Source organism: Streptomyces silvae, from assembly GCF_016745505.1.
GTDB classification, from domain to species: domain Bacteria; phylum Actinomycetota; class Actinomycetes; order Streptomycetales; family Streptomycetaceae; genus Streptomyces; species Streptomyces silvae.
On record NZ_JAERUC010000173.1, the window covers coordinates 1 to 52,975 of the forward strand.

The 52,975-nt window shown below is 71.9% G+C and carries 48 protein-coding genes; 21 read left to right on the forward strand and 27 right to left on the reverse strand.

What is annotated here, in order from left to right:
* The first annotated feature begins 185 nt into the window (after nt 1-185).
* The 4 genes from JKV81_RS27460 (at nt 186) to JKV81_RS27475 (ending at nt 2,543) form a co-directional block, all read left to right on the forward strand.
* Complete coding sequence (locus JKV81_RS27460; protein WP_202078267.1) at nt 186-650, forward strand: HIT family protein; 465 nt, start codon at nt 186-188, stop codon at nt 648-650.
* A 10-nt stretch (nt 651-660) separates the two neighbouring features.
* Nucleotides 661-1,317: a maleylpyruvate isomerase N-terminal domain-containing protein gene (locus JKV81_RS27465; RefSeq protein WP_202078269.1), complete on the forward strand. Its 657-nt coding sequence runs from the start codon at nt 661-663 to the stop codon at nt 1,315-1,317.
* Nucleotides 1,318-1,348: 31 nt separating this feature from the next.
* Nucleotides 1,349-1,876: a P-loop nucleotide/nucleoside kinase family protein gene (locus JKV81_RS27470; RefSeq protein ID WP_202078271.1), complete on the forward strand. Its 528-nt coding sequence runs from the start codon at nt 1,349-1,351 to the stop codon at nt 1,874-1,876.
* Nucleotides 1,877-2,024: 148 nt separating this feature from the next.
* On the forward strand, nt 2,025-2,543 hold the full coding sequence (locus JKV81_RS27475; RefSeq protein WP_202078273.1) for a hypothetical protein: 519 nt from the start codon (nt 2,025-2,027) through the stop codon (nt 2,541-2,543).
* Nucleotides 2,544-2,596: 53 nt separating this feature from the next.
* On the opposite strand, the gene JKV81_RS27480 is transcribed toward JKV81_RS27475, so the two are convergent.
* Together JKV81_RS27480 and malX are read right to left on the reverse strand one after the other, a co-directional pair.
* Nucleotides 2,597-3,808 carry a MalY/PatB family protein gene (locus JKV81_RS27480; protein ID WP_202078275.1) on the reverse strand — a complete coding sequence of 404 codons (1,212 nt, stop codon included), beginning with the start codon at nt 3,806-3,808 and terminating at the stop codon, nt 2,597-2,599.
* 2 nt (nt 3,809-3,810) lie between these two features.
* On the reverse strand, nt 3,811-5,424 hold the full coding sequence (malX, locus tag JKV81_RS27485) for a maltose/glucose-specific PTS transporter subunit IIBC (RefSeq protein WP_202078277.1): 1,614 nt from the start codon (nt 5,422-5,424) through the stop codon (nt 3,811-3,813).
* Nucleotides 5,425-5,826: 402 nt separating this feature from the next.
* On the opposite strand from malX, the gene JKV81_RS36875 reads away from it, so the two are divergent.
* Nucleotides 5,827-5,904, forward strand: coding sequence for a 50S ribosomal protein bL37 (locus JKV81_RS36875; protein WP_371604899.1), 78 nt, complete (start codon nt 5,827-5,829; stop codon nt 5,902-5,904).
* Between the two features lie 97 nt (nt 5,905-6,001).
* Here JKV81_RS36875 and JKV81_RS27490 read toward each other — a convergent pair whose 3' ends face one another.
* The 5 genes from JKV81_RS27490 to rpmG all read right to left on the reverse strand — a co-directional run bounded on the left by JKV81_RS27490 (nt 6,002) and on the right by rpmG (nt 8,832).
* Nucleotides 6,002-6,709 carry a DUF2470 domain-containing protein gene (locus JKV81_RS27490; protein WP_129260896.1) on the reverse strand — a complete coding sequence of 236 codons (708 nt, stop codon included), beginning with the start codon at nt 6,707-6,709 and terminating at the stop codon, nt 6,002-6,004.
* 234 nt (nt 6,710-6,943) lie between these two features.
* A complete protein-coding gene (gene rpsR / locus JKV81_RS27495; RefSeq protein ID WP_129260895.1) occupies nt 6,944-7,186 on the reverse strand; it encodes a 30S ribosomal protein S18 in 243 nt (80 codons plus the stop codon).
* Between the two features lie 29 nt (nt 7,187-7,215).
* Nucleotides 7,216-8,373, reverse strand: coding sequence for a CobW family GTP-binding protein (locus JKV81_RS27500; RefSeq protein WP_202078279.1), 1,158 nt, complete (start codon nt 8,371-8,373; stop codon nt 7,216-7,218).
* Nucleotides 8,370-8,624 carry a type B 50S ribosomal protein L31 gene (locus JKV81_RS27505; RefSeq protein WP_129260893.1) on the reverse strand — a complete coding sequence of 85 codons (255 nt, stop codon included), beginning with the start codon at nt 8,622-8,624 and terminating at the stop codon, nt 8,370-8,372. Before JKV81_RS27505 ends, JKV81_RS27500 begins: the two co-directional genes overlap by 4 nt.
* A 43-nt stretch (nt 8,625-8,667) precedes the next feature.
* The gene (gene rpmG, locus JKV81_RS27510; RefSeq protein WP_099171974.1) at nt 8,668-8,832 is read right to left on the reverse strand and encodes a 50S ribosomal protein L33; all 165 of its coding nucleotides are present in this window, start codon (nt 8,830-8,832) and stop codon (nt 8,668-8,670) included.
* 72 nt (nt 8,833-8,904) lie between these two features.
* On the opposite strand from rpmG, the gene rpmB reads away from it, so the two are divergent.
* The 4 genes from rpmB (at nt 8,905) to JKV81_RS27530 (ending at nt 13,888) form a co-directional block, all read left to right on the forward strand.
* Complete coding sequence (rpmB, locus tag JKV81_RS27515; protein WP_129260892.1) at nt 8,905-9,141, forward strand: 50S ribosomal protein L28; 237 nt, start codon at nt 8,905-8,907, stop codon at nt 9,139-9,141.
* Nucleotides 9,141-9,446: a 30S ribosomal protein S14 gene (rpsN, locus tag JKV81_RS27520; protein ID WP_124278409.1), complete on the forward strand. Its 306-nt coding sequence runs from the start codon at nt 9,141-9,143 to the stop codon at nt 9,444-9,446. Before rpmB ends, rpsN begins: the two co-directional genes overlap by 1 nt.
* A gap of 108 nt (nt 9,447-9,554) precedes the next feature.
* Nucleotides 9,555-10,232 carry a class I SAM-dependent methyltransferase gene (locus JKV81_RS27525; protein WP_164992749.1) on the forward strand — a complete coding sequence of 226 codons (678 nt, stop codon included), beginning with the start codon at nt 9,555-9,557 and terminating at the stop codon, nt 10,230-10,232.
* Nucleotides 10,233-10,498: 266 nt separating this feature from the next.
* Complete coding sequence (locus tag JKV81_RS27530; RefSeq protein ID WP_202078281.1) at nt 10,499-13,888, forward strand: CARDB domain-containing protein; 3,390 nt, start codon at nt 10,499-10,501, stop codon at nt 13,886-13,888.
* A gap of 115 nt (nt 13,889-14,003) precedes the next feature.
* Here JKV81_RS27530 and JKV81_RS27535 read toward each other — a convergent pair whose 3' ends face one another.
* Complete coding sequence (locus tag JKV81_RS27535) at nt 14,004-14,375, reverse strand: winged helix-turn-helix transcriptional regulator (RefSeq protein WP_202078283.1); 372 nt, start codon at nt 14,373-14,375, stop codon at nt 14,004-14,006.
* Nucleotides 14,376-14,462: 87 nt separating this feature from the next.
* Between JKV81_RS27535 and JKV81_RS27540 the strand changes: the two genes are divergently transcribed.
* Together JKV81_RS27540 and JKV81_RS36590 are read left to right on the forward strand one after the other, a co-directional pair.
* Nucleotides 14,463-15,368 (forward strand): NAD(P)-dependent oxidoreductase, encoded by a 906-nt coding sequence (locus JKV81_RS27540; protein ID WP_307820610.1) that lies wholly within the window; start codon nt 14,463-14,465, stop codon nt 15,366-15,368.
* A gap of 186 nt (nt 15,369-15,554) precedes the next feature.
* Nucleotides 15,555-15,686 (forward strand): hypothetical protein, encoded by a 132-nt coding sequence (locus tag JKV81_RS36590; protein ID WP_268980822.1) that lies wholly within the window; start codon nt 15,555-15,557, stop codon nt 15,684-15,686.
* 34 nt (nt 15,687-15,720) lie between these two features.
* Here the strand turns inward: JKV81_RS36590 and JKV81_RS36880 are convergent, their stop codons facing one another.
* From JKV81_RS36880 to JKV81_RS27565, 6 genes are all read right to left on the reverse strand, one after another.
* A complete protein-coding gene (locus tag JKV81_RS36880; RefSeq protein ID WP_372444254.1) occupies nt 15,721-15,924 on the reverse strand; it encodes a dihydrofolate reductase family protein in 204 nt (67 codons plus the stop codon).
* A 55-nt stretch (nt 15,925-15,979) separates the two neighbouring features.
* Nucleotides 15,980-16,330, reverse strand: a complete 351-nt coding sequence (locus JKV81_RS36885; RefSeq protein ID WP_372444255.1) for a dihydrofolate reductase family protein — start codon at nt 16,328-16,330, stop codon at nt 15,980-15,982.
* Between the two features lie 93 nt (nt 16,331-16,423).
* Entirely contained in the window at nt 16,424-18,373 is a 1,950-nt protein-coding gene (locus JKV81_RS27550; protein WP_202078285.1) for an amylo-alpha-1,6-glucosidase, read from the reverse strand.
* Nucleotides 18,370-19,755, reverse strand: coding sequence for an MGH1-like glycoside hydrolase domain-containing protein (locus JKV81_RS27555; protein ID WP_202078287.1), 1,386 nt, complete (start codon nt 19,753-19,755; stop codon nt 18,370-18,372). Before JKV81_RS27555 ends, JKV81_RS27550 begins: the two co-directional genes overlap by 4 nt.
* On the reverse strand, nt 19,752-20,552 hold the full coding sequence (locus tag JKV81_RS27560) for a sugar phosphate isomerase/epimerase family protein (protein ID WP_124278417.1): 801 nt from the start codon (nt 20,550-20,552) through the stop codon (nt 19,752-19,754). The genes JKV81_RS27555 and JKV81_RS27560 overlap by 4 nt, the downstream gene beginning before the upstream one ends.
* Nucleotides 20,553-20,619: 67 nt before the next feature.
* Nucleotides 20,620-21,666 carry a zinc-dependent alcohol dehydrogenase gene (locus tag JKV81_RS27565; protein ID WP_129260884.1) on the reverse strand — a complete coding sequence of 349 codons (1,047 nt, stop codon included), beginning with the start codon at nt 21,664-21,666 and terminating at the stop codon, nt 20,620-20,622.
* A gap of 137 nt (nt 21,667-21,803) precedes the next feature.
* Here JKV81_RS27565 and JKV81_RS27570 point away from each other — a divergent pair, with 137 nt between their 5' ends.
* The 5 genes from JKV81_RS27570 (at nt 21,804) to JKV81_RS27590 (ending at nt 27,418) form a co-directional block, all read left to right on the forward strand.
* A complete protein-coding gene (locus JKV81_RS27570) occupies nt 21,804-23,207 on the forward strand; it encodes an ABC transporter substrate-binding protein (protein ID WP_129260883.1) in 1,404 nt (467 codons plus the stop codon).
* Nucleotides 23,208-23,240: 33 nt separating this feature from the next.
* On the forward strand, nt 23,241-24,242 hold the full coding sequence (locus JKV81_RS27575; protein ID WP_202078289.1) for a carbohydrate ABC transporter permease: 1,002 nt from the start codon (nt 23,241-23,243) through the stop codon (nt 24,240-24,242).
* Nucleotides 24,239-25,183, forward strand: coding sequence for a carbohydrate ABC transporter permease (locus tag JKV81_RS27580; RefSeq protein WP_236057904.1), 945 nt, complete (start codon nt 24,239-24,241; stop codon nt 25,181-25,183). The genes JKV81_RS27575 and JKV81_RS27580 overlap by 4 nt, the downstream gene beginning before the upstream one ends.
* A gap of 88 nt (nt 25,184-25,271) precedes the next feature.
* Nucleotides 25,272-26,480 (forward strand): ROK family transcriptional regulator, encoded by a 1,209-nt coding sequence (locus JKV81_RS27585; protein WP_202078291.1) that lies wholly within the window; start codon nt 25,272-25,274, stop codon nt 26,478-26,480.
* 32 nt (nt 26,481-26,512) lie between these two features.
* Entirely contained in the window at nt 26,513-27,418 is a 906-nt protein-coding gene (locus tag JKV81_RS27590) for a Gfo/Idh/MocA family protein (RefSeq protein WP_202078293.1), read from the forward strand.
* Between the two features lie 18 nt (nt 27,419-27,436).
* Here JKV81_RS27590 and JKV81_RS27595 read toward each other — a convergent pair whose 3' ends face one another.
* Together JKV81_RS27595 and JKV81_RS27600 are read right to left on the reverse strand one after the other, a co-directional pair.
* On the reverse strand, nt 27,437-27,892 hold the full coding sequence (locus JKV81_RS27595; RefSeq protein WP_202078295.1) for a VOC family protein: 456 nt from the start codon (nt 27,890-27,892) through the stop codon (nt 27,437-27,439).
* Between the two features lie 46 nt (nt 27,893-27,938).
* The gene (locus tag JKV81_RS27600; RefSeq protein WP_202078297.1) at nt 27,939-29,111 is read right to left on the reverse strand and encodes an epoxide hydrolase family protein; all 1,173 of its coding nucleotides are present in this window, start codon (nt 29,109-29,111) and stop codon (nt 27,939-27,941) included.
* A 103-nt stretch (nt 29,112-29,214) separates the two neighbouring features.
* Between JKV81_RS27600 and JKV81_RS27605 the strand changes: the two genes are divergently transcribed.
* The gene (locus JKV81_RS27605) at nt 29,215-29,790 is read left to right on the forward strand and encodes a CGNR zinc finger domain-containing protein (RefSeq protein WP_202078299.1); all 576 of its coding nucleotides are present in this window, start codon (nt 29,215-29,217) and stop codon (nt 29,788-29,790) included.
* A gap of 31 nt (nt 29,791-29,821) precedes the next feature.
* Here JKV81_RS27605 and JKV81_RS27610 read toward each other — a convergent pair whose 3' ends face one another.
* From JKV81_RS27610 to JKV81_RS27630, 5 genes are all read right to left on the reverse strand, one after another.
* Nucleotides 29,822-30,895 carry a serine hydrolase domain-containing protein gene (locus tag JKV81_RS27610; protein WP_202078309.1) on the reverse strand — a complete coding sequence of 358 codons (1,074 nt, stop codon included), beginning with the start codon at nt 30,893-30,895 and terminating at the stop codon, nt 29,822-29,824.
* 179 nt (nt 30,896-31,074) lie between these two features.
* Nucleotides 31,075-32,898: a SpoIIE family protein phosphatase gene (locus JKV81_RS27615; protein WP_202078311.1), complete on the reverse strand. Its 1,824-nt coding sequence runs from the start codon at nt 32,896-32,898 to the stop codon at nt 31,075-31,077.
* Between the two features lie 198 nt (nt 32,899-33,096).
* Nucleotides 33,097-34,311, reverse strand: coding sequence for a thiolase family protein (locus JKV81_RS27620; protein ID WP_202078301.1), 1,215 nt, complete (start codon nt 34,309-34,311; stop codon nt 33,097-33,099).
* Nucleotides 34,308-34,955, reverse strand: a complete 648-nt coding sequence (locus JKV81_RS27625) for a CoA transferase subunit B (RefSeq protein WP_129260874.1) — start codon at nt 34,953-34,955, stop codon at nt 34,308-34,310. The genes JKV81_RS27620 and JKV81_RS27625 overlap by 4 nt, the downstream gene beginning before the upstream one ends.
* Nucleotides 34,955-35,725 (reverse strand): CoA transferase subunit A, encoded by a 771-nt coding sequence (locus JKV81_RS27630; protein WP_124278428.1) that lies wholly within the window; start codon nt 35,723-35,725, stop codon nt 34,955-34,957. The genes JKV81_RS27625 and JKV81_RS27630 overlap by 1 nt, the downstream gene beginning before the upstream one ends.
* Before the next feature lie 118 nt (nt 35,726-35,843).
* Here JKV81_RS27630 and JKV81_RS27635 point away from each other — a divergent pair, with 118 nt between their 5' ends.
* Both JKV81_RS27635 and JKV81_RS27640 read left to right on the forward strand, forming a co-directional pair.
* The gene (locus JKV81_RS27635) at nt 35,844-37,508 is read left to right on the forward strand and encodes an IclR family transcriptional regulator domain-containing protein (RefSeq protein ID WP_236057906.1); all 1,665 of its coding nucleotides are present in this window, start codon (nt 35,844-35,846) and stop codon (nt 37,506-37,508) included.
* Between the two features lie 119 nt (nt 37,509-37,627).
* Nucleotides 37,628-38,605 (forward strand): phosphotransferase family protein, encoded by a 978-nt coding sequence (locus tag JKV81_RS27640; protein WP_202078303.1) that lies wholly within the window; start codon nt 37,628-37,630, stop codon nt 38,603-38,605.
* A gap of 30 nt (nt 38,606-38,635) precedes the next feature.
* Here JKV81_RS27640 and JKV81_RS27645 read toward each other — a convergent pair whose 3' ends face one another.
* Nucleotides 38,636-39,775 carry an FAD-dependent oxidoreductase gene (locus JKV81_RS27645; RefSeq protein ID WP_129260872.1) on the reverse strand — a complete coding sequence of 380 codons (1,140 nt, stop codon included), beginning with the start codon at nt 39,773-39,775 and terminating at the stop codon, nt 38,636-38,638.
* Between the two features lie 40 nt (nt 39,776-39,815).
* Nucleotides 39,816-40,499, reverse strand: a complete 684-nt coding sequence (locus JKV81_RS27650) for a TetR/AcrR family transcriptional regulator (RefSeq protein ID WP_129260871.1) — start codon at nt 40,497-40,499, stop codon at nt 39,816-39,818.
* A gap of 291 nt (nt 40,500-40,790) precedes the next feature.
* Here JKV81_RS27650 and tkt point away from each other — a divergent pair, with 291 nt between their 5' ends.
* Nucleotides 40,791-42,974 (forward strand): transketolase, encoded by a 2,184-nt coding sequence (tkt, locus tag JKV81_RS27655; protein ID WP_129260870.1) that lies wholly within the window; start codon nt 40,791-40,793, stop codon nt 42,972-42,974.
* A gap of 1 nt (nt 42,975) precedes the next feature.
* On the opposite strand, the gene JKV81_RS27660 is transcribed toward tkt, so the two are convergent.
* From JKV81_RS27660 to JKV81_RS27675, 4 genes are all read right to left on the reverse strand, one after another.
* Nucleotides 42,976-45,834 (reverse strand): NHLP bacteriocin export ABC transporter permease/ATPase subunit, encoded by a 2,859-nt coding sequence (locus tag JKV81_RS27660; RefSeq protein WP_202078305.1) that lies wholly within the window; start codon nt 45,832-45,834, stop codon nt 42,976-42,978.
* A 1-nt stretch (nt 45,835) separates the two neighbouring features.
* Nucleotides 45,836-48,109, reverse strand: a complete 2,274-nt coding sequence (locus JKV81_RS27665) for an NHLP family bacteriocin export ABC transporter peptidase/permease/ATPase subunit (RefSeq protein WP_129260868.1) — start codon at nt 48,107-48,109, stop codon at nt 45,836-45,838.
* Nucleotides 48,106-48,912: an HlyD family efflux transporter periplasmic adaptor subunit gene (locus JKV81_RS27670; protein ID WP_124278435.1), complete on the reverse strand. Its 807-nt coding sequence runs from the start codon at nt 48,910-48,912 to the stop codon at nt 48,106-48,108. Before JKV81_RS27670 ends, JKV81_RS27665 begins: the two co-directional genes overlap by 4 nt.
* Nucleotides 48,913-48,995: 83 nt before the next feature.
* The gene (locus JKV81_RS27675; RefSeq protein WP_099171946.1) at nt 48,996-49,223 is read right to left on the reverse strand and encodes a type A2 lantipeptide; all 228 of its coding nucleotides are present in this window, start codon (nt 49,221-49,223) and stop codon (nt 48,996-48,998) included.
* Between the two features lie 767 nt (nt 49,224-49,990).
* Here JKV81_RS27675 and JKV81_RS27680 point away from each other — a divergent pair.
* Nucleotides 49,991-52,705, forward strand: a complete 2,715-nt coding sequence (locus JKV81_RS27680; protein WP_372444256.1) for a cellulose binding domain-containing protein — start codon at nt 49,991-49,993, stop codon at nt 52,703-52,705.
* The last annotated feature ends 270 nt before the right edge of the window (nt 52,706-52,975 follow it).

Genomic DNA, 52,975 nt, shown 5'->3' on the forward strand with positions numbered 1-52,975 from the left:
TCTCCGCGTACGGCTTCGAGGACTACACCCGGATCAAGCATGTCATGACGTCGCTCGACGACTGACCGGCGCCCCGAGCCCGGCCCGGAACACCCCGGGCCGGGTGGCGGGCCCGCCCGGGCCCGGTGCCGCGGTACCGGTCATCTCCCGTGCCCCAGCGCTGAGATGGGCCTACGATCCGGTCCATGACGGCACCCGACTGCTATGCGTGCGGCAGAGAAGCAGAGTTCGGCACACTCCCACCGCGCGAGCGCGTCGCGTTCGACGCACACTGGCGCGTGGCCCATGCCTTCGACACGGCGCTGCCCGGCTGGCTGGTGCTCCTGCCCCGCCGCCATGTCACGGCCGTTCACGACCTCACCGACGCCGAGGCCGCGGCGCTCGGGTCATGGCAGGTGAGACTCTCCCGGGCCCTGCGGAGCGTGACCGGCTGCGTCAAGACCTACGTCGTCCAGTTCGCCGAGGCCGAGGGTTTCGCCCACGCGCACTTCCACATCGTGCCGCGTACGGCCGACCTGCCTCCCGAGCGGCGGGGGGCGGGGATCTTCGGGCTCCTCGGCCGTCCGGAGTCCGAGCGGGTCACGGCCGACCGGGCGGACCAGCTGGCACGCTCTCTCCGCGACCGGCTCGGTGAGAGCCCGTTGCACTAGCGTGGGCGGGGTGGATCTCTTCTCACGCTCGTGGACAGCGTTGCGTACGGCGGTCGCCGAACTCCCGGACGCCGACTTCGCGAAGCCGTCAGGCTGCGCCGGATGGCTCGTACAGGACCTCGTGTGTCATCTGGTCATCGATGCCCAGGACGTCCTGATCACCCTCGCGACCCCCGCGGGGACGGAACCCACCCGCGACGCGGCGACCTACTGGGACGTCAGCCGGACACCGCCGAGCGGGGACGATCCCCTCGACGCCCTGACGGTCCGGCTGGCCGCCGCGTACGAGGAGCCCGACCTGCTGAAGTTCCACCTGGACGACGTGGGTTCCGCCGCCGGCCGCGCCGCCGCCCTCGCCACCCCGGACCTCCGGGTCGGCACCCGCGGCGAGGTCCTGACGGTGGCCGACTACCTCACCACGTACGTCCTGGAGTGGACGCTGCACCACCTCGATCTGACCGCCTTCCTCCCCGACGCCCCGGGAGCCCCCGAGGAGACGCTCGCCCGGTCCCGCCGGCTGCTGGAGGAGATCGCCGGGACCGCGTTCCCCGCGTCGCTCTCCGACAAGGACGCGCTCCTGGTCGGCACCGGACGGCGTCCCCCGACGGGCGCGGAGCGGGCCGAACTCGGCGCACTGGCCGCGCGACTGCCCTACGTCCTCGGCTAGCCGCCCGGCCGCCCGATGACAGGATGGGGCCGTGCTCATCGTCATCGGCGGACTGTCTGGAACCGGCAAGACCACGCTCGCACGCCTGCTGGCCGCGCGGACCGGCGCGGTCCACCTGCGGATCGACACCATCGAGCAGGCCGTCGTCCGCTCCGGCCTGGCCCGCCGCCCCCTCGGTCCGGTCGGATACGTCGTGGGGTACGCCCTGGCCGGTGACCACCTCCGGCAGGGGCTCACCGTGATCGCGGAATCCGTGAACCCGCTCGCCGTCACCCGGGACAGCTGGCGCACCGTGGCGACGGAAGCAGCCGTCCCGCTCGCCGAGGTCGAGGTGATCTGCTCGGACCGGGACGAGCACAGGCACCGGGTGACCTCACGGTCCGTCGACATCCCCGGTCTGACCCCGCCCGACTGGCAGCAGGTCCTCGACCACGCCTACGAACCATGGGACCGGGACCACCTCGTCCTCGACACCGCCGGGCAGGAGCCGCAGGAGTCGCTGGCCTCACTCCTGCACCACCTCGGACACCAGGCGGCTCCGGAGGGCTCCGAGGGGTGACACCGGCGGCAGGCGGGCCCGGGGTTCAGGATTCGGGGCCGCCGGCAAGGCATGCTGGTCGCCGTGACCACGGCGCTCTCCGTGGGCTCGCTGCGGTGCCGGACCAGGGGCGAGCGATGTCCGCCCCGTGACGGGCGAAGGGAACCAGATGGCGGACGACCGGCGGCCGGGACCGCCGTCCGAAACGGCCACGGGCACGCTGGTGGACCGGCTCAAGGAGCGCATTTACGCGACGATCACGATGATCGCCGTGGTCGTCGGCCTCTCCTTGGGCGAGGCCGGCACCCCAGGCGCCCTGGCCACGGTCCTGACGACCGCGCTGGGACTGTGGCTCGCGGCGCTGGTCGCCGACCAGCAGGCGCACCGCACGGTGCACGGCCACCTCGCCACCGGCCACGACCTGCGCCGCATGCTGTACGTCAGCAGTCCGCTGCTGTCCTGCGCGCTGGGCCCCGGCGTGATGATCGCCCTCGCCGCCCTGGACGTCATGTCGCTGTCCACCGCGCTGATGACGGCGGCCGGCGTGGGTGTCGCCTCGCTCTTCGTCTGGGGCTGCGCGGGAGGGCTCCGGATGGGAGGCGGCGTCCTCCTCGCGGTGCTGGCCGGGCTGGCCGACGCCGTGATCGGCGTCGCGGTCGCCCTGGTGAAGACGGCCGCCGGGCACTGACGCACGGGAGGGCCGCCCCCGTACAGCGGGTCCCGCCCCGGGACCCGCTGCCCCTAGCCCTCCCGGACGAGCCGGTGCAGCGCGCGTACCAGCGCCTCGATCCCCGTGACCGCCTTGGACCGGGGGCAGCCGACGTTGAGCCGGACCCGCCCCGGGGAGCCGTAGGCCGCACCCGGCATGATGGCCACCTTCTCCACCTCGACGAGTTCGCGCTGCAACGCGTCGTCGTCGACGCCGAGCGGCCGCAGGTCGATCCAGGCCAGGTACCCCGCCTGCGGAGGCTCCCAGCCGAGCTCGGGGAACTCCTCGCGCAGCCGGCCGGCGACCATCGCGAGGTTGCCCGCGAGGTACCTACGCAGGGCGTCCAGCCAGGGCGCCCCGTCCCGGTACGCCGCGATGTGCCCGACCAGCGACAGCACGGCGGGCGAGGAGAGACCGTCGGCCTCCTTGAGCTGCCTCAGATAGGCCTCGCGCGACGCGGGATCACCGATGATCCCGTAACTTCCCGTCAGCGCCGGGATGTTGAACGACTTGGACGCCGAGGTGATCACGGCCCACCGGCCCTCGCCGGCGTGCCGGACCCAGGGGCGGTGGACGTACGGGGGATGGGCCAGGTCCGCGTGGATCTCGTCGCTGATGACGGCCACCCCGTGCAGCGCGCACAGCCGCGCCATCCGGTCCAGCTCGTCCCCGGACCAGACCCTGCCCGTCGGGTTGTGCGGCGAGCAGAGCAGCAGGACCGCCGTGTCGGGCAGCGCCAGCAGCCGCTCCAGCTCCGTCCAGTCGTCGAGCGGGCACTCCAGGAGCCGACGCCCGTGGGCCGCCACGGTCTTCGGGAACGCGTCGTACATGGGGGTGTGGGCGACCACCCCGTCACCGGGGCCGGACCACAGCCGGAGCAGCTGCGACAGCTGGTAGACCACGGAAGGCGCGTAGACGACCGACCCGGGATCTACGGCCGTCGCGTGCCGGGTCGCGTACCAGTGGACGATCGCGGAGAGGAAGTCGTCCTGCCGCCACCGCGAGTAGCCGAGCACACCGTGGTCCAGCCGGCCGCGGAGCCCCGCGACGACCTCCGGGGCGGTCTCGAAGTCCATGTCGGAGATCGTGAACGGCAGCAGATCCGGCACGCCGAAGCGGTCCTCGACGTAGTCCCACTGCGTGCACCAGGTGCCGCGCCGGTCCACCACGGTGTCGAAGCCGTACGGATCCGGCGCCGCCGTCCCGGGGGCCGCGGGCACAGGGCCGGGGGAGAGGGAGTCCATGGTCAGCCCACCGGGATCATGGTGGCGATGGCGTCCTTCACCGACTGGACCTGCGGCCCGATGATGACCTGCACGGTGTGGCCGTCGAGCTTGATCACGCCCACGGCGCCGAGCTTCTTCAGCCGCGCCTCGTCCACCCGCGCCGCGTCCTCCACCGTCATGCGCAGCCGGGTGATGCAGTTGTCCAGGGTCCGGATGTTGCCGGCGCCGCCGATCGCGTCGAGGATCGCGACGGCGTCGTACTTCCCCGCGACCAGCTCACGCGCGGGCTCGGCCGTGTCCGGGGAGGGGGATGCGTCGTCCGCGTCGTCCGGCTCCGCGTCGTCCGGCTCCTCGTCGCGGCCCGGGGTCCTGAGATCGAAGCGGGTGATCGCCCAGCGGAACAGGAAGTAGTACACGGCGAACCACACCGCCGCGATCACCGGCACCAGGTACCACTTGGTCGTCGTCCCCTGGAGGACGCCGAAGACCAGCCAGTCGATGACGTTGCCGTCCGTGTTACCGATGAAGACGCCGAGCACTGCGGCCGTGAGGAAGCCGAGTCCCACCAGGACCGCGTGGATGGCGTACAGCCACGGCGCGACGAAGAGGAACAGGAACTCCAGCGGCTCCGTGATGCCACCGACCACGCAGGCCACCACACCGGACACCAGCAGGGCCTTGATCTCGGGGCGCATCTCCCGCTTCGCGCAGTGGTACATCGCCAGCGCGGCGCCCGGGAGACCCCCCAGGTAGGACGCCATCTTGCCCTGGGAGAGGAAGTGCGTCGCCTCGGTGACCTCGCCGTTCGGGGCACCGGCGCAGTCCAGGTGCGCGTAGAAGAGGTTCAGGGCGCCGGAGACGTGGTCGCCGCACACGGCGCCCGAACCGCCGACGTCGGTGAACCGGAACATCGCCACCAGGATGTGGTGCAGCCCGATCGGCCGCAGCAGCACCTCTCCCATGCCGAAGAAGAACGGCCCGAAGACCCCGGTGTGCCCGATGCCCCGGCCCACGGCGGTGATCCAGCCGTTGAAGGTCGGCCACACCAGCGGGATGAGCAGACCGAGCACGCTCAGCACGAGGGCGGAGACGATCGGGACGAAGCGGAGCCCCCCGAAGAAGGCCAGAGCGTCAGGCATCCGCTGCGTACGAAAGCGCTGGTGGAGGAGGCTGACAACGATGCCAACGGCCACGGCTCCGAGGAGTCCCGTATCGATGGACTGCACGCCGAGCACGTCCGCTATGCCGTAGTGCTCGATCGCGGACGCGTCCTCGAAGTCGACACCCTTCGCGGTGAGGAAGAAGTTGACCGCGAGGTTCATGGCGGCGAAGCCGACGAAACCCGAGAAGGCGGCCACTCCCTTGTCCTCGCGGGCGAGGCCGAGCGGAATCGCCATCGCGAAGAGGACGGGCAGGAAGGTGAAGGCCACCAGCCCCGTGTTGGCCATCCAGGTGAAGACGAGGTGGAAGCCCTCGGACTTCAGGAACGGCAGGTTGTCGGTGACGGCCTCACTGGAGAGCGAGGAGCCGATGCCCAGCATGATCCCGCAGAACGCGAGCAGGGCCACCGGGAGCATGAACGTCTTGCCGAGCCCCTGGAGGAACTCCCAGAGTGCGGCTTTGGTCTTCTGCATGTGTACGGAACTTTCGAGCCTGGGGGGATGGACCCGGGCGCTCGCCGTGGCGACGCGGGGACCCACGGGTGATCGAGCGGCGGAGGTACGACGCGGGGGTCGGGGGCCGTCCTCGCGCGACACACCTGGGGATCGCCCGGTGAGCAGCGCCAGGTGTGGCCGTTCCGCCGAACGGATCACATCACAGCGGGTCGACGGCTGTCCATGGAGGCCCGGGCGGCGGTCCGTTCCGGGAGGGGCCGGGCGCGCGGAGTGAACCGACCGTCGCGTACTGTGACGTACGCCACTCTTCCTGGTTCCCGACGGGTGTTTGCCGACGCGTCGGTGGGTAAGGGGCTCTGTGGCCGCCGGGGCCGACAATCCGGTGGATAGTGTGCGAAAACTACCGACTCAGGAGGTTCGATGTCCTCGAAGCGACGTCGCAAGAAGAAGGCCCGCCGCAAGAACGGCGCGAACCACGGTAGCCGTCCGCAGACCTGAGGACGCACGCCGACAGGACCGGGGGATGGCGGACGCCATCCCCCGGACGTGTTTCCGGCGCCGCCGGGCCGCGCCGTGGCAGGCGCGGCCCCACGCGTCAGGTGAGCAGCTGATTGCGGTGGGAGGCGCGGCGGGCGGCGGCCAGCAGGGCGTGGATCTGCGGGCCGGCCTGGTCGAGCCGGGCCACGGGCTTCGCGAACGGCAGGCGCGCATCGCGGTGGGTGCGGGGGTACTCCAGGCGCAGCGTCACCCCGTAGCGGTCCATCGCCAGCGGGAGGACGCGGGTCACCCCCTTCTCCGGCTGTGGCTGCACGAGGCGCAGCAGCAGCGGGACGAGCTCCTCGTGGTCGTCCACGAGATGGGTCAGCATCGACGCCTCGCTCGTGGCGACCGGGTCGGGGACTGTGTCCTGCAGCGTGTCCAGCGTGACGAACGCGCGGCCCCTGTGGTCCTCGAAGACCGCCTGGCCGAACTCCATGCAGGTGCTCTCGGCGGCGTCCGTGCTGTACGGCGCCGACAGCAGGCCGGTCACCGTGACGCGGGCGCGCGTGCGGTCCCGTACGGGCGTGGGTGCGATGTCGGTGAACTCCAGCCGGACGGGGATGCGCGGCCCCGGCTGCGGGGAGCCGGCCTCGGACGGTTCGTGCAGGTGGATGTGGCCCATCGCGGCCGTGCCGTCGAGGCGGTGGACCTCGACCGGGTCGAGCCCATCGCTCACCACAGTCATCGAATGGGCTGCGGTCAGGATGGACAGCACGCGTTCGGCGGGGGTGGGCTGTGTGACGCGGGAGTTGAAAGGACGCATCCAAGTTCTCCAGAGGAGCGGGCGGGGGAGACCTCATTGCAGTTACTTAGGTATGCCTAACCTAACCCATGGGGCGGGAATCGGGTAGCGCCGCACACACCCGATGCGCGTTCGAGTGCGCGGACGGACAGGAGGGAGCGGCCCGCCCCCGGGTACACGGACGCCCCGGGACCGGGCCGCCCGGGGAGGGGCGAGCCGGGCCGGGGGCTTCCCTGAACGGCCGTCAGCGGTGCCTCACTTGCCTGAACGGGAGTACGGGAGCAGCGCCATCTCCCGCGCGTTCTTCACCGCGGCGGCGACCTGCCGCTGCTGCCGCGCCGTGATGCGGGTGACCCGGCGGCTGCGGATCTTCCCGCGGTCGGAGATGAACTGCCGCAGCAGATCGGTGTCCTTGTAGTCGACGTACGTGATCCTCGCGGCGTCGAGCGGGTTCGGGCGGGGCTTCTGGGGTTTCCGGACGTCCTGGCGGCGTGCCATCGGTTCTCCTCCGAAGTCGTGGGGGTCGGTCAGTGGATCGGGTCGAGGAGGGGGCCGAAGGCGGCGGGCAGTCTCTTCCACGCCTCGCGGCCGGCCCCGTACTCGGCGTCGGTGAGCAGGCAGGACTCCAGCAGCGCGGTGAGGCCCTCGCGGTCCAGGCCGGGGGAGACGAACACCAGGTGCTGGCAGCGGTCACCGGTCTCGGGGTGCCAGTCGAGCGCGGCGGCGGCGCGGCGGAACGCGGGCACCAGGTCCCAGGCGGCATCCGGCAGGGACGCCAGCCAGGGGCCGCTGTTCTCGACGCAGAGGGCGCCGCCCGCCGCGTCCCAGGACAGCAGGGTGTCGGGCCGGTCCGCGAGCCAGAAGCGGCCGCGGCTGCGGGCGGCCGCGCAGCTCAGGTCCTCCAGCGCCTCGAAAAGGCGCTCGGGGTGGAACGGGCGGTGCGCGTGCCACACCAGGGTGCTGACACCGGCCTCCTCCGCCTCCTGGGGAAGGAGGGCGCACGCCGGGTGCTGGGCCGCGGCCGCCGCCTCCACGTCGAAGCCGGCGAGAGCGAGCTTCACCAGGGCGTCCGACGCCGCCGGGACCTGTGGCGCCGTCGGATGCAACTGCCCGACGAGCGCCCGGTCCTGGGCATCCGCGTCATCGCTGTCGACGAGAGCGATGACGGACGCGTACTCCAACTGCCGGGCCCAGGTGTCGCCCACCGTGCGCTGATCGGTCGGCGCCGCAGCCAGACCCGCCTCGGCCAGATCGTCGCCGTCGGCCAGGCAGGGCAGGGCGAGAGCCGGGTCCACCGCGGTGATCACGCCGGTCACCTCGGCCCACTCCCGCCCGTGCGCGGCGATGACCTCCGCCATCGTCCTCGGCTCGACGGAGTCCCAGAGTTCGACCACGGCCAGCCCGGTGAGCCCGCCGGCGGCCAGCCGCTCCAGCTCGGGGAGCAGGTCCTCCCTCAGCGCGCAGCAGGCGCAGTAGTTGACGAGAGGCGCCTCACCCTGCGACAGCTCACCGGAGGCGTCACGCACCGTCCGGTGGACCGATCCGTTCCCCGCACCGGTCAGGTCGTGGTGCAGTGCGACGCTGCGCGGTACCCGGCGAAGCAGCTCGTCCACCACCTCGCGCCGGGCGTCGGAGTGCAGCCCGCCGACGAGGGCCACGGGCAGCCTTCGGTCATCGCTCGTCACCGGTCCTCCCGGCGGCCGTACCGGCGTTCGAACCGCTCCACCCGTCCTGCCGTGTCGAGGACACGCGCGGTGCCGGTGTAGTAGGGGTGGCTCGCCGAGGAGATCTCGACGTCCACCACCGGGTAGGTGTGGCCGTCCTCCCACTCGACGGTGCGCTCGCTGGTCAGGGTGGAGCGGGTGAGGAAGGCATAGTCGGCCGCGTTGTCGCGGAACACGACGGGGCCGTACGCGGGGTGGATGCCCGGCTTCATGGTGGGGTCCTTCGGATCGGGGTGGCGTGGTCGGGGTGCGCGGTCAGCGGTCTTCGCGGAAGTCGACATGCCGGCGTACGAGCGGGTCGAACTTGCGCAGCACCAGGCGGTCGGGGTCGTTCCGCCGGTTCTTGCGGGTGACGTAGGTGTAGCCCGTTCCCGCGGTGGAGCGGAGCTTGATGATCGGGCGTAGTTCGTTGCGAGCCATGGCGCTACTATATGGCAATGGTTTCCATTTTCAATACGGAGGCCTACGTCCACCCGAGAGGCAGGTAGTCCCATGTCCGCCCACTGCCAACTGACCGGCTCCCGGCCGGGATTCGGCAACACCATCTCCCATTCGCACCGGCGCACCTCGCGCCGGTTCGACCCGAATGTCCAGCGCAAGCGCTACTGGCTGCCGAGCGAGGGCCGTCATGTGCGGCTGACGCTCAGCGCGAAGGCGATCAAGACGATCGACAGCATCGGCATCGAGGCCGCGGTGGCCCGCATCAGGGCGCGAGGGGTGAAGGTCTGATGGCGAAGAAGAGCAAGATCGCGCAGAACGAGAAGCGCAAGGCGATCGTCGAGCGCTACGCGGCCCGACGTGCCGAGCTGAAGGAGATCATTCGCGTCTCGGGGCCGCAGGACCCGGCCCGCCGGGCGGCCGTCGAGGAACTGCGGCGCCAGCCGCGCGACGCCAGCGCCACACGCGTGCGCAACAGGGACAGCGTGGACGGGCGCCCCCGGGGGCACCTGCGGAAGTTCGGGCTGTCCCGCGTACGGATGAGGGAGCAGGCCCACGCCGGCTTCCTCCCGGGGGTGACCAAGTCGTCCTGGTGACCCCCGTCCCCTGAGCCGGGGCGGGCGGCTGCGCGCCTCCCGAAACGCCTGCTGCCCGCCCCCAACGGGGCTCCGGCCGTCGGGACTTGATGGACTGGGCGCATGAAGATGATGTCGCCCCGTGTCCGTGTCCTGCGCGCCCTGGAGCGGTTCAACGCCGCCTACCCGTGGGACCACAACGCCCACTACCACCGCTGGATCCTCCGGCAGCTGCCCGGACGCTTCGGCGGCGCCCTGGACGTCGGGTCCGGCAGCGGTGACCTCGCGAGGCTCCTGGCGGGACGCGCCGCAGCCGTCACGGCGGTCGATGCCGATCCGGTGATCACTGCCCGCGCCCAGGAGTTGACGCCCGCCGCCCTGCCCGTGACCTTCACCGTGGCGGAGGTGCCGGACGGGCTTCCCGACGGTTCGTACGACGTCATCACCTGCGTCGCCACGATCCACCATCTGTCCTTCACCCAGGCGCTCGTCCGCTTCCGCCGCCATCTGGCGCCGGGTGGAACCCTGGTGGTCCTCGGTCTGTTCCGCGCCCGGACCCCGGTGGACCATCTGCTCGGTGCCCTTGCCGTTCCGGCCAACGCGGCCATCGGCTGGCTGAGGAACAAGGGACGCCCCGCGCCCCGGCCCGCCTCGATGACGGCCCGTACCCGCCCCGCCGGCATGACCTTCCACGAGATCGTCAGGGAGGCCGGGGAGGTGCTTCCCGGCGTGCGGCTGCGGCGACGGCTGTTCTGGCGCTACTCGCTCGTGTGGCAGCAACCCCGCCCGGACCGGGCGTCGTTGTGAGGACCGTTGACAAATGTGCGGGCTGCTAGAAACCTGTGACCTCGGCACCGCAAAATATTGACTGGATCACTCAAAAAGTCAGTGCAATGCGCGCGAGTTCCCGGCAGGTGGTCTGCTCCCTCTCCTGCCGGCGTCCCTGATCGCCCCGTCGGTGTACCGGCAGCCCGCACCCGCCGTCGTCGACCGCCCGGTGCCGTACGCATCGCGCGGCCGGCGCGCGTCGACGTGTCCTCCCGGTCCCGCAGTCGCACGGAACTGAGGACAGCATGAGATGGAAGCAACTCGGACGGCGGTTCGTCGTCGGCGCGGTGGCAGCCGCCCTGATGACCGTCGGGCTCCTGCCGGGCACCGCCACCGCGGCCGGCCGGAGCCCCGACCTCGCCCTCGGTAAATCCGTGACGACCAGCGGGTCGCACGGCGCCTACCCCGCCTCCCACGTCACCGACGGCAGCCAGCAGACGTACTGGGAGAGCCCCGGCACCTTCCCGCAGTGGGTCAGGGTCGACCTGGGCGGTCTCTTCGACGTCGACCAGGTGGTGCTGAAACTGCCGGCCGCCTGGGAGGCGCGGACCCAGACGCTCGCCGTCCAGGGCAGCACGGACGGGAGCAGCTTCAGCACCCTGTCCGCCTCGGCCGCCCGGGTGTTCAGCCCGGCGTCCGGCAACACCGTCACCGTCGGCTTCGCCGCGCGGCAGGTGCGGTACATCCGGGTGCAGGTGACCGCCAACACCGGCTGGAACGCCGCACAGCTCTCCCAGGTCGAGGTCCACGGCGACGAGGGCTCCGGTCCGAACCCCGCCGACGGCTCCAACCTCGCACTGAACAAGCCGATCGAGGCGTCGTCGTCCACCCAGACGTATGTGGCGGCCCACGCCAACGACGACCAGCTCGGCACGTACTGGGAGGCCGGCGGCCACCCCTCGACGCTGACCGTGAAGCTCGGCGCCGACGCCGACATCGAGGCCGTCGTCGTCAAGCTCAACCCGGACCAGGCGTGGGCCACCCGCACCCAGAGCATCGAGGTGCTCGGCCGTGCGCAGAACGCCAGCGGCTTCACCTCGCTGAAGGCAAGGGCCGACCACGTCTTCGACCCCTCGGGGAACCGGAACACGGTGACCATCCCCGTCAGCGGCCGGTACGCGGACATCCAGCTCAAGTTCTTCGCCAACACCGGTGCTCCCGGCGCCCAGGTCGCCGAGTTCCAGGTCGTCGGCACCGCCGCTCCCAACCCCGACCTGACCGTCTCCGACCTGACCTGGTCACCCGCCTCGCCGACCGCGACGGACGACGTCGCCGTGCGCGCGACCGTACGCAACACGGGCACGGCGGCCGCCGCCGCGACCGTCGTCGAGGTCAGCCTGGAAGGCACCGTCGCCGGGAGCGCACCCGTGAGCGGGCTCGCCGCCGGGGCCTCGGCCACCGTGGCGGTCGACGTCGGCAAGCGGCCGATGGGCACGTACAGCGTCACCGCGGTCGTCGATCCCACCGACACGATCGCCGAGCAGGACAACACCAACAACAGCCGCACCGCCGCCACGAAGCTCATCGTCGGCCAGAGCCCCGGACCCGACCTGGAGGTGCTCGGCATCACCTCCAGCCCGTCGAACCCCGCCGTGGGCGCCGCCGTCACCTTCACCGTCTCCGTGCACAACCGCGGTACCACCGCGGTGAGTTCCCCGACGGTCACCCGCCTCCTGGTGGAGGGCACCACGCTGAACGGCACGACGGGCGCGGTCCCCGCAGGAGGGACCGTCACCGTACCCATCAGCGGGAGCTGGACCGCGAGGAGCGGCGGAGCCAACCTGACCGCCACCGCGGACGCCACCGGTGTGGTCGCCGAGACCGACGAGAACAACAACGTCTTCTCCCGCGCCCTCGTGGTCGGCCGCGGCGCCGCCGTCCCGTACACCGAGTACGAGGCCGAACAGGGCACGTACAAGGGCACGTTGCTGAAGTCCGACAAGGAGCGCACCTTCGGGCACACCAACTTCGCCACGGAGTCCTCGGGCCGTGAGTCCGTCCGGCTGAACACCACCGGTGAGTACGTCGAGATCACATCGACCGTGCCCTCGAACTCGATCGTCGTCCGCAACTCCATCCCCGACGCCCCGGGCGGCGGTGGTACGGAGGCCACCATCAGCCTGTACGCCGACGGCACCTTCGCCCGGAAGCTGACGCTCTCCTCCAAGCACAGCTGGCTGTACGGCGACACGGACAGCCCGGAGGGCCTGACCAACCAGCCGCAGGCGGACGCCCGCAGGCTGTTCGACGAGTCCAACGCCCTGCTCGACCGGACCTACCCCGCCGGGACCACGTTCCGCCTGCAGCGCGACGCGGGCGACTCGGCGTCCTTCTACATCATCGACCTCGTCGACCTGGAGCAGGTGGCGCCCGCGGCGGCCCAGCCGGCCGGATGCACCTCGATCACCGCCTACGGCGCCGTGCCGAACGACGGGATCGACGACACGGACGCCATCCAGCGCGCGGTGACCGCCGATCAGAACGGTGACATCGGCTGCGTATGGATCCCGCCGGGGCAGTGGCGGCAGGAGCAGAAGATCCTGACCGACGACCCGCTGGACCGGGGCCAGTTCAACCAGGTCGGCATCCGGGACGTCACCATCCGCGGCGCGGGCATGTGGCACTCCCAGCTCTACACCCTCACCCAGCCGCAGGACGCGGGCGGCATCAACCACCCGCACGAGGGGAACTTCGGCTTCGACATCGACGACAACACCAAGATCTCCGACATCGCGATCTTCGGCTCCGGCACCATCCGCGGAGGCGACGGCAACGCCGAGGGCGGCGTCGGCCTGAACGGGCGCTTCGGTGAGGACACCAAGATCACCAACGTGTGGCTGGAGCACGCGAACGTGGGGGCCTGGGTCGGCCGTGACTACGACAACATCCCGGACCTCTGGGGGCCCGGCGACGGCGTCGAGTTCACGGGCATGCGGATACGCAACACCTACGCGGACGGCATCAACTTCGCCAACGGCACACGGAATTCGACGGTGTTCAACTCCTCCTTCAGGACCACGGGCGACGACTCGCTGGCCGTGTGGTCGAGCAAGTACGTGAAGAACCCCTCGGTGGACGTCGGCCATGACAACCACTTCCGCAACAACACGATCCAGCTGCCGTGGAGGGCCAACGGCATCGCGGTCTACGGCGGATACGGCAACACGATCGAGAACAACGTCATCTCCGACACCATGAACTACCCCGGCATCATGCTGGCGACGGACCACGACCCGCTGCCCTTCTCCGGGCAGACGCTGATCGCCGGCAACACGCTGCACCGCACGGGCGGGGCGTTCTGGGGGGAGGCCCAGGAGTTCGGGGCGATCACACTGTTCGCCGCCGGGCAGGACATCCCGGGTGTCACGATCCGCGACACCGACATCCATGACTCGACGTACGACGGCATCCAGTTCAAGTCCGGGGGCGGGTCCGTGCCCGGGGCGAAGATCTCGAACGTGCGCATCGACAACTCCGTCAACGGGGCGGGGATCCTGGCCCACGGAGGCGCCCGGGGCAGCGCGACGCTGACCGATGTGACCATCACGGGCTCGGCCGACGGCGACGTCGTGATCGAACCCGGGTCGCAGTTCGTCATCAACGGCAGCGCGGGAGCGGCGTCCGCCCGGAAGTAGATCCGGCCGGACCGCGCACACAGCCCCCGGCCGGCTCGCCATGCGCGAGCCGGCCGGGGGAGCGGCGTCCGTGGGCGGGTCCCGACGGGCCGCGCCCGACCGGCCGGACGACCCCTCAACCGTGCGGAGTCTCCACCACGACGGCTCTTTCGGAGCCTTCGCGGCCCATGCGCTCGATTCCCCAGGCGCCCAGTGGTTCGAGCGCCTTGTTGAGCGTGTGCCCGTGCTCGGTCAGGGAGTACTCCACGCGGGGCGGCACCTCGGCGTAGACCTCCCGGTGCACGAGGCCGTCCGCCTCCATCTCACGCAGGTGCTGGGTGAGCATCTTCTCGCTCACGCCCGGCAGTCCACGGCGGAGTTCGGAGAACCGGCGTACGCCATGGGCGTCGAGCTCCCAGAGGATCAGTCCCTTCCACTTGCCGCTCACCACGTCGAACGCGGCGTCGATGCCGCAGATGTAGGGCCCGCGTCTGGGTACCTCGGCCATCGGTGGTTCGCTCCCTTACTAAAAGGTAAGTACCGCAGTAAATAGTGGGTACTTCCGAGAGTAGTGGCGCTCTCCGACGATGAAGGGGTGAACGAACAGACCCGTAACACCGAACAGGACGACGCTGTCACCGTGATCGGGCTCGGCCCGATGGGCCGGGCGATGACACGCACCCTCCTCGCCGCAGGCCACCCCGTCACCGTCTGGAACCGCACCGCCGCCCGCGCCGACGGCGTCGTCGCCGAGGGAGCGACGCGCGCGGCGACACCGCGCGAGGCCGTCGAGGCGAGCGGCCTCGTGATCCTCAGCCTCACGGACTACGGGGCGATGTACGACATCCTCGGCAGCGCCACCGGATCGCTGGCCGGCCGCACACTCGTCAACCTGAGCTCCGACACCCCCGACCGCACACGCGAGGCCGCCGCCTGGGCGGCGGGCCACGGGGCCGCCTTCCTCACCGGCGGGATCATGGCCCCGGCGCCGATGGTCGGCACGGAGGCGTCCTACGTCTACTACAGCGGCCCCGGCGACGTGATGGAGCGCCGTCGAGCGGTGCTGGCGCCGCTCGGGACGCCCAGGTACCTGGGCGAGGATCCGGGCCTCGCCCAGATGATGTACCAGGCCCAGCTCACGGTGTTCCTGACCACCCTCTCCGCGTTGATGCACGCCACGGCGATGCTGGGGACGGCCGGGATGAAGGCCGGCGAATCGCTCCCCGAGCTGCTCTCCACGGCCGACACGCTCAGCGGCATCCTGAGGGCCGGCGACGAGCGTCCCGGCGCCGCGCTCGACGCCGGCGAGCATCCCGGCGATCTCAGCACGGTCACCATGATGGGCGCGACGGCCGACCACATCGTCGAGACCAGTGCCTCACTCGGACTCGATCCCGCGCTCCCGCTGGCCGTCCAGTCCCACTACCGGCACGCGATCGAGGACGGGCACGGCAACGACAACTGGACGCGCATCATCGACCGGATCCGGGCCCCACGCTGAGCGCACGCCGGTGCCGCCCTCCCCGATCCGGAGGAAGGCGCCTGTCCGCACTTGCATTCGGTTTCGATCGGCGGGAAAAATTGGGGCAAGGCGGACCGGTGGGACTCCTCGGAGTCGCCCCGGCCGGCCGGGCGGAAGGACCCGGTGTGCACGGGTCCTGCGGCACCGAGGTCGTGAGGTGATCCCATGGGCAAGATGGTTTCCGCGCTCCAGCAGCTGCGAGGGCGGAAGATGGAAGCGGACGGCAAGGCCCTGCAGGACCAGCGCCTGCGGGACGAGGGCCGCCGCCTGCAGGCCCAGGGGCGCGGACAGCGGTAGCGGTCTCCGCCCTTCTCCCTTCACGTGCCCGGGGTCAGGCCCCGGCCCCGTACACGCCCTGCTCCGGCAGCCCCGTCGGTTCGAAGCTGTGGACCGAGAGACCGCGCGCGGTTGTCCTGTGGCTGACCAGCCGCAGGCCGGCCGGGGCGCCCCCGTCCGGGAAGAGCCTGCGGCCGCGGCCCACCACGACAGGGGCGATCACCAGGCGCAGCTCGTCGACCAGGCCCGCGGCCAGCAAGGACTGGGCGAGCCGGCGCTGCCGTGGATCTGCAGCTCCCGGCCGGGCCGGCTCCTCACCTCGGCGACCTGCGAGGGGACATCCCCGTTGAGGACCGTCGTCGGGTTCCACGCGCCCGTGGCCAGGTGTGGGAGGCGACGTACTTGGGCAGGCCGTTCATGAGGGGCGCGAACGGATGGCCGGTCATCGTCGGCCAGTCCCGGGCGAAGTTCTCGTAGGTGCGGCGGCCGAACAGCAACGCGTCCGCATTGCCGAGCCAGGTGCCGGCCACCTCCACGAACTCCTCGTCCAGGTGGGGCACGAACCAGCCGCCCCGGTCGAAACCGTCGCTCCGGTCCTCGTCCGGGGACCCGGGGCCCTGGGAGACACCGTCGAGGGACAGGAACTCCTGTACGACAAGCCTCATCGCGCATCACTCTCTTCCGCCGACCGTCACGGCCCCCTGATCCAGCGGACACGACTGTGCCACTTCTGGGGGGCCGTGGCGGGCGGCGACGCGTCAACCGGCTTCCCGCAGCGCCGTGAGCACCGCCAGGGGTGTCGCCGCCGCCCAGGCCTGCGGTGAGCAGGAGTGCGGGTACGGCACCAGGCGCGGGTGCTGGTCGCGGGAGTAGCCCGCCATCACCTCGGGCAGCCGGTGGCCGTGGTGGGCCGACGCCTCCAGCAGACCGAGGGCGACCGTTCGCGCCTCCTCCCTCAGCCCGCACCGCGCCAGGCCCAGCAGGATGACCGCGTTGTCGTGCGGCCACGAGGTGCCCCGGTGGTACGAGAGCGGGTGGTACCCGGGCTGACCGGACGCCAGCGTGCGGATCGCCCAGCCCGAGAAGAAGTCCGGTTCCAGCAGGCGCCGGCCCACGCGCGTGGCGTGCCGGGCGTCGAGGATGCCGGACCACAGCAGATGCCCGGCATCCGAAGCCAGCGAGTCGACCTGCCTGCCGCGACCGTCCAGGGCGAGCGCCGGGAAGTCGGGTCCTGGCATCCAGAAGTCCCGCAGGAACCGTTCCCGCATACCGGCGGCGGCGCTGTCGAGCCGGTCGGCGTACGCGGGGTCGTCCCACAGCGAGCGGGCCAGCCGCGCGGTGCGGACCAGCGCGTCGTAGGCGTACCCCTGTGCCTCCGCGACGGCGATCGGGCCCTCGGCCTGCGAGCCGTCGAGGAAGCAGATGGCTCCCTCGGAGTCCTTCCAGTTCTGGTTCACCAGGCCCTGCGGGTCGGGCGAGTAGACCAGGTAGCCGCCGTCGTCCAGGCCGCCGTCCCGGAACATCCAGGTCACCGCTGCCCGTGCGTGGTGTTCGAGGCGGGCGGCGAGCGCGCGGTCGCCGGTGGCCTCGGTGTAGCTGTCCAGGAGCACCAGGAAGAGCGGGGTGGCGTCCACCGAGCCGTAGTAGCGGCCGTACGGGACCTGCCGGAAGTGGGCCAGTTCGCCGTGCCGGATCTCATGGACGATCCGCCCCGGCTGTTCGCCCCTGCCGGTGTCGTACTCCGTGCCCTGGGTCGCCGCGAGGGCGCGCAGGGTCCCCTCCGCCAGCTCGGGCCGGTACGGCAGCGCGAAGAGTGAGGTGAAGAGGGAGTCCCGGCCGAAGAGCGTGAGGAACCAGGGGATCCCCGCCGCCGGTACGCGTACGTGCTCGCCGTCCGGGCCGGTGGCCGGGACCCGCAGCGCCGCCAGGTCGCTCAGCCCCCGGGCGCACGCGGCGGCCAGACCCCCGGGTGCCCCCGGTGGCAGGGGCAGCGGTGTGCCCGTGAAGGCCGAGGTGTCCGCCGCACGCCCGGCGACGGCCTCGGCCGGTGAGCCGGCCAGGGCCGGCGCGGGCGCTCCGTGCGCGTACGCCGTGGCCGTGAGCAGGAGTTCGGCCGTTCCGTGAGCGGGCAGCTCCAGGTTCCAGTCCAGCCGGTGCGCCGTGTCCCGAGCGCCTACGGGCCGGACGGCGGCCGGGGCGGGGGAGGCGCACACCGCCGTACGCGACAGCCAGGCGCCGCGCTCGTAGGTGAAGGTGACGCCCTCCGCGTGGGTGCTCGCCGTGCGCCGGGCGCCGGACTTCTCGTACCGGCGCTTGTCGGAGCGCAGTTCGAACTGGTCGGCGAAGTCGGCGTCCACGGTGAGCGAGAGGACGGCGGCGACGGGAGCGGGGCGGTTGTTGACCAGCCGCAGACACTCGGTCAGCACACCTGCGTCGACGGCCTGTTCACGGAAGACGGTGTAGGCGGCCGGCTCGTCCCGGGTCCCCGGGGGTGTGAGGACGCACCGGGCGGACTCCTCGCCGTCCGACGGCACCAGGACGGCCGGTTCGGCGCCGTCGACGGTCAGGGTCCACCGGCTCAGATGCCGGGCGTCGCGGTGGAAGAGACCGTCGGGGGAGGTGCCGCGCCGGCCGCTCACACCGCCGTCGGCCCCGAGGACGGCGAAGGTGCCCGCGCGGACCAGGGTGGTGTCCGCTGTGCCGTTCACGTGCGTACTCCCATCGACGTGTCGGTGGTGCCGTCGTCCGCGGGCCGGGACGCGGCCAGCAGATCGAGGGTGAGGGCGGCCGTCCAGCCGAAGGCGCGGGTCCCCCGGGCCTGCGCCGTGAACGGGTCCACGTACTCGGCGAAGGAACTGGCCCCCGCCGCGTCGAGCATCGCCGTGCGCAGGGCGTCGGCCGCACCGTCCTGCCCGTACCCGCGCAGACCGCGCTCCAGCAGCCAGTTGGTGTTGAACCAGGCGGGACCGCGCCAGTAGCGGGAGGGGTCGAAGGCATGCCCGTCGATGTCGTACGACGGTGCCATCGGGACCTCGCCGAGGCGGAAGCCGGGGCCCGCCACCGTCCCGAGCAGGGCGTCCACGACGTCCCGGGGGAGTCCGGGCACGATGAGCGGCACGAGCCCGGCGACGCTGCGCTCGGGGATCAGCTCGCCGTCGACCAGGTCACGGCAGAGGAACATGCCGTCGGCGGGCGACCAGAGCCGCTCCACCAGGGCCGCGGTGAGGCGCGCGGCCCGCGCCTCGTGCGGGGCGGGATCCGCGCCCGTCTCGGCGGCGATCCGGCCCAGCGCGTGCTCCGAGACGATCAGCAGCGCGTTGACGCAGGGGTCCTCGACCGCGAAGGCGTGCCCGCCCGGCACGTCCGCGTAACCGCTGTCCCGGTAGTCGGCGGCGAGCCGGACGTACCGGCCGTAGTCCAGGTCGGTGGGGCGCTCAGCGGCCTGCCCGTGGTCCAGGTCGGCGCGCCGGTACGAACCGGGGGCGGCCGGTTCGACACGCCCCAACGGGCCGTCCCAGCACGGGCTGTTGTCCATGCCGGGCTCCCAGGGGTGCACCATGGCCGCCAGCCCGCCGCCGCCGAGGTCGCGGGGTCCCGTGAGGTAGTCGTGCCAGGCCACGAGCCGCTCGTACACCCGGGGCAGGAAGCCGCGCTCGCGCGACGTCTCCGGGTCCGCCCGGTGGACGAGCCAGGCGGCGAGCGCGTGCACCGGCGGCTGCACGATGCCGGAGGTCTCGGTGCCCGCCGGGGCGCCCGCAGGGGCGCCGGCCGTGGAGGAGCGCCAGAAGTCGGGGCTGGGGAAGTACGCGTCGAGCGGCACCGAGGGGCTGAACACGATGTGGGGGACGCGCCCGTCCGCCCACTGCGCGCCCAGCAGGCTCTCCAGCTCGCGCTGGGCCCGGCGCGCCGACAGATGGCGCAGCCCGATCGCGATGAAGGCCGAGTCCCAGCTCCACTGATGCGGATACAGGCCGCGCGACGGGACGGTGGAGGAACCCGTCCAGTTGGTGAGGAGTACCCGTGCCGCGCCGCGCCGAAGGGTCAGGTGATCGACGGCGGCGGGCACGGGGGTTTCGAGCAGCGACGTCACGCGCCGGACCTCCGGAGGAACGCGGGGACGGAGCGCACGGCGGCGACGGGGTCGCCGGTCAGCCGGCATTCGGCGGCGAGGTAGCCGTCGTAGCCGATGCTGTGCAGCGCGCCGAGCCAGGCCGGCCAGTCGAGGTGTCCGGCCCCCGGCTGGAACCGGTTGGAGTCGCTGACCTGCGCATGGCCGATGTACGGCGCGGCCGCGAGGATCGAGGCCGAGGGGTCGGCCTCCTCGATGTTCATGTGGTAGCTGTCGATGCCGATACGGACCGAGTCCAGGCCCACCGCGCGGATCAGGTCGACGGCCTGCTCCAGCCGGTTGACCATGTGGTCCTCGTACCGGTTGAGCGGCTCCAGATAGAGGGTGACGCCCTCGGCGCGCGCGTGCTCGCCCAGCTCGGAGAGGCCGGACAGCAGCACCTCGCGGTCCTGCTCCTCGGTGCGCGGCGGCTCGAACGGGGGGAGCCTGCGGGAGAACATCCCGTAGGAGGCGGGGGTCTGGACGCCCAGCGCCCCGATCTCGGCGGCGACCGAGAGCTGCGACTTCATCTGTTCCAGCGCGTCACGGCGCAGGCCGTCGTCGAACGCGGCGAAGAAGTGCAGCATGTCGACGCAGACGGTCGGCATGACCACACCGTCGGCCAGGGCCTGCTTGAGCTCGGGCAGGCGGTCGCGGAAGTGGAAGTCGCCCTTGGACCGCAGCTCCACGGCGTCGTAGCCGGCGTCCTGGGCGAAGGCCCATTTCTCCTGGAGCGTGTCGCCGGGGAGGAGCTGTTCCTGGCAGGCGGTTTTCAGCATGGGGTGCCTTTCGGCGCCGGCGTACGGCGCTCGGGAGTTCCGGGGTGATCGGGGCGGGGCGCGGAGGTCAGAACTCCAGGACGACCTGGAGGGCGTCGGCGGGCGTCTCGTCGAGCAGCACATACGCGTCGGCGGCCTCCGCCACCGGGACGACATGGCTGACCAGCGACTTCACATCGACCTGGCCCTCGGCGACCAGCGAGAGGAAGGTCTGCTGGAGGCGTTCGACGGTCCAGCGTCCCGCCAGCTGCGGGGGCACCCCGCCGATCTGGGAGCAGATCAGCTGCACCCGGTTGTGGTGGAACTCGTCGCCCAGGCGCAGACCCGCGCCGTCACCCTGGTAGAAGCCGGAGGCCACGACACGGCCGCCCACGGTGACCGAGCGCACGGCCTCGTGCAGGGCCGGGTAGACACCGCTGATCTCGATCGCGACATCGGCACCCGCTCCGCCGGTGGCGGCCCGGATGCTCTCGGCGACGGTGTCGGTACGGGCGTTGAGGGTGTGGCGCGCACCGTACTCACGGGCCGTCGCGAGCCGGCCGTCGAGCGCGTCGACCGCGGTGACGCGCGCGCCGTTGAGCTGGGCGAGGCGGGTGGTCAGCAGACCGATGACGCCCTGGCCGAAGACGGCCACGTCCTCGCCCAGGTGGATGTCGGCGGCCAGGATCGCGTTGTACGCGATGGCGCCGACCCGGGCGAAGGCCCCGGCGAGCGGTTCGAGACCGGCGGGCAGGGTGTGGCCGACCATGCGCTCGGCGGGGACGATGCCCTCGCTGCGGTGGCCCCAGATGCCCCAGACCAGATCGCCCGTGACCGGCATGCCGGGCGTGCCGACGAGCTCGGGGGAGACCTCGGTGACCTCGCCGACCTCGGAGTAGCCCCAGCCGGCCACCGGGTACTCGATCCCGGCCGCCCCGTCGCGGAAGATCCGGGCCTCGGCGTCCCAGGTGCGCGTGAGGTACGGGTTCGTGCCCCGGTAGGCAGTGAGTTCCGTTCCTGCCGAAATGCCCGAGTAGCGGGTCCGTACCCGCAGGTGCCCGGCGGGCAGCGGGGCGCTCCCGTGCTCGGCGACTTCGACCTGACGGGGGCCGGTGAACTGGACGACGCGTTCCACGGGGGGGCTCCGGTAGCGCTTGAAGGGGTGGTGCTCGCTGACTTCAGTCGAAGATATCTCAGAGTTATGTCTTGTCAACAAGCAAAAGTGATGCTGAGATGCATCAGGAAAGTGCGTAAGTGGCGTGAGGACAGAGCATGGTGATGAAGACCCGACGGTCGAGGGTGACCCTGTTCGGGCTCGCCGCGACCCTGGCCGGGGGCCTGCTGGCCGGCTGCTCCGGCAGCTCGGCGGCGGAGCAGTCCGACAACAGGATCACGGTGTGGTCGCAGGAGAACCTGCCGCCGCGGATGGCGGCGACCGAAAAGGTCGTCAGCCGCTTCGAGAAGGAGAGCGGTGTCAAGGTCGACCTCGTCGGCGTGGACGAGGCCCAGCTGCCGCAGCTGATCATGTCCGCGGCGGCGGCCGGCAAGCTCCCGGACGTGATCGGGGCGGTCCCGATGGGCCAGGTCTGGCAGATGTACGGCAACGGCCTGCTCGACACCGAGGTCGCCGACCGCATCGTCGAGGACCTGGAGCCGGACACGTTCAACAGCAACGCGCTGGCGCTCACCTCCGACGGCGGCACCAGGCTCGGCGTGCCCTCCGACGCCTGGCTCCAGATCCTCGTCTACCGCAAGGACCTGTTCGAGAAGGCCGGACTCGACGCACCCGACGACTACGCGAGCGCGCTCAAGGCCGCCGCGGCCCTCGACAAGGGCGGCCGGGACGGCATCTCGCTGGCCACCGACCCCTCGGACGTCTTCACCCAGCAGAGCTTCGAGGACCTCGCCCTGGCCAACGGCTGCGAGCTGGTCGACGAGGCGGGTGAGCCCGCCCTCGACTCCCCGGCCTGCCGTGCCGCCTTCAAGGCGTACGACACCCTCGCCCGCGAACACGGGGCGCCCGGCACCCAGAGCGTCGACACCACCCGCGCCACCTACTTCGCGGGGAAGTCGTCGATGATGGTCTGGTCGTCCTTCCTCCTGGACGAGCTCGCGGGCCTGCGGTCCGACGCGCTGCCCAGCTGCCCCGAGTGCAAGAAGGACCCCAAGTTCCTCGCCCGCAACACCGGCGTCGTCACCTCCCTGAAGGGCCCCGACGGCAAGGAGCCCGCCCAGTTCGGCGAGATCACGTCCTGGGCCGTCACCAGGACCGCGGAGAAGGGCGCCTCCCAGAAGTTCATCGAGTACATGATGGGCAAGGGGTACGCCGACTGGTTCGGCATGGCGCCCGAGGGCAAGATCCCCGTCCGCACCGGCACGGCGCAGAAGCCCGGCTCCTTCGAGCAGGAGTGGCGCGCCAGCGTCATGGGCGTCGACCACCGGGAGTCCATGCAGAAGGCCTACCCCTCCGCCCTGCTGGACCAGCTCGTCACCGGGGTCGGCGGCATGAAGCGATGGGGCCTCACCCAGGGCCAGGGCGCCCTCGTCGGCGCCACCAACGGCGAACTCCCCGTCGCCAAGGCCATCGGTGCGATGACCAGCGGCCAGCTCTCGCCCGACGAGGCCGCGAAGGAGGCCGACGACGAAGTGACCGCCCTCCAGAAGTCCCTCCAGTAGCCGCCCGCCGCTCCCTCACGAGGTAACCGACCCATGAGCACCATCCAGAGCGGCGCGAAGAAGCGCCGCGACCCGTCGCAGAGTACGAGCAGGCGGTCGAAGAGTACGAGCACGCGGGAGAACCGCGCGGGCCTCGCCTTCGTGACCCCCACCTTCCTCGTGGTCCTGGTCGTGGTGATCCTGCCGATCCTGTGGACCGTCCTGCTCGCCTTCCAGAACGCCAAGCTGGTCGACATCCAGGAGAACGGCCTCCTCGGCCGCTGGACCCTGGACAACTTCTCCCAGGTCTTCGGCTCACCCGGCTTCTGGAGCAGCCTCGGCACCACGCTCCTCTACACCGTCGGCGCCACCGCCGGATCCGTCGTCCTCGGCCTGATCGCCGCCCTCGCCCTGCGCAGGCCCTTCCGCGGCCGCGGCGTCCTGCGGGCCGCCATGCTCCTGCCGTACGTCGCCCCCGTCGTCGCGGTCTCCTTCGTCTGGGAGGTCGCGCTCAGCCCGCAGTACGGCATCGTGAACGAATGGGGCCAAAAGCTCTTCGGGTGGGACGACCCCATCGCCTTCCTGTCCACCCGGTCCTACGAAGTCGGCGTACTCGGTGTCCACTTCGACATCCCGCTGGCGCTGCTCACCGTCATCGCCTTCGAGACCTGGCGCTACTTCCCGTTCGCCTTCCTCTTCATGCTCGCCCGCCTCCAGGCGGTACCGGCCGGCCTGGAGGAGGCCGCCGAGGTCGACGGAGCCACGCTGTCCCAGCGCTTCCGGCACATCCTGCTTCCGCAGCTGATGCCCGTCATCGCCCTGCTGTCCGTCCTGCGCTTCATCATGACGTTCAACAAGTTCGACGACATCTACCTGCTCACCGGCGGCGGCTCCGGCACCGACGTCGTGGCCGTACGCGTCTACGACTTCCTCACCTCGCGCTTCGACGTCGGGGCGGCCTCCGCGCAGGCCCTCGTCCTCGCCGTCGTCCTCATGGCCCTCCTGGGCGTCTACTTCAAGTTCTTCGGCAAGAAGATGCAGGAGGAGTCGGCATGACCGCCACCCCGACCCTGACCCACGAGCCGGCGGAGCGCACCGCCCGCCCGCAGCCCACGCCCCGGCGGCCCCGGCTCACCCGCGCCCAGTTCGAGGAACGGTTCTTCGGAGTCCTGCGCCGGGTGGTGATCGTCTTCCTCGCCGCGATCACGATCGTGCCCTTCTACTACATGCTGATGCTGTCGGTGAAGCCCATCGACGCCCTGCTCCTCGACCCGGGCAACCTCTGGGTGTCGGCGAAGGAATTCACGCTCGGCACGTACGAGAGCGTCCTCAAGTCCTCCGAGGACGGCGGCCAGGGCTTCCTCGGCATGCTGCTCAACTCGGCGCTCGTCGCCGTCGCCACGGTCCTGCTCACACTGGCCGCCGCGGTCCCCGGCGCGTACGCCGTCAGCCGGCTGAAGTTCTTCGGCAACCGCCAGGTCAGCGCCCTGTTCCTGGCCGTCTACCTGTTCCCGGCCACCCTGCTGGCCGTGCCGCTCTTCGTCATGTTCGCGAAGATGGGCCTCTCGGGGAGCCTCATCGGACTCGCCATCGTCTACATCGCGCAGACCGTCCCCGTCTCGATCTACATGCTGAAGAACTACTTCGTCACCATCCCGTTCAGCATCGAGGAAGCGGCGGCGATCGACGGCGCGTCACGGCTGCAGACCGTACGCAAGATCATCCTGCCGCTCGCCCTGCCGACCCTGATGGCCACCGGTCTGTACGTCTTCATGATCGCCTGGAACGAGTTCCTGTTCGCGCTCCTCTTCCTGGCGGCCGACCCCGAACGGTGGACGGTCTCCCTGGGACTCCAGCAACTGGCCAACGGCATCGAGGTGTCCAAGACGGTGCTGATGGCCGGTTCGGTCGTCCTCACCATCCCTGTGGTACTCCTGTTCTTCTCCGCCGAAAGGCTCCTCACCGAGGGCCTGACCAGCGGTGCGGACAAGAGCTGACGCCGGGAGCCGGGAGAGCCGGCGAGGAGAGACCCGGCAGCCCCTCGGGGCGGGCAGTGACGCGACGGACAGGGCGAGGACGGCGGGGATGGCAGGAAACCAGGCCAGCGCGGGGCATCTGCTGCAGCTCATTCGCAGCGGCGAGGCCACCACGCGCGGCGAGCTCCAGCAGGCGACGGGGCTCTCCCGCTCCACGGTGGGACACCGGCTCGACCAGCTCTTCGGAGCGGGCTGGCTGCGCGACGTCAGCGGCACCTCCACCGGCGGACGCCCGTCCGCCCGGCTGGAGTTCGACCCCACGCACGCCGTGGTGCTCGTCGCCGACCTGGAGACCCGGCACGCCCGCGTCGCCGCGCTCGACCTCTCCGGCACCGTCCTCGCCGAACACACCGGCACCCTCGTCATCGCCGACGGCCCCGACCGCGCCCTGGACCAACTGGCCCGCTGGTTCGGCCCGCTGCTCACCGAGGCCGGGGCGGGGCCCGAGCGGGTCTGCGGCATCGGTCTCTCGGTGCCGGGCCCGGTGGACTGGGAGTCGGCCCGGATCGTGCAGCCGCCGATCATGCCCGGCTGGGACCGCTTCCCCGTACGGGAACGACTTCGCGAGGCCTGGACCGAGCACGTCGGCCCGATGCCGGCCGCCGGACCCCTGCCCGTGTTCGTCGACAACGACGCCAACCTGATGGCCCTGGCGGAGCAGCGGGCCGGTCACCCGGACTGCAGCGCCTTCGTCCTGGTCAAGGCGTCCACGGGGATCGGCGCCGGTGTCGTCGTCGGGGGCGAGGTCTACCGGGGCATCGACGGCGGGGCGGGCGACATCGGCCACATCCGTCTGCACGACCGCCCCGACGCCCTGTGCATGTGCGGGTCCTACGGATGCCTCGCCGCCGTCGCCAGTGGCCGGTCCATCGCGGGCCAGCTCACCGCGGCCGGTGTCCCCACCGCGTCGGGATCCGACGTACGCGAACACCTCGCCGCCGGCCAGCCGGACGCCGTACGTCTCGCCCGCGAGGCGGGGCAGCGCGTCGGCGAGGTCCTGGTCACGGTCGTCACCCTGCTCAACCCCGGTGTCCTGATGCTGAGCGGCGACCTCGCGGGCACCCCCTTCCTCACCGGGGTCCGCGAGCTCATCTACCAGCGCGCCATGCCCCGCACCACCGCCCACCTCCAGGTCGTCACCTCCGCCCTGGGCGACCGCGCGGCCCTGGTCGGCGCCGCCCGCATGGTCATCGACCACCTGTACGCACCCGAACGCGCCGACGCCCGCCTCGCGGCGCTGGCCCGTACCGGCACCTGAGCACACCACCCAGCAGAACGACGGAGAGCACCATGTCCACCGCCCCCCTCCCGGACAGCCGGCCCCACGAGCCGGTCCGTGTCGGCCTCGTGGGCGCCGGCCCGTGGGCCCGCGCCATGCACGCCCGCATGCTCGCGGCCGGGCCCGAGACCTCACTGACCGCGGTCTGGGCGCGTCGCCCGGAGGCGGCGGCCGAGGTCGCCGACGCCTACGGGGCCCCGGTCGCCGCCTCCTTCGAGGAGCTCCTCGACCGGTGCGAGGCGGTCGCCTTCGCCGTGCCGCCCGCCGTGCAGGCCGCCCTGGCACCACGGGCCGCGGCCGCCGGGCGCGCCCTCCTGCTGGAGAAGCCGCTCGGCGCAGGACTCGACGAGGCGCGCGCCGTCGCGGACGCCGTCGCCGAGCACGGGGTGGTCTCCCAGCTCGTCCTGACGAAGCGCTACCACCCCGCCACCCGCGCCTTCCTCGCCGAGGCAGCCGGCCGCGAGGTCACCGGAGCCCGCTCCTGCTATCTGCACGGGGCCTTCCTCGACGGGGAGTTCGCCACGTCGTGGCGACTGGAACACGGCGCGCTGCTCGACCTCGGCCCCCACCTCCTCGACCTCCTCGACACCGCGGTCGCGCCCATCGTCTCCGTACGGGCGACCGGGGACCCGCGCCGCTGGACCGAGCTGACCTGCGAGCACGAGAACGGCGCGGTCAGCCAGGCGTCCCTCTCCGGCTGCGTGCGGCTCCCGCAGGCCAGGACCAGGATCGAACTGTTCGGTCCCGGCGAGGAGTTGGTGTACGACACGGCCGGCATCGACCACGAGGAGTGCTGGCCGGTCCTCCGCCGCGAGTTCGCCCACGCGGTCCGTACGGGCAGGGGCACCGGCATCGACGCCGCCCACGGCCTGCACATACAGACGCTGCTGGACATGGCCGCACGCACGGCCGGCTGAGCCCGGCCGCAACGGCCGTCAGACGACGTCGAATTCGTTGCCCTCGGGGTCCTGAAGGGCGGCGGCGTAGAACCCCGTGTCCGGATCGTCCTTGATCCGCACGACGGTGGCGCCGGCCTCGACCAGCCGTTCCACCGTGGCATCGACCCTCCGCACGCGGAGGGCCGGCGGGACGTCCCGGCCCCCACCCACCTTCAGGTCGAAGTGCCACCGGTTCTTCGCGGCCTTCGGCTCCGGAACCTGCTGGAACCACACCCTCGGTCCTCGCCCCGCGGGGTCGATGATCGACTCCGGTATGTCCCCGGCGCCGGCCGGCAACTCCGCCTCGGGGACCCCTGCCGACACCCAGTAGGCACGCCACGTGGCGTGACCGTCCGGCGGAGGCTCGGGCGCGTACCCCAGGGCCTCGGCCCAGAAGGCCACCATCCTCTGCGGATCGGAGCAGTCGATCGTCAGCTGCAGCGTCATCTCCATGCCGCGAGCGTCTCAGAGGGGTCTGACAGCCGGTGCTCCGTGACGGTCACCGACGAGCGGCCAGCACTGCCGTGAGGCCCTCCCGCAGGTCCTTCACGAAGTACTCGGGCACCTCCAGCGACGGGAAGTGCCCCCCGGCTGCAGGCGCGTTCCACCGGACGATCCGCCGGTACCGCTCCTGCGCCCAGGGGCGCGGACACTTCTCGACGTCGCGGGGATACATGGTGAGCGCCGCCGGCACGTCGACCCGGAGCCGGGGATCCAGCGCGTTGTGGCTCTCGTAATAGATGCGGGCCGCCGATGCTCCGGTCCGTGTCAGCCAGTAGAGGGTGACGTCGTCGAGGACGCGGTCCCGGGACATCGTCTCGAACGGGCTGTTCTCGGTGTCCGACCACTCGGCGAACTTGTCGAGGATCCAGGCGAGCAGCCCGACCGGTGAGTCGACCAGCGAGTAGCCGATGGTCTGGGGACGGGTCGCCTGCTGCTTCGCGTACGCCGCACGGTGGCGCCAGAAGTCACCGGTCTCCTCCGTCCACCTGCGCTCGACCGCGGTCAGCCCGTCCGTCGTCAGCCCGGGCGGTCCCTCGGCGAATGTGGTGTGGATGCCGAGCACGTGTGCCGGGAACCTGCCGCCGAGAACCGTGGTGATGTTGCCGCCCCAGTCGCCGCCGTGAGCCAGGAACTCGTCGTAGCCGAGCCTTCCCATCAGCTCCACCCAGGCGGCCGCGATCCTCTCGGTTCCCCACCCGGTGGTGGCCGGCTTGTCGCTGTAGCCGAAGCCAGGCAGCGAGGGGACCACGACGTGGAACGCCGGTGCGTCCGCGTCCTTCGGATCCGCCAGCTCGTCCACGACGTCGATGAACCGGACGACGCTGTCCGGCCAGCCGTGCGTCAGGACCAGAGGAGTGGCATCCGCGCGCGGGGACCGCCGGTGCAGGAAGTGGATTCCCAGATCATCGATGGTCGTGCGGAACTGGCCGATCTCGTCGAGGCGTTCCTCGAACGACCGCCAGTCGTACCCGGTGCGCCAGTAGTCCACGAGGTCGACGAGGTCGGTGAGCGGGACGCCCTGCGCCCATCGGCGAGGGCCGGGCGCGGCGGGATGGACCGTCTCGGCCTCCGGGAGCCGCGCCGCGGCCAGTCTCGCGCGCAGATCGTCGAGGTCGGCGTCACCGGCACGGTCTTCGAATGCTTGCACGTCGCTGGTCGGACGGGGCATGGGACCTCCTGGCCGTCGTGGAGCCGGCCGCGCCCTGCCGCGAACCGGCTATGACGGTTCTAGCAGCCCTCCGGCCCCTGCTGCAACCAGCTATGGTGGTTCCATGTGTGCCGCGTTCCCTGACTTCCGCCTCGGCAGTGTGCTGGCGACCAGCTTCACGGGGACTCTGTCGGAGCGTCATGGGAGCGCCGTGGAGCGCATTCCGGTGCCGGGCCGGCTCGTCGACTGGCTGGCGGTGTACGGCCTCGCCGTGGACTCCTGCACCACGGCCCAGCTCGGCCTCGCCCGGGATCTGAGGGAGTCGATCCACGCCGCCGCGACAGCGGCCGCGATCCAGGACGCCCTCCCCGCAGCCGCTGTCCGAACCATCAACGACCGCAGCGCCCAGGGGCGGGCGGCGGCGATCCTGACGCCCGAGGGTGAACGGCGATGGCGGCTCGGCCCGGATTCCCGCGTGGAGGACGCCCTCGGTGTGATCGCCGCCGACGCGATCAGCGTCATCTCGGGCGAACGGGACGGACGGTTGGCCCTGTGCGCGTCACCGACCTGCCGCGCCGCCTTCTTCGACACCAGCCGGAGCCGCACCCGCAAATGGTGCGACATGAACACATGCGGGAATCGTCAGAAGAAGGCGCGCTTCCATGCCGGCCGGCGCGGGAGCACCGCATCGGCGGACTGATCGGCACCCGCTACACACCCGGGCGGAGGGCTCACCCCCGGCCCTTGGCGCACAGTGCGGCGTCCACCGCGCCCTGGAGGTGGGCCAGGGATTCGCCCTCGCCCGCCCAGGTCGTGGTGTAGACGGTCACGGTGCCCCGTCCGCCCGTGGCGCGCCCGCCGCCCACCGAGCCGCCGGGCAGGTCGCCGCCGTGACCCCAGTAGACCCCGCCGCAGCTGAGCGGCACCGAGGCGACGCCGTAGCCGTAGCGGCTGCCCGCGGGGTAGACGTCCCTGCCGCCGATGTCGGTGGTGTCCTGGGTCATCAGGCGCAGCGCCCGGGACGGCAGCAGCCGGCCGCCGAACAGGCCGTCCCAGAAGGCGTTGAGGTCCTCGGGCGTGGAGACGAGCCCGCCGGACGCGCCGAACTCGTACCCGGGAAGCTCCGTCACGTCCACGACGCCCGCCTCCGGGAACGCCGGGTTCACCCCGTAGTTACGGGCGTGCGGCCCCCGCAGGGTCAGCTCGCCGGGTGCCGGCCAGTAGGTGTCGTCCAGGTGCAGCGGACGCAGGATCGTACGCTCGACATACGTGCGGAAGCCGACGCCCGAGGCCTTGTCGATCACCATGCCGAGCACCAGGTAGTTGGTGTTGGAGTAGCCCCAGTCCTCCCCGGGCTCGAACACGGGATCCGCGCCGAGCGCGAGAGCCAGATACTCCTGCGGCGTACCCGCCTCCGACCAGTCGACCAGTGCCGTGTACTCCGGAAGACCGCTGGTCTGCTTCAGCAACTGCCGTACGGTGATGGCGCTTCCGGCCAGCTGGGGCACATAGGTCCCGGCGCGGTCGTCGAGACCTACCCGTCCGTCCGCCACCAGGCGCATGACGGCGGTCGCGGTGAACGCCTTGGTGTCGCTGGCCAGCCGGAACCGCCCCTGGGCGCCGGGCATCCGACGGCCCGACACCAGATCGGCGACGCCCGCCGTCCTCGTCACCTTCCCGTCGTACGCGAGGGCGCCGGGGACACCGTCCCGGTCCACCAGCAGATCCAGCTGCCGCCGCACGGGGTCCGAAGGACGGGCCGCCGCGACGGGAGCGAGTGCTCCGGTCAGGGTGGCGGCGAGCAGGACTGCTGCGGCGAGGCGCTTGCGTGCATGGTTCTTCCCCCTGGGTCATGGCCCGGATCCCGCGGGCCCGTCGGTCGCTCACCGACGACCCTGCCAGGCTCCCGGCGGAAGATCAGTACGCCCCGGACCCCGATCGGAGGTGTCGCCAACCCCCCTTGTGCGAAGGCTCGTCGTATGCCTCAGCCCGGTTCGGAGGTGTCCCTGACGGGGGTGTCCTCGATGCGGGAGCCGGGCGCCCCGCGGTTGGCGGCGGCCGGGCTGTGCGCCTGCTGCGCCGGTGCCTCGTCCGGACCGGCGCCGACACCGGCCGCCGGGGTGCGCAGGACCAGCAGGGCGACGTCGTCGCCGCTGGGGTCGATACGCCGCAGGAGCTCGTCGAGGAAGTCCTCGATGTCACGGCGGGCCAGGGCCGCGGCATGCCGGCGCAGTGTGTCGAGACCGGCTTCGATGTCACGGGTCCGGCTCTCCACGAGCCCGTCCGTGTACAGCAGGAGCGTCGACCGGGGCGGGAGGTCCGCCTCGGCGTCGGGCCACCCGAGACCCATGTGCAGCGCCGAACTGAGGCCGAGCAGAGGGCCGTGGCCGGCTTCCAGGAAGCGGGTGTGCCCGTCGGCGGTGATGAGGAGGGGCGGCGGGTGCCCGGCGTTGACCCAGCGGAGCTGCCAGGGCCCGCCCTCCGGGCCTTCGATACGGGCGAAGACGCAGGTGGCCATGGGGGCGTCGCTCGTGTGGGTCATGGCCTCGTCCAGCCGGCGCATGATCAGGCTGGGGGGCTCCGTCCGGTCCCAGGCCAGGGCGCGCAGCATGTTGCGGACCTCCGCCATGTGGGCGGCGGCCTTGAGGTCGTGGCCGACGACGTCCCCGATGACCATCGTCAGGACACCGTCGCTGAGCAGGAACGAGTCGTACCAGTCCCCGCCGATCTCCGCGGCGCTCTCGGCGGGCAGATAGCGCGCCGCCAGCTCCAGGTGGTCGACCTGCGGCAGAGGGGTGAGGAGCTGACGCTGCATGGTCTCCGCGACATGGCGCTGCTGCTCGAACAGCTCGCCCGCCTCCATGACCAGGCCGGCCCGGCGCGCGATGTCGGCGAGCACGAAGAGCTCGGCCTCGGTGTACGAGGAGCCGGGCTCGACCCGCGCCACGGTCAGCGCGCCGAAGACCTGCCGCCGGGTGTACAGGGGCACCACGACGGCGCAGCTGCCGCCCAGCCGGTCGAAGAGCTCCCGGTGGGCGGAGGCGAGCGGACTGTCCGGCGCCTCCGCGAGGTCGTCGGCGTCCAGGGAGACGGGCTCGGCGCTGCGCAACGCCTGGACCACGGCCGAACGGGTGGACTCGGGCACGGGCGGCAGGGGACCCCGGAGAGCTTCCGCCGTACGCGGGTCGTGCGGCGCCCGTACGGCGACGCGCCGCATCTCGCCCGTCTGTCCCGCCGTCCTTACGTCGATCGCGGCCCAGTCACCCATGTCCGGCACCAGCAGCCCCGCCAGCCTGTCCAGCATCTCCGGCGTCTCCAGGGCGGAGATGAGGACCGTGGACACCTCCGCCACCATCGTGAGCCGCGCGGTGAGCCCCTCCAGGGCGGCGAGGTGGGCCGCGGTCTGCTCGGCGGCGTCACGGTGCAGGCTGAAATCGTGGAAGACGACCACCGAGCCTTCCATCCGCCCCTCGTGCCGCAACGGGGTGGCCGCCCAGATGATCGGCACCAGACTGCCGTCCCCGCGCAGGAACAGCTCCTCGCTGCCCTCGGCGGGCCGCCCGCTGTCGAGGACGGCCAGCATGCCGCACTCGCTCCGCGGGAGCGTGTCGCCGTCCGGCCCGCGGTGCAGCAGATCGTGCAGGTCATGGCCGAGCATCGCCTTCTGCGGACGCCCCAGGAGCTGCTGCGCGCGTGGATTGCACGCGGTGAGCCGGCCGGTGAGGTCGGTGACGAACACCCCCGCGCCCAGGCTGTCGAAGACCGTGCGCATGAAGCCGATCTCCAGCAGCCCCTCGGCGGACCTCATCGAGCGGCCCCCGCCGTCCTCGGGCGGACCGCTCCGCCCCCGCTCCCCGTCGTCACGCACCACGGACCGTCCGACGGCAGCCGCACGGGCGGCATCGCGTCCGCCGCCGGAAACACGGTCTGGGAGGTCATGCCGTCCATCATTCATCCGGCGGGCCCGTTCCGCCGCTCGGGAGGGGCCCGCCTCAGCCGCCCGGGACTACCTCTCCAGGACGAGCGCGGAGCCCTGGCCCACGCCGATGCACAGCGTCGCCACGCCGACGCCCGACCCCGCCGCCCTGAGCTGGTGGGCGATCGACCCGGCGAGGCGCGCCCCCGAGGCACCGAGCGGGTGGCCGATCGCGATCGCCCCGCCCCTCGGGTTGAGGACGGACGGGTCGAGGTCGGGCCACTCGGCGAGACAGCCCAGCACCTGGGCGGCGAAGGCCTCGTTGAGTTCGAGGGCGGTGAGGTCGGCGAAGCTCCTGCCCGCGCGGTCCAGAGCCCTGTTCACCGCCTCGACGGGGGCGAGCCCGAAGTGGTGCGGCTCGTTGGCGGACACGGCGGAGGCCGTGATCCGGGCCAGCGGCTCGCGGCCGGTGGCCCGCAGACCGTCCTCGTCGGCCAGCAGCAGGGCCGACGCGCCGTCGTTCAGCGGGGAGGAGTTGCCCGCGGTGACGGTGCCGCCGTCCGTACGGAAGGAGGGAGGGAGCTTCGCCATCGCCTCCAGCGACGCGTCGTCCCTGATGCACTCGTCCCGGTCGACGACGACCGGATCACCCTTGCGGCGCGGGATCGTCAGGGGAGCGATCTCCCCGTCGAACAGCCCCGCCGCCCGGGCCGCCGACGCCTTGCGGTGGGAGGCGAGCGCGAACTCGTCCTGCTGCTCACGGCTGATGGAGTGCTTCTCGGCGATCAGCTCGGCGCTCTCGCCGAGCGGCACCGTCCACTGCGGATCCATCCGGGGGTTGACCATGCGCCAGCCCAGGGTGGTCGAGTACATCTCGGGGTGCCCGGCCGGGAAGGCGCGGTCGCTCTTGGGCAGCACGTACGGGGCGCGGGTCATCGACTCGACGCCGCCGGCGATGACGAGGGAGTGGTCGCCGAGCGCCACGGCCCGGGCCGCCTGCACGACGGCCTCGAGACCGGAGGCGCAGAGCCGGTTGACGGTCACCCCGGGGACGGAGACCGGCAGACCCGCGAGGAGCGCGGCCATCCTGCCGACGTTGCGGTTCTCCTCGCCCGCGCCGTTGGCGTTGCCGAGCACCACATCACCGATGCGCGACGGGTCCAGCTCCGGGGTGCGTTCGAGCAGCGCGCGGAGGGTGTGGGCGGCGAGGTCGTCGGGCCGCACCTGCGCCAGCGCCCCGTTGTACCTGCCGATCGGGGTGCGGACGGCGTCGACGATGTACACGTCGCGGGGGCGGAAGCTCATGATGCGGTCCTCTCGGCTGTACGGACCGGAGCGGCCGTCCGCTCCAGGACCTCGGCGGCGGTCACCCCGGGGGCGGTCTCCACCAGGACCAAGCCGTCCTCGGTCACGTCGAGCACGGCGAGATCCGTGATGACGCGGTCGACGCACGCCTTGCCGGTCAGCGGCAGGGTGCACTCCTCGACGATCTTGGGGCTGCCGTCCTTGGCGGTGTGCGTCATGGTCACGATCACGCGGCGGGCCCCGTGCACGAGGTCCATCGCCCCGCCGATCCCGGTCACCATCTTCCCGGGCACCGCCCAGTTGGCGAGATCGCCCCGGGCCGAGACCTCCATGGCCCCGAGGACGGCGGAGTCGATGTGGCCGCCGCGGATCATGCCGAAGGAGAGCGCCGAGTCGAAGAACGAGGCGCCCGGCCGGACGGTCACCGTCTCCTTGCCCGCGTTGATCAGATCCGGGTCGACGTCCTCCTCGTACGGGAAGGCGCCGGTGCCCAGGATGCCGTTCTCGGACTCCAGGACGACGTGCACGCCCTCGGGCAGATGGTTGGGGATCAGCGTCGGCAGTCCGATGCCGAGGTTGACGTACTCGCCGTCGCGCAGCTCCGCGGCCGCCCTGGCGGCCATCTCGTTCCTCGTCCAGGCCATCAGTGCCGCGCCTCCCGCTCGGTGATCGTCCGCTTCTCGACCTTCTTGTCCACGGCCTGCCCGGGGGTCAGCGCGACCACCCGCTGCACGAAGATGCCGGGCAGGTGGACGTGGTCCGGGTCGATCTCGCCCGGCTCGACCAGCTCCTCGACCTCCGCGACGGTGATCCGGCCGGCCATCGCGGCGAGCGGGTTGAAGTTGCGCGCGGACCTGTTGAAGACGAGGTTGCCGTGCCGGTCGCCCTTCGCCGCCCTGACGAGGGCGAAGTCGGTGCGGATGCCGTGCTCCAGGACGTACTCGGTGCCGTCGAAGTCGCGTACCTCCTTGGCGGGGGAGGCCAGGGACACCCCGCCCTCGCCGTCGTAACGCCAGGGGAGTCCGCCGTCGGCGACCTGTGTGCCCACGCCGGCGGGGGTGTAGAACGCGGGTATCCCCGACCCGCCGGCCCGGAGGCGCTCGGCCAGGGTGCCCTGGGGGATCAGCTCGAGCTCCAGCTCACCGCCGAGGTACTGCCGGGCGAACTCCTTGTTCGCGCCGATGTACGAGCCGGTCACCCGGCTGATGCGGCCCGCGGAGAGCAGCACCGCCAGACCGGTATCCATCGCTCCGCAGTTGTTGGACACGACACCGAGCCCGCTGACGCCGCTCGCGTACAGCGCGTCGATCAACACGTTCGGCACACCGCTGAGGCCGAAGCCCCCCACTGCCACCGACGCGCCGTCCGGCACGTCGGCGACGGCCAGCGCCGCCGACGCGACCACCTTGTCCATGGGACCGTCCATCCATTAGTGTTCGCATAGTGAAGTTTCCTTCACTATGATGCGATGAGTCTGCCGCCCGGGCCGGAGCTCTGTCAACGGCCGGGGCGCCTGCCCGAGGGAGGAACGGATGCCGACGACCCGGACCGCGCGGCGCGGCGCGGAGGTGCCCGCGGAGGCCGTCGCCCCGCTGATGCGCGGCATCGCCGTCCTGCGCCGGCTGACCGAGGCCGACGGCTCCCTGGCCCTCGGCGACCTGGAGCGCGCCACCGGACTGGCCCGCTCGACCGTCGACCGGGTCACGCTCACGCTCGCTCGCACGGGATACGTCCGTATCGACGGCAGGACCGTCACCCTCGCGCCGCGCCTGATGGAGCTGGGCAACGCCTATCTCTCCTCGGTCCGCCTTCCCGGTCTCCTGGGCGACCGGGCCGACGCCCTCGCGGACGAACTCGACGAGACGGTCTCCCTCGCCGTGCCCGACGGCGGCGGGATCCGCTTCGTGCACCAGGCCACCCGCCGGCGTGCGATGTCCCTGCGCTTCCGCATCGGCGACCTGCTGCCCGTCGAACGCACCGCCCCGGGCACGCTGTTCGCCACCCTCTGGGGGGCCGGGGAGTGGCAGGCCTGGCGGGAGCGGCGGGCCTCGGACCCGGAGGGGGAGGGCTTCCCGTCCCTGCCGAAGCGCCCCGGCCCGGCGGACGACCTGTTCGAGGAACGGGTGGCGGCGGCGCGGGCCGACGGCTGGGCGGTGGACGACCAGCTGATCGAACCGGGCCTGCTCGCCCTCGCCGTCCCCGTACGGGACCCCGACGGCGGCTTCGCCTGTGTGCTCAGCGTGGTCAGCCACACCAGCCGGCACACCGCGCGGGGGCTCCGCGAGGACCTCCTGCCGCGGCTGCGCGACGCCGCCTCGGCGATGGAGCGCCGGCTGCGCGACGCGCCGCCGGCCGGCACCTCGCCCTCCGAGGGGGCCCTCGCCTCATGGACCACTGCCTCGAAGCAGGAGCTGGGCCGGGGGTTCGTCGAGTCCCTCGCCCGGGGCCTGACCGTCGTCACCGCCTTCGGCGACGGCGGAGCGGCCCTGACGCTCAGTGCCGTCGCCCGTGCGACGGGCCTCTCACGCGCCTCCGCGCGCCGGGCCCTGCTCACCCTCGAACACCTCGGCTACGTCACGGCCGAGGGCCGCGACCACCGGCTCACCCCCCGTGTCCTGGCGCTCGGATACCCGCCGCTCTCCCGCACCACCCTGGCGCGCATCGCCGGCCCGCACCTCTCCGCGCTCGCCGGGCGGATCCAGGACTCCGCGTCCCTGGCCGTCCTCGCCGACGACTCCGTGCAGTACGTGGCGCGCGCCGCGACCCACCGCATCATGGACGTCGACATCACCGTCGGCACCCGCTTCCCCGCCTACGCCACCTCCCTGGGCCGCGTCCTGCTGGCCGACCTGCCACCCGCCGCCCTGGCGCCCCTCCTCGACCACGCGGAACTGCGCCCCCTGGCCCCCCACACCCTCACCCACCGCACCGAGCTCGAAGCCGCGCTGGAGCGTGCGTGCGCCGAGGGGTACGCCCTGGTCGACGAGGAGCTGGAAGCGGGCCTGCGCTCGATCGCCGTACCCGTGCGGGACCGGGCGGGCTCGGCCGTCGCGTCCATCAACGTGGCCATGCACAGCAGCAGCCGGACGATCGAGGCGTGCCTGGAGGAGGTCCTTCCCGAACTGCGCCTCACCGCCGGGCACATCGAGTCCGAGCTGCACATCGCGGCCCGCTTCACCCAGGTCCCGCTGATGTGAGCCGGCGGGTCACGACCCCGGGCGGCGCCTCGCCGGACCGCTCGACGCGAGGGGCCCGGCGCCCCGGCGTGCGTACACCGTCACGCGGCGGCCCCGGTGCCGGCCGATAGGTTGTGCGCATGGTGGCGAACGAGGGTGGGACCGTGGTCGGGGACGTCGATGACCGGGGCTGGTCCCACACGCGGGCCTGGGTGGAGGAGCGTGTCGGCGGAGACCGCCGCATCGACGCCGCCGAGCGACTGCGGGGCGGATGGACCTCGGAGATGCGGAGTCTGCGCGTCGGCGGAACGGGGGAGCCGCAGCGGTTCGTGCTGAGATCGTTCGTGAAGCCGTTCTTCGTCCAGCACGCGAAGGGCCTGCTCACCCGGGAAGCGGACGTACTGAGTCTTCTCCACCGGACCGACGTGCCGGTGGCCGAGTTGCGCGGTCTCGACGCGACGGCGGCGTACTGCGACCACCCGTCGCTGCTGATGTCACTGCTCCCCGGCGGTGTGCGACTGGACGAGGCGGGAGCGGAGCTGCGGACCGGGCTTCTGGCCCGCCAACTCGTCGGCATCCACCGGATACGTGTCCCGGCCGAGGCCCGGCCGCGCGTGTACGAGGCCTGGACGTCCCCCGACCGGGTGCGGCTACCGGAAACCACCGGGCGACCGGACCTGTGGCGGCGGGCCGTGGACGTCATCCGGCGCGATCCCCCCGCGTACCGGCCCTGTTTCCTGCACCGGGACTTCCACCCCGGCAACGTGCTCTTCACCGGGCAGGGCGCCCGTACGGAGATCAGCGGTGTCGTCGACTGGGTGGAGACCTCCTGGGGACCGGCCGACCTGGACGTGGCGCACTGCTCCACGGCCCTGGCCCTCCTGTACGGCGCCCGGGAGGGGATGCGGCTCGCCGACCGCTATCTGGCCTGCGGGGGCACGCTGAGCGAGGACCCGGCGGCCCACCTGTACTGGCGCGTCCTGGACGCGCTCGCGTTCGCGCCGGACGCCGAGAAGGTGGCGGTGCCCTGGCGCGAACTGGGCCGCACCCTGACGTCCGCCCTGCTCACCAGCAGGCTGGAGGAGTACCTCGAAGAGCTGTTCCGCCGCTTCGGCTGACCGCCTCCGCACCCGGCGCCGCCCTGATGGTCACGCCTCGAAAGAGGTGAACATGTCGACGAGCGGCTGGGGTGCCCGGGCGTCGAACAGCATCTCCTGGCTCCTGGCGGACTCGGCAGCGGTCTGCTCGCTCCGCGGGAACAGGGCCGACTCGTAGACGGACAGCGCGGTCTCCGTGTCCGTGGGGTGCGCGGCGAGGGCCTCGCCCAGCTCCGCACCGTCGAACATCGCGAGGTTGGCGCCCTCCCCGGCGAACGGGGACATCAGGTGCGCGGCGTCGCCGAGCAGGGTCACCCCGGGGACGCGCTGCCAGCGGTGCCCGACGGGCAGCGCGTGGATGAGCCGCGGGGTCAGCGCTCCGTCCGCCTCGGTGATCAGGGCGCGCAGACCGGGCGCCCAGTCCGTGAAGTGCTCCAGCAGCGCGGCCTTGGCGGCCTCCGTGTCGGTGAAGTCGATCGTGGACAGCCAGTCCTCGGCCGCGCGCAGGGCGGTGTAGATGTGCAGGCTGCCGTCCGTCTCGCGGTGGGCCAGGAACCCCTTGTCGTCACCGAGCGCGAAGAACATCCCGCCGCCGATCAGTTCGGCGGAGGCAGGGTGGCGTTCGTCGGCGTCGAAGAGGTCCAGCTCGACGAAGGAGATGCCGGTGTAGGCGGGCCGTGCCGGCGAGAGGAGCGGGCGGATCCTCGACCAGGCACCGTCCGCGCCGACGAGCAGGTCCGTGGTGAACGTGGTGCCGTCCGCGAGGGTCACCCGGTGGCGCCCTCCGTCGAGCGGCGCGGCGTCCGTGACCTTGCTGCCCCAGCGGACGGTGCCCTCGGGGAGCGCGTCGAGCAGGAGGTCGCGCAGATCGCCCCGGTCGATCTCGGGGCGGCCGCCGTCGCCGTCGTCCTTCTGCTCCAGCAGCACCTCGGCCCGCTTGTCGAGCACGCGCAGGGCCTCGCCGCCGGGATGGACCTTGGCCCGGAACTCCTCGTACAGCCCCGCCGCGCGCAACGCGGCCTGGCCGGTCTCCTCGTGGATGTCGAGCATGCCGCCCTGGGTGCGCGCCTGCCGGTCGGCGTCCAGGTCGAACACGGCGGAGCCGATGCCGTGCACATGGAGGACCCGGGCGAGGACCAGGCCGCTGAGGCCGGCCCCGACGATGGTGACGGGGTGATGGGTGGTGTTCATGGTGGTGCCTTCGCTTTCTGCTGGGAGCCGGTGGCGGGGCTCAGCGGGGGGTGGCGGCCGTGCCGTTGACGACCGCCCGGAAGATCCAGGCCAGCCGCTGGTGCGGGGAGCCGGAGAACAGGTCGCTGCCGAGCGCGGCGATACGCGGATGGGTCCGGGCCGACGCCTGGCCCAACGCCTCGACCAGGGCGCTGTGTTCGTCCTCGGCGTCGGGTGCGTCGTCGCGCGCGGACTGCTCGGCCGCGGTGGCGGTGGCCACCTGGAGGAGTACGTCGACGCCCCAGGCGGCCTGCCCGTCCGGGACGCCGCCCTGGTGCAGGAGGTCGAGGACCGTCTCCACGAGCGCCAGGTAGTGCGGCCCGGAGGGGCGGGCGACCAGCGCGGAGTGGGCGAGGCCCGGATTCTCGAACAGCACGCCGGTGTACGACAGCAGCACCCGCGCCAGCCGCTCACGCCAGTCGCCCTCGCCGCCGGCCGGTGAGAGGTCGACCGCGCCGAGCAGCTCCTCCAGGATCGCGGCGTGCAGTTCGGCGGTGCCGGCGACGTACACGTACAGCGATGCCGGGCCCGTGTCGAGCTCCTGGGCCAGTCGGCGCATGGTGACGCGCTGGAGTCCTTCGGCGGCCATGACGCGGACCGCCGCGTCGATGATGGCCTCGTGGGTGAGGGCGGGCTTGGCCGGCCGTTCGCGGCGGCTGCGGGGGGCTGGGGTTCGCGGAGTCACCCCTCGACCATAACGAACATGTTCGTAACGAACAAGTTCGTCGCATCCGGCCGGGTACGCGTACGGCGGTGCGGGCCTGCCGGCCACCGCGCGGGGTAGGCGACCGGTCGACGGGCCCACGGCACCGTCACCCGCGCCGGGCATCGCTACCGCCCGTCGCGCATCGCGGGCCTCACCGCACCGCCGGGCCCCCTCCGGGTGCGGAGGAGGACGGGGGAACAGAGGATGCGAGGGGTGGCGAGCCGCACCGGCCCCGTCGTACCGAGAAGCGACGTGCGAGGAGACAACACCATGGCGCCCGAGCGATCCTCTTCCGGCAGCACAGCACCGCGGGACCCCGGCCTCGCCCGGCCGGTGGCCGAGCGGGCGGGGTGGGGCGACGTCGACGTGCGCGCGGTGGACACCGTACGGGTGCTCGCCGCCGACGCCGTCCAGAAGACGGGTAACGGCCATCCCGGCACGGCGATGAGCCTGGCACCGCTTGCCTACCTGCTGTTCCAGCAGGTCATGCGGCACGACCCCGCCGACGACCAGTGGCTGGGCAGGGACCGGTTCGTCCTCTCGTGCGGCCACACCAGCCTCACCCTGTACATCCAGCTCTACCTCGCCGGCTACGGCCTGGAGATGGAGGACCTCCAGGCGCTGCGGACCTGGGGATCGGCGACCCCCGGCCACCCCGAGTACCGGCACACCCGCGGCGTCGAGATCACCACCGGCCCGCTGGGCCAGGGCATGGGCGCCTCCGTCGGGATGGCGATGGCCGGCCGCCGGGAGCGGGGCCTGCTGGACCCGGACGCCGCGCCGGGCACCAGCCCCTTCGACCACCACGTGTACGTGCTGGCCTCCGACGGCGACATGATGGAGGGCGTCGCCTCCGAGGCCGCCTCGCTCGCCGGCCACCAGCAGCTCGGCAACCTCATCACGTTCTACGACTCCAACCACATCTCCATCGAGGACGACACCGACATCTCGTTCAGCGAGGACGTCCCGGCCCGCTTCGCCGCCTACGGCTGGCATGTGCAGACCGTGGACTGGACCCGTACGGGCGACTACGTCGAGGACGTCGACGCCCTGCTCGCCGCGATCGAGGAGGCGAAGGCGGAGCGGTCCCGGCCCTCGCTGATCATGCTGCGCACGATCATCGGATGGCCCGCCCCGACGAAGAAGAACACCGGCAAGGCGCACGGCGCCGCGCTGGGGGACGACGAGGTCGCCGGCACCAAGCGGCTCCTCGGCTTCGACCCCGACACGTACTTCCCCATCGAGGACGAGGTCCTCGCCCACACCCGCGCGGTGGGGGAGCGCGGCAGGGACGCCAGGAAGCGCTGGCAGCGGGCCTACGAGGACTGGCGGGCCGCCGCCCCGGAGCGGGCCGCCCTGCTGGACCGGCTGCGCGAACAGGAGCTGCCGGACGGCTGGACCGACGCCCTGCCGGAGTTCCCGGCCGACGCCAAGGGCATGGCCACCCGCAAGGCGTCCGGCGAGGTGCTCACCGCCCTCGCACCGGTCCTGCCCGAGCTGTGGGGCGGCTCCGCCGACCTCGCCGGCAGCAACAACACCACCATGGAGGGCGAGCCGTCCTTCATCCCCGCCGACCGCCAGACGGCCGAGTTCTCGGGCGGCCCCTACGGGCGCACGCTGCACTTCGGCATCCGCGAGCACGCCATGGGCGCCATCCTCAACGGCATCGCGCTGCAGAGCCTCACCCGCCCGTACGGTGGCACGTTCCTCACGTTCAGCGACTACATGCGCCCCGCGGTACGCCTCGGCGCCCTGATGAAACTCCCGGCCACCTATGTGTGGACCCACGACTCCATCGGCCTGGGCGAGGACGGCCCCACCCACCAGCCGGTCGAACACCTGGCCGCCCTGCGGGCGATCCCCGGACTCGACGTCGTACGCCCCGGTGACGCCAACGAGACCACCGTCTGCTGGCGGACGATCCTGGAGCACACCGACCGCCCCGCCGGCCTCGTCCTGACCCGGCAGAACCTCCCGGTGCTCGACCGTGCCGACGGTGTCCACGCCTCCGCCGAGGGAGCCGCGCGCGGCGCCTACATCCTGGCCGAGGACGCCGGGACCGTCCCCGACGTCATCCTCGTGGCGACCGGGTCGGAGGTGCAGATCGCCCTCGACGGCCGCAAGCTGCTGGTCGACGAGGGACTGTCCGTACGCGTGGTCTCCATGCCCTGCCGCGAGTGGTTCGCCGAGCAGCCGCTGTCCTACCAGGACGAGGTGCTGCCCCCGGACGTCCGCGCCCGGGTCAGCGTGGAGGCCGCCGTCGGCCAGGGCTGGCGCGAGGTCGTCGGCGACGCCGGCCACATCGTCAGCCTGGAGCACTACGGCGCCTCCGCCGACTACCAGCGGCTGTACGACGAGTTCGGCATCACCGGCGAGGCCGTCGCCGCGGCGGCCCGCGCCAGCATCCGCGACGCGGTGGAGCCCCCGGTGCCGGGTGGCAGGCGCGACCGGTGACTCAGCTCATCTGACGCCGCACCAGCTCATGGAGCTGCCCGCCCGTGTCCGCGAGGAGCTCGGCGGGCGGCCCCTGCTGGACGACACGGCCGTCCGCCATGACGATCACACGGTCGGCGTCCATCACCGTGGACAGCCGGTGCGCGATCACCACACGGGTGGCCCGCAGGGCCCTGGTGCTCTCGATCACGGTGCGCTGGGTCTCGTTGTCCAGCGCACTGGTGGCCTCGTCGAAGAACAGGATGCGGGGGCGCCGGACGAGCGCCTGCGCGATCATCAGCCGCTGGCGCTGCCCCCCGGAGATCGAGCCACCGCCCGAGATCATCGTGTGCAGCCCCATCGGCATCCGCTTGATGTCCTCGGCCAGCCCCGCCATCGCCGCGGCCTCCCACGCCTCCTCCTGGGTGAAGACCTCGGCGCCGCAGATGCAGTCCAGGATCGATCCGGACAGCGGCTGGGCGTTCTGCAGGACGACCCCGCACTGCCGGCGCACGGCCGCCGGGTCCAGCGCCGTCAGGTCCTGGCCGTCGTACAGGACGCTGCCCGAGACCGGCTTGTCGAAGCCGATGAGCAGCCTCAGCAGCGTCGACTTGCCGCACCCGCTGGGTCCCACGATCGCGACGAACTCGCCCGGCCTGACCGTCAGCGACACGTCGTCCAGCACGACGGGGCCGTCGTCGGAGTAGCGGAACGACACACCCCTGGCCTCGATCTCCCCGGACAGCGTGCCCGGCTGGGTGCTGGAGCCTCGGACCTCGGGCGCCTCGTCGAGCACCGGCTTGATCTGCTCGAACATCGGCAGCACCGCGGCCGCCGACACGAACGCCCCGGTGAGCTGGGTGACGGCCGTCAGCAGCATCGTCACCGACGTGTTGAACGTCAGGAACTCACTGGCCGTGAGGGAGCCGCGCGCCGGGCCTGCCAGCAGCATGAAGATGATCAGCGAACAGAGCGGCAGATACACCGCGTTGAGGACCGTCGTCAGATTCTTGATCCGGCCCGCCCGCTTCTGCAGCTCACGGCTGCGCGCGAACTCCGCCGCCCACGCCCCGTACGCGAAGCTCTCCGCCGCCGCGACCCGCAGCTTGGGCAGCCCGCGCAGCGTCTGGAAGGCCTGGTTGTTCAGCTTGTTGCCCAGCACCACCAGCCGGCGCTGCCAGCGGAGCTCCCACATGCCCATGGTGAGGAACACCCCGGCGATCACCACCAGCATGGCGACCGCGGTGAGCGCCAGCGGAACGCTGAACCAGAGCAGCAGGCCCAGATTCATCGCCCCCAGCGTGCCCGCCTGCACCACCACGGGACCGGTGCCGGACAGCACCCGGCGGATCGCGCTCACCCCCATCGCCGCGCTCGCCAGCTCACCCGTGGAGCGCCCGGTGAAGAACTTCGTCGGCAGCCGCAGCAGCCGGTCCCACACCGCGGGCTGGAGCGTGCTCTCGATCCGCCCCTCCATCCGCAGGATCGTGAGGTTCTGCAGCAGCATGAAGGCGGCCGAGACGACCCCGGAGATGATGACCGCCAGCGACGCCTGCACGATGAGCGCGTTCTGGGCGTTGGGCACGTACACGCCGAGCACCTTGCCGGTCGCGATCGGCACCAGCGAGCCCAGCGCCACCGTCACCAGGCCCGCGGGCACCAGCCTCCGCAGATCGCCCCGGGTCCCGAAGAGACCGAAGCGCAGCAACTGCCACTTGCCCAGCGGGCGTTCGGGCAGCGGGCGGTAGAACATCACGGCGCGCTCGTCGAACTCCTGCGCGGATGCGGTGTCGACACGGCTGCGCCGACCGGTCAGCGGGTTGACCGCCTCGTAGCGGCCACGGCGCCAGAGCAGGGCCACCGGTGCCCCGGACGCGGTGCGGTGGCCCACCAGCGGACCGGAGTTCTCCCGCCACCAGCGCCCCGCGAGCCGCACCGGGCGGGTGCGGATACGCGAGGCGACCGCGACCCGCTCGACCGGGTCGATCCGGTCGCTCACCGCCCCGCCCGTGGCGGGTTCGGCGAGGACGATCCCGGAGTCCCTGGCCACCAGGAGGCAGGCCGCGTACACCGCGTCGTCCGAGGCCCCCGACGAAGGCGAGGCGCCCCTGCCTGACCGGCCGATCGAGGTCAGCAGCGCCTGGTCGGCCTCCTTGCGGACGGCCTCGCCCGCCTTCATGCCCGCGGCGGTGCGGTCCTCGTGGGCGCGCTCCAGTTGCTCGATCCAGCGGTCCAGCGCCGACAGCAGGCGGTACTGCTGATTGACCATTCCCTGCCACATCGCCGGGTCGACGAGCAGGTCGCCCGCCGCCTCGGCGCTGAACGCGGCGCCGTACTGCACACTGCCCGGCGAGACCGGCAGCCACAGGATGTCGTCGTCGCCGACCGCCCCGTCGAAGGTGGTCCGCCCGTCCAGCGGCGCCTCGAACAGCACCCGCTGGCTCCGGCCCACGCCCAGCGAGAAGGCGTGCTCCAGCAGGCTCAGCGCAGCGTCCCCGGTGTCGTAATGACTGCGGTACTGCCCCTCGTACGCCCCCTGGCCGGCGTACTCCGGCCGGTACAGCTCACGCAGCGGGATCCGGCGCAGCACGCACTCCTGGAGGGGGCGGCCCACCAGGGTGTGCTGCGGGCCCTCGACCGGGCCCAGGACGAGCGTCCCCGGTTCGAGCCGGCCCAGGAAGTGCCAGTGCCCCTGCTCCACCGCGTCCACCGCGAACAGGTCGAGGGCGCCGCCCACGACGAGCCACAGCACCTGGGGGCCCTCCAGCGACAGGCTCCGCAGACCGGTGCAGTCCACCGGCTCACCGAGGGCTCCCAGCGCTCCGATGACCGGGTCCTGACCGGGCGCCTCCGTGCCCGCGAGGGGATGTACGGATGCCACGTCAGTGCTCCCTGACCAGATCGGCGTACGCGCCCCCGGCGGCCACCAGGTTCTCGTGCCGGCCGCGTTCCACGACCGTGCCGTGGTCCAGGACCACGATCTCGTCGCTGTCGCGCACCGTGCTCAGCCGGTGCGCGATCACGACACAGGCGCAGCCGCGCCGGCGCAGGTTGTCGATGATGATCCGTTCCGTCTCGGCGTCCAGCGCACTGGTGACCTCGTCCAGGACCAGGATGCTGGGGCGGCGTACGAGCGCGCGGGCGATCTCCAGGCGCTGACGCTGCCCGCCGGAGAAGTTCCGGCCGTCCTGTTCCACCCGGCTGTGGATGCCACGGGGCCGGCGGGCGACGACGTCGTACAGGGCGGCGTCCCGCAGGGCCTCGGTCACCGCCTCGTCGGGGACCGAGGGGTCCCAGAGCGCCACGTTGTCCCGGACCGTCCCCTCGAAGAGGAAGACGTCCTGGTCGACGAAGGACACCGACGCGGCCAGCGCGCCCCGGGGTATGTCCTCCAGACGCCGGCCGTCGATGCGGATCGTGCCCTCCCACGGGCCGTAGAGCCCCGAGATGAGCCGGGAGACCGTCGACTTGCCGCTGCCCGAACCGCCCACGAGCGCCACCTGCTGCCCCGGACCCACCGACAGCGAGAACCCGGTGAGCAGCGGCTTGTCGAGCGGGCTGTAGCCGAAGGTGATGTCCTCCAGCGTCACATGGCCCTTGAGCCGCCGGGTGCTCGCCTCCGGTTCCCGGCGCGAGTACAGCGGATCGACCGGGAAGCTCTCCACGTCCTTGAGACGCGCCACGTCGGCCGCGAAGTCCTGCACCCGGCCCGCCACCCCGTTGAGCCGGGTCAGCGGCGCGGTGAACCGGGTCACCAACGCCTGGAAGGCGACGAGCAGACCGATCGAGATGTGCCCCTCGACGGCCCGCAGACCGCCGATCCACAGGATCAGCGCGCTGTTGAGCGTCGCCAGGGCGGGGGCGACGATGCCCAGCCAGGCGCTCGGCACCCCGAGCCGCTGCTGCTCGTCCAGCGTCGTCGCGTGCTGTCCGGCCCACCGCCGGAAGTAACCGTTCTCGCCTCCGGTCGCCTTCATCGTCTCGATCAGCTGGAGACCGGTGTACGAGGTGTTCGTCAGCCGTGCGCTGTCGGCCCGCAGCTTCTGGGTGCCGGTGGCCCGCAGCCGTACGACGATGCGCATCGCGACGACGTTGAGCAGCGCGATGCCCACCCCGATGACGGTCAGCTGCGGATCGTAGGTCCACAGCAGGAAGGCGTAGAGCAGGACGACGATGCCGTCCACGCCCGCCGCGGTGAGATCCCGGGCGAGGGTCTCGGCGACGGCGTCGTTGGACTGGAGGCGCTGGACGAGGTCGGCGGGGCTGCGCTGGGAGAAGAAGGTGACGGGCAGCCGGAGCAGATGCCGGAAGAAGCGCGCGCTGCCGAGCGTGGACGAGATGATCCGCCCGCGCAGCAGATTCGCCTGCTGGAGCCAGGTCAGGACGACCGTGAGCGCGACCATCGTGCCCATCGCGGCGAACAGCACGCCCAGCAGCGAGGTCTGCTCGCCGATCATGAACATGTCGATGTAGGTACGGCTCAGGGCCGGGAGCGTCGCCCCGACGGCCACCAGCAGCAGGCTGGCGAGCAGCGCGACCAGCATCGTGCCCGTGGTGCCGCGCAGCCGGGCCGGCAGCGCGGACATGACGCCGGGCTTACGGCCGCCGCGCTCGAAGTCCTCGCCGGGTTCGAGGACGAGGACGACCCCGGTGAAGCTGGTGTCGAAATCCTCGGCGGGCACGAACCGGCGTCCCTTGTCGGGGTCGTTGATGTGCACCCCCCGCCGTCCGAGGCGGCGCCCCACACCGTCGTACACGACGTAGTGGTTGAACTCCCAGAACAGGATCGCGGGCGCCTGGACCTCCGCGAGGGCCGCGGGCTCCATCTGCATGCCCTTGGCCTGGAGGCCGTAACTGCGGGCCGCCTTCAGTACGTTGCTGGCCCGTGAGCCGTCGCGCGAGACACCGCAGGCGATCCGCAGCTCCTCCAGCGGCACATGGCGGCCGTAGTGGCCGAGCACCATCGCCAGCGAGGCGGCACCGCACTCCAGGGCCTCCATCTGGAGCACCGTGGGGGTGTGCACGCTCCTCGTCCGCTTGGGCTTCGGCGCCGGACGCGACCGCCGCCTGTTGCCCGGGGCGCCCTCCGGGCGGTGCCTGCCGCGGCCGGGCGGCGGCAGCTGCTGGGCGGCGGGGGACGGATGCGGTGCGGTCACGGGAGCAGCCAATCGATCGGGCGCTGGTCGGCGAGACGGACGGAGCCGGTGGCCAGGGTCATGGAGCCGATCGCGTACGGGGGGCCGTCGGCGGAGGACCAGCGGTAGCCGGACTCCGTGGCGGACGAGCGTTCGATCTTCACCAGGACCGCCAGTGGCCGCCCGTGCTTCGAGAACTGCTCGCCGAGCTGGGCGTCGCCGAGGAAGCGGGTGATCTGCTGCTGTGTCTGCGCCGCCCGGCCGACGGCGGCCACCTTGCCGCGCAGCACCCCGTACTGCTGGGCGGGCACGGACTGGACGGTGAGGTCGACGGAGGCGCCCACCGGGACCGACGCGGCACTGCTGCCGGACACGTAGAGCAGCACGACCAGCGGGTCGTCGGGGCCGTCGATCCGCTCGACGCTCGCCACGTCCGCGCCGGTGGTGACCACGGCGCCGATCGTGGCGGTGACCGAGGTGAGCCGGCCCGCGTCGATGGTGCGGACGACGCGTTCACCCTGCTCCGTACGGACCTTGAGCAGAGGGGAGTTGCGGGGGAGGGTCTGACCCTCCTCGGCGAGCACCTCGGTGATCTGCCCGGCCACCGGGCTCTGCAGGATGTAACTGCCGCGGGAGTGCGTGAGGATGCCGGGGGCGTCCAGGGTGCTCGCGACGGAACCCGTCACGGCCCAGACGCAGGCGGCGGCCATCACGGCGACGGTGACGACGAGGACGAGCAGGCCCTGCGGTCGGGCGAAGCGCACCGGCAGATCGAGCTGTTCGGGCGACTGCAGCTTGGAAAGGGCCTGCTGGCGGAACTGCACGGAACTCTTGCCTCACCTGTCAGCGGTCGGCACCGAGCCCCGGAACCGACGGGTTCCGGGGCTCGGTGGGGTCCTGCCGTGTCTCAGAGACCGGCGGTCAGGCCGGAGGCCAGGCCGGTGACCGCGCCCGTGTTCACGCCGGTGGCGGACTCGACGAGACCGGTGACCGAGCCGACGACGCCGGAGACCGGGACGATGCCCTCGACGGTGCTCGTGGCGTTGCCGACGAGGCCGCCGACGAGGCCGCCCGAGACGTTGTCGAGGTCGCTGTCGGAGATCTCGGCGGTCTCGACCTGGGGGGTGTAGTTCATGATGAGCGCTGCCCTTCGTATGGAAATTGCCTATATACGGAAACCCGTGGTGCGACCTCCGTATGGGCCAGGATCAAAGCACGCCTGCGCCTCGTACAGCCAATCGAACTGCGGCGGATCTGTGGTTATCGGGCCGCTGGAATCGACGTACGTGCAGAAGTGTTCATTTCGTGGCGGCAGATCCTTCACGAGCTTCACCGGATGAATTCCGTGTCGGCGCAACTTCACGCCCCCCAAGTAGGGCACTCCCGCCCCAATCGCCCCACGGACCGGTCTGGACCTGGCCTTATGTCCCGAGTCGCGTGATCGGTGTGCGCACGCCGTGTGCAGGTTCTTTCGATACGGGGGCGCATCCGCAATTCCGGGCGCCGGGGCCGCGCGGCTCCGCAGGAGGTTCGGCGGCTATCGGTATTCACGCTACCGTGAAAGATGAACACGGCTCTCTTTTCTCCGTGTTCCGTCTGCGAATGGACGGCGACTTTATGAAGCACTTTCCGGGTATGCGTGTTCACCGTGTCACGTGGTCTCCGGATATATGGAGAAGATGTGCCGCCTTCTGCGGGCGCGGTGGACGGTGTGGGCGTCCGTGCGGCCGGGCCGGCGGCGGCGTGCGGTGCTCGGGCCGATTCATCCGATGAAACGACTGCACCACCCTTCTGTGGGGCGACGCGCGGCGCTACGATCGGGATGCCTTTTGGGAGCGCTCCCATCTCTTGTCGGCCCCGTACCGCCCCGCTGGGGCGGACCAGCTCGGAGAGGACGTTTCCGTGCGCCTGAGCGCCAGACCGATCGCCGCCCTCGTGGCGGCACTTGCCCTCACCGCCGGGTTATCGATCACCGGAACCCCGGCCGTGGCACGCTCCGACGACAGGGCCGCCGCGGCCGAAGCATCGGATGTGTCCATCGCGGCGGACACGTACACATGGAAGAACGCCCGGATCGACGGCGGCGGCTTCGTGCCGGGCATCGTCTTCAACCGGTCGGAGAAGAACCTCGCCTACGCGCGCACCGACATCGGCGGCGCCTACCGCTGGGACCAGGCGGGCAAGCGGTGGACGCCGCTGCTGGACTGGGTGGACTGGGACCGGTGGGGCTGGTCCGGGGTGGTGAGCCTCGCCTCCGACACCGCCGAGCCGGACAACGTGTACGCCGCCGTCGGCACGTACACCAACAGCTGGGACCCGACGAACGGGGCGGTCCTGCGCTCCTCGGACCGCGGTGCCTCCTGGAAGGCGGCCACGCTGCCCTTCAAGCTCGGCGGCAACATGCCGGGACGAGGGATGGGGGAGCGGCTCGCGGTCGACCCGAACAAGAACTCGGTGCTGTACCTCGGCGCCCCCAGCGGCAACGGGCTGTGGCGGTCGACCGACTCGGGGGTCACCTGGTCGGAGGTGACCGCCTTCCCCAACCCCGGGAACTACGCGCAGGATCCGTCCGACACCAGCGGATACGGCAACGACAACCAGGGCATCGTGTGGGTCACCTTCGACGAACGCTCCGGCAGCGCGGGCAGTACCACGCAGGACATCTACGTCGGGGTCGCCGACAAGGAGAACACCGTCTACCGCTCCACGGACGGCGGTTCCACCTGGTCCAGGATCGCCGGACAGCCGACCGGCTACCTCGCGCACAAGGGCGTGCTCGACTCCTCGACGGGCCACCTCTATCTGACGCTGAGTGACACGGGCGGCCCCTACGACGGTGCCAAGGGACGGATCTGGCGCTACGACACGGAGTCGGGCGCCTGGACGGACGTCAGCCCCGTCGCGGAGGCCGACACCTACTACGGCTTCGGCGGCATCTCCGTCGACCGGCAGAAGCCCGGCACCCTGATGGCGACCGCCTACAGCTCGTGGTGGCCCGACACCCAGATCTTCCGCTCCACCGACAGCGGCGCCACATGGACCCAGGCATGGGACTACAGCAGCTATCCGAACCGCTCCAACCGGTACACGCTGGACGTCTCCTCCGTGCCCTGGCTCAGCTGGGGCGCGAACCCCGCCCCGCCGGAGACCGCGCCCAAGCTGGGCTGGATGACGGAGTCCCTGGAGATCGACCCCTTCGACTCGGACCGGATGATGTACGGCACGGGAGCCACGGTCTACGGCACCGAGGACCTCACGTCCTGGGACTCCGGCGGCACGTTCACGATCACGCCCATGGTCAAGGGCCTGGAGGAGACCGCCGTCAACGACCTGGCGAGCCCGCCCTCGGGCGCGCCCCTGCTGAGCGCGCTCGGTGACATCGGGGGCTTCCGGCACACCGACCTCGACGCGGTGCCCGCCATGATGTTCACCTCGCCGAACCTGGACTCCACCACCAGCCTGGACTTCGCGGAGGCGTCCCCCGGCACGGTCGTACGGGTCGGCAACGCGGACGCCGCTCCGCACATCGGCTTCTCCACCGACAACGGCGCCAACTGGTTCCAGGGATCGGAGCCTTCCGGTGTCACGGGCGGGGGCACGGTCGCCGCCGCGGCGGACGGCAGCGGATTCGTCTGGAGCCCGGAGGGCGCGGGCGTCCACCACACCACCGGCTACGGCACCTCCTGGACCGCCTCCACCGGGATCCCCGCCGGGGCGACGGTCGAGTCGGACCGGAAGAACCCGAAGAAGTTCTACGGGTTCAGCGCCGGCACCTTCTACGTGTCGACGGACGGCGGCGCCACGTTCACCGCGAAGGCGACCGGACTCCCGGCCGAGGGCAACGTCCGCTTCAAGGCGCTGCCCGGCACGGAGGGCGACATCTGGCTCGCGGGCGGCGCTCCGACGGGTGCGTACGGGCTCTGGCGCTCCACCGACTCCGGTGCGAGCTTCACCAGGTTCTCCGGGGTGGAGCAGGCCGACAGCGTCGGCTTCGGCAAGGCGGCCTCCGGGGCCTCGTACCGGACCGTCTTCGTCAGCGCGAAGATCGGCGGGGTGCGCGGCATCTTCCGGTCCACGGACGCCGGCGCCGGCTGGACACGGATCAACGACGACGCGCACCAGTGGGCCTGGACGGGCGCGGCGATCACCGGGGACCCGCGGGTCTACGGCCGCGTGTACGTCTCCACGAACGGCCGGGGGATCCAGGTTGGCGAGTCCTCGGACACCGACGGCCCGGGCACGGACCCGGGCCCCGGCACCGACCCCGGCACCGATCCGGGGGAGCCACCGGCGGACGCGGACTGCTCGGTGACGTACACGGTCACCAACCGGTGGTCCGGCGGCTTCCAGGCCGAGGTGAAGCTCACCAACACCGGCACCGCCGCCTACGACGGCTGGAAGCTGGGCTGGACCTTCCCCGGTGACCAGAGGATCGGTCAGATCTGGAACGCCTCCCACCAGCAGACCGGTGCGAAGGTGACCGTCACCGACGCCGGCTGGAACGGAAAGGTGGCACCCGGCTCCTCGGCCGCCTTCGGCTTCACCGGTACGACGACGGGCGACGGCACCGCGCCCGGCGCGTTCACGCTGGGCGGTGAGGCCTGCGCCGTCGGCTGAGCACCTGCGGGGCCGGTGCGGAGCCCGCACCCGGGAGGTACCCGTGGCCGACGCCGACGTGCTGATCGCGGGCGCGGGCTCCCCGGGACATGACGCGGGGCCCGGCAGGGAGTGACCGCCGGGCCCCGCGCCGTCCGATGAGCCGACTCCGCTCATCTCATCCCGACTCAGGGAAAGGACACCACCTGGGAGGGGATGGTCGACGTACCGGACGTCGGTGACCCGGTGTTGTTGATGACGTGGTCGTACTGTCCCTGGCCGCCGAGCGAG

Coding starts and splice junctions, on each gene's coding strand:
- JKV81_RS27645 (WP_129260872.1), bottom strand. CDS start 39,775: ATGAACACCACCCATCACCCCGTCACCATCGTCGGGGCCGGCCTCAGC.
- JKV81_RS27560 (WP_124278417.1), bottom strand. CDS start 20,552: ATGCTGAAAACCGCCTGCCAGGAACAGCTCCTCCCCGGCGACACGCTC.
- JKV81_RS27640 (WP_202078303.1), top strand. CDS start 37,628: ATGGTGGCGAACGAGGGTGGGACCGTGGTCGGGGACGTCGATGACCGG.
- JKV81_RS27615 (WP_202078311.1), bottom strand. CDS start 32,898: ATGAGGTCCGCCGAGGGGCTGCTGGAGATCGGCTTCATGCGCACGGTC.
- rpsR (WP_129260895.1), bottom strand. CDS start 7,186: ATGGCACGCCGCCAGGACGTCCGGAAACCCCAGAAGCCCCGCCCGAAC.
- JKV81_RS27625 (WP_129260874.1), bottom strand. CDS start 34,955: ATGGCCTGGACGAGGAACGAGATGGCCGCCAGGGCGGCCGCGGAGCTG.
- JKV81_RS27630 (WP_124278428.1), bottom strand. CDS start 35,725: ATGGACAAGGTGGTCGCGTCGGCGGCGCTGGCCGTCGCCGACGTGCCG.
- JKV81_RS27600 (WP_202078297.1), bottom strand. CDS start 29,111: ATGCCCCGTCCGACCAGCGACGTGCAAGCATTCGAAGACCGTGCCGGT.
- JKV81_RS27635 (WP_236057906.1), top strand. CDS start 35,844: ATGCCGACGACCCGGACCGCGCGGCGCGGCGCGGAGGTGCCCGCGGAG.
- JKV81_RS27595 (WP_202078295.1), bottom strand. CDS start 27,892: ATGGAGATGACGCTGCAGCTGACGATCGACTGCTCCGATCCGCAGAGG.
- JKV81_RS27575 (WP_202078289.1), top strand. CDS start 23,241: ATGAGCACCATCCAGAGCGGCGCGAAGAAGCGCCGCGACCCGTCGCAG.
- JKV81_RS27675 (WP_099171946.1), bottom strand. CDS start 49,223: ATGAACTACACCCCCCAGGTCGAGACCGCCGAGATCTCCGACAGCGAC.
- rpmG (WP_099171974.1), bottom strand. CDS start 8,832: ATGGCTCGCAACGAACTACGCCCGATCATCAAGCTCCGCTCCACCGCG.
- malX (WP_202078277.1), bottom strand. CDS start 5,424: ATGCAGAAGACCAAAGCCGCACTCTGGGAGTTCCTCCAGGGGCTCGGC.
- JKV81_RS27620 (WP_202078301.1), bottom strand. CDS start 34,311: ATGAGCTTCCGCCCCCGCGACGTGTACATCGTCGACGCCGTCCGCACC.
- JKV81_RS27505 (WP_129260893.1), bottom strand. CDS start 8,624: ATGAAGCCGGGCATCCACCCCGCGTACGGCCCCGTCGTGTTCCGCGAC.
- JKV81_RS36590 (WP_268980822.1), top strand. CDS start 15,555: ATGGGCAAGATGGTTTCCGCGCTCCAGCAGCTGCGAGGGCGGAAGATG.
- JKV81_RS27535 (WP_202078283.1), bottom strand. CDS start 14,375: ATGGCCGAGGTACCCAGACGCGGGCCCTACATCTGCGGCATCGACGCC.
- tkt (WP_129260870.1), top strand. CDS start 40,791: ATGGCGCCCGAGCGATCCTCTTCCGGCAGCACAGCACCGCGGGACCCC.
- JKV81_RS27490 (WP_129260896.1), bottom strand. CDS start 6,709: ATGCGTCCTTTCAACTCCCGCGTCACACAGCCCACCCCCGCCGAACGC.
- JKV81_RS27605 (WP_202078299.1), top strand. CDS start 29,215: ATGTGTGCCGCGTTCCCTGACTTCCGCCTCGGCAGTGTGCTGGCGACC.
- JKV81_RS27460 (WP_202078267.1), top strand. CDS start 186: ATGACGGCACCCGACTGCTATGCGTGCGGCAGAGAAGCAGAGTTCGGC.
- JKV81_RS36885 (WP_372444255.1), bottom strand. CDS start 16,330: ATGAGGCTTGTCGTACAGGAGTTCCTGTCCCTCGACGGTGTCTCCCAG.
- JKV81_RS36875 (WP_371604899.1), top strand. CDS start 5,827: ATGTCCTCGAAGCGACGTCGCAAGAAGAAGGCCCGCCGCAAGAACGGC.
- JKV81_RS27480 (WP_202078275.1), bottom strand. CDS start 3,808: ATGGACTCCCTCTCCCCCGGCCCTGTGCCCGCGGCCCCCGGGACGGCG.
- JKV81_RS27585 (WP_202078291.1), top strand. CDS start 25,272: ATGGCAGGAAACCAGGCCAGCGCGGGGCATCTGCTGCAGCTCATTCGC.
- rpmB (WP_129260892.1), top strand. CDS start 8,905: ATGTCCGCCCACTGCCAACTGACCGGCTCCCGGCCGGGATTCGGCAAC.
- JKV81_RS27570 (WP_129260883.1), top strand. CDS start 21,804: ATGGTGATGAAGACCCGACGGTCGAGGGTGACCCTGTTCGGGCTCGCC.
- JKV81_RS27525 (WP_164992749.1), top strand. CDS start 9,555: ATGATGTCGCCCCGTGTCCGTGTCCTGCGCGCCCTGGAGCGGTTCAAC.
- rpsN (WP_124278409.1), top strand. CDS start 9,141: ATGGCGAAGAAGAGCAAGATCGCGCAGAACGAGAAGCGCAAGGCGATC.
- JKV81_RS27530 (WP_202078281.1), top strand. CDS start 10,499: ATGAGATGGAAGCAACTCGGACGGCGGTTCGTCGTCGGCGCGGTGGCA.
- JKV81_RS27475 (WP_202078273.1), top strand. CDS start 2,025: ATGGCGGACGACCGGCGGCCGGGACCGCCGTCCGAAACGGCCACGGGC.
- JKV81_RS27580 (WP_236057904.1), top strand. CDS start 24,239: ATGACCGCCACCCCGACCCTGACCCACGAGCCGGCGGAGCGCACCGCC.
- JKV81_RS27590 (WP_202078293.1), top strand. CDS start 26,513: ATGTCCACCGCCCCCCTCCCGGACAGCCGGCCCCACGAGCCGGTCCGT.